General features: G+C 63.4%; 50 protein-coding genes and 1 other RNA gene (1 of these 51 running past the window's edge). 18 read left to right on the top strand and 33 right to left on the bottom strand.

The features are described from left to right. The 5 genes from F8A90_RS00255 to xseB form a co-directional block, all read right to left on the bottom strand. Positions 1–536, bottom strand: partial view of a DUF4172 domain-containing protein gene (locus tag F8A90_RS00255; protein ID WP_267906750.1) — the 5' portion only. The gene continues 760 nt to the left of window position 1, outside the view; 536 of the gene's 1,296 nt are visible here — the first part of the coding sequence; the start codon lies at positions 534–536; its stop codon lies beyond the left edge, outside the window. A gap of 684 nt (positions 537–1,220) precedes the next feature. Next, entirely contained in the window at positions 1,221–1,850 is a 630-nt protein-coding gene (locus tag F8A90_RS00250) for a glutathione S-transferase family protein (protein WP_200018348.1), read from the bottom strand. 239 nt (positions 1,851–2,089) lie between these two features. Beyond that, positions 2,090–4,012: a 1-deoxy-D-xylulose-5-phosphate synthase gene (dxs, locus tag F8A90_RS00245; protein WP_200018346.1), complete on the bottom strand. Its 1,923-nt coding sequence runs from the start codon at positions 4,010–4,012 to the stop codon at positions 2,090–2,092. A 12-nt stretch (positions 4,013–4,024) separates the two neighbouring features. Further along, positions 4,025–4,957: a polyprenyl synthetase family protein gene (locus F8A90_RS00240; RefSeq protein WP_054556401.1), complete on the bottom strand. Its 933-nt coding sequence runs from the start codon at positions 4,955–4,957 to the stop codon at positions 4,025–4,027. Beyond that, entirely contained in the window at positions 4,957–5,241 is a 285-nt protein-coding gene (gene xseB / locus F8A90_RS00235; RefSeq protein WP_043331600.1) for an exodeoxyribonuclease VII small subunit, read from the bottom strand. Before xseB ends, F8A90_RS00240 begins: the two co-directional genes overlap by 1 nt. Positions 5,242–5,562: 321 nt before the next feature. Between xseB and serA the strand changes: the two genes are divergently transcribed. Next, positions 5,563–6,813, top strand: a complete 1,251-nt coding sequence (gene serA / locus F8A90_RS00230; protein ID WP_200018344.1) for a phosphoglycerate dehydrogenase — start codon at positions 5,563–5,565, stop codon at positions 6,811–6,813. Positions 6,814–7,111: 298 nt separating this feature from the next. Here serA and F8A90_RS00225 read toward each other — a convergent pair whose 3' ends face one another. From F8A90_RS00225 to F8A90_RS00175, 11 genes are all read right to left on the bottom strand, one after another. Then, entirely contained in the window at positions 7,112–7,297 is a 186-nt protein-coding gene (locus F8A90_RS00225; RefSeq protein ID WP_043331603.1) for a tautomerase family protein, read from the bottom strand. A 306-nt stretch (positions 7,298–7,603) separates the two neighbouring features. Then, on the bottom strand, positions 7,604–8,869 hold the full coding sequence (locus F8A90_RS00220) for a dihydroorotase (protein ID WP_200018335.1): 1,266 nt from the start codon (positions 8,867–8,869) through the stop codon (positions 7,604–7,606). Further along, positions 8,866–9,918, bottom strand: coding sequence for an aspartate carbamoyltransferase catalytic subunit (locus F8A90_RS00215; protein ID WP_200018334.1), 1,053 nt, complete (start codon positions 9,916–9,918; stop codon positions 8,866–8,868). Before F8A90_RS00215 ends, F8A90_RS00220 begins: the two co-directional genes overlap by 4 nt. Beyond that, positions 9,915–10,448, bottom strand: a complete 534-nt coding sequence (pyrR, locus tag F8A90_RS00210; protein WP_192839044.1) for a bifunctional pyr operon transcriptional regulator/uracil phosphoribosyltransferase PyrR — start codon at positions 10,446–10,448, stop codon at positions 9,915–9,917. Before pyrR ends, F8A90_RS00215 begins: the two co-directional genes overlap by 4 nt. Positions 10,449–10,546: 98 nt before the next feature. Beyond that, positions 10,547–11,002, bottom strand: coding sequence for a Holliday junction resolvase RuvX (gene ruvX, locus F8A90_RS00205; RefSeq protein WP_054556397.1), 456 nt, complete (start codon positions 11,000–11,002; stop codon positions 10,547–10,549). Next, positions 10,995–11,552, bottom strand: coding sequence for a YqgE/AlgH family protein (locus F8A90_RS00200; protein ID WP_200018332.1), 558 nt, complete (start codon positions 11,550–11,552; stop codon positions 10,995–10,997). Before F8A90_RS00200 ends, ruvX begins: the two co-directional genes overlap by 8 nt. Before the next feature lie 15 nt (positions 11,553–11,567). Beyond that, positions 11,568–12,476: an energy transducer TonB gene (locus F8A90_RS00195; RefSeq protein WP_200018326.1), complete on the bottom strand. Its 909-nt coding sequence runs from the start codon at positions 12,474–12,476 to the stop codon at positions 11,568–11,570. Between the two features lie 107 nt (positions 12,477–12,583). Continuing rightward, complete coding sequence (gene gshB, locus F8A90_RS00190) at positions 12,584–13,555, bottom strand: glutathione synthase (RefSeq protein ID WP_200018324.1); 972 nt, start codon at positions 13,553–13,555, stop codon at positions 12,584–12,586. Positions 13,556–13,767: 212 nt separating this feature from the next. Next, positions 13,768–14,514, bottom strand: coding sequence for a 16S rRNA (uracil(1498)-N(3))-methyltransferase (locus F8A90_RS00185; protein WP_200018322.1), 747 nt, complete (start codon positions 14,512–14,514; stop codon positions 13,768–13,770). A 165-nt stretch (positions 14,515–14,679) separates the two neighbouring features. After that, a complete protein-coding gene (gene secB / locus F8A90_RS00180) occupies positions 14,680–15,183 on the bottom strand; it encodes a protein-export chaperone SecB (protein WP_043331620.1) in 504 nt (167 codons plus the stop codon). Between the two features lie 125 nt (positions 15,184–15,308). Next, positions 15,309–15,728 (bottom strand): rhodanese-like domain-containing protein, encoded by a 420-nt coding sequence (locus tag F8A90_RS00175; RefSeq protein ID WP_200018320.1) that lies wholly within the window; start codon positions 15,726–15,728, stop codon positions 15,309–15,311. 444 nt (positions 15,729–16,172) lie between these two features. Here F8A90_RS00175 and gpmI point away from each other — a divergent pair, with 444 nt between their 5' ends. From gpmI to F8A90_RS00160, 3 genes are all read left to right on the top strand, one after another. Next, entirely contained in the window at positions 16,173–17,735 is a 1,563-nt protein-coding gene (gene gpmI, locus F8A90_RS00170) for a 2,3-bisphosphoglycerate-independent phosphoglycerate mutase (protein WP_200018319.1), read from the top strand. Positions 17,736–17,853: 118 nt separating this feature from the next. Then, positions 17,854–19,023 (top strand): murein hydrolase activator EnvC family protein, encoded by a 1,170-nt coding sequence (locus F8A90_RS00165; protein WP_200018318.1) that lies wholly within the window; start codon positions 17,854–17,856, stop codon positions 19,021–19,023. A gap of 236 nt (positions 19,024–19,259) precedes the next feature. Continuing rightward, positions 19,260–20,645: a S41 family peptidase gene (locus tag F8A90_RS00160; protein ID WP_200019805.1), complete on the top strand. Its 1,386-nt coding sequence runs from the start codon at positions 19,260–19,262 to the stop codon at positions 20,643–20,645. Positions 20,646–20,871: 226 nt separating this feature from the next. Here the strand turns inward: F8A90_RS00160 and F8A90_RS00155 are convergent, their stop codons facing one another. From F8A90_RS00155 to F8A90_RS00140, 4 genes are all read right to left on the bottom strand, one after another. Next, the gene (locus tag F8A90_RS00155; protein ID WP_200018317.1) at positions 20,872–22,197 is read right to left on the bottom strand and encodes a UbiH/UbiF/VisC/COQ6 family ubiquinone biosynthesis hydroxylase; all 1,326 of its coding nucleotides are present in this window, start codon (positions 22,195–22,197) and stop codon (positions 20,872–20,874) included. Positions 22,198–22,333: 136 nt separating this feature from the next. Continuing rightward, complete coding sequence (gene ubiH, locus F8A90_RS00150) at positions 22,334–23,596, bottom strand: 2-octaprenyl-6-methoxyphenyl hydroxylase (protein ID WP_200018316.1); 1,263 nt, start codon at positions 23,594–23,596, stop codon at positions 22,334–22,336. A 4-nt stretch (positions 23,597–23,600) separates the two neighbouring features. Further along, the gene (gene pepP, locus F8A90_RS00145; protein WP_200018315.1) at positions 23,601–24,944 is read right to left on the bottom strand and encodes a Xaa-Pro aminopeptidase; all 1,344 of its coding nucleotides are present in this window, start codon (positions 24,942–24,944) and stop codon (positions 23,601–23,603) included. A 223-nt stretch (positions 24,945–25,167) separates the two neighbouring features. Beyond that, positions 25,168–25,809, bottom strand: coding sequence for a UPF0149 family protein (locus F8A90_RS00140; protein ID WP_200018313.1), 642 nt, complete (start codon positions 25,807–25,809; stop codon positions 25,168–25,170). A 260-nt stretch (positions 25,810–26,069) separates the two neighbouring features. On the opposite strand from F8A90_RS00140, the gene F8A90_RS00135 reads away from it, so the two are divergent. The 3 genes from F8A90_RS00135 (at position 26,070) to F8A90_RS00125 (ending at position 27,442) form a co-directional block, all read left to right on the top strand. Next, positions 26,070–26,447 (top strand): cell division protein ZapA, encoded by a 378-nt coding sequence (locus F8A90_RS00135; protein WP_064503224.1) that lies wholly within the window; start codon positions 26,070–26,072, stop codon positions 26,445–26,447. 73 nt (positions 26,448–26,520) lie between these two features. Further along, positions 26,521–26,703, top strand: a non-coding RNA gene (gene ssrS, locus F8A90_RS00130) — 6S RNA. Positions 26,704–26,725: 22 nt separating this feature from the next. Then, a complete protein-coding gene (locus F8A90_RS00125; protein ID WP_200018307.1) occupies positions 26,726–27,442 on the top strand; it encodes a 5-formyltetrahydrofolate cyclo-ligase in 717 nt (238 codons plus the stop codon). 772 nt (positions 27,443–28,214) lie between these two features. Here the strand turns inward: F8A90_RS00125 and ilvA are convergent. Further along, positions 28,215–29,738, bottom strand: a complete 1,524-nt coding sequence (gene ilvA, locus F8A90_RS00120; RefSeq protein WP_267906771.1) for a threonine ammonia-lyase, biosynthetic — start codon at positions 29,736–29,738, stop codon at positions 28,215–28,217. A 237-nt stretch (positions 29,739–29,975) separates the two neighbouring features. On the opposite strand from ilvA, the gene rpiA reads away from it, so the two are divergent. After that, positions 29,976–30,647, top strand: a complete 672-nt coding sequence (gene rpiA, locus F8A90_RS00115; protein WP_054556388.1) for a ribose-5-phosphate isomerase RpiA — start codon at positions 29,976–29,978, stop codon at positions 30,645–30,647. 9 nt (positions 30,648–30,656) lie between these two features. Further along, on the top strand, positions 30,657–31,382 hold the full coding sequence (locus F8A90_RS00110; RefSeq protein WP_200018303.1) for a DUF3157 family protein: 726 nt from the start codon (positions 30,657–30,659) through the stop codon (positions 31,380–31,382). A gap of 119 nt (positions 31,383–31,501) precedes the next feature. Here the strand turns inward: F8A90_RS00110 and F8A90_RS00105 are convergent, their stop codons facing one another. Both F8A90_RS00105 and F8A90_RS00100 read right to left on the bottom strand, forming a co-directional pair. After that, the gene (locus F8A90_RS00105; RefSeq protein ID WP_082388693.1) at positions 31,502–32,356 is read right to left on the bottom strand and encodes an outer membrane protein OmpK; all 855 of its coding nucleotides are present in this window, start codon (positions 32,354–32,356) and stop codon (positions 31,502–31,504) included. Positions 32,357–32,704: 348 nt separating this feature from the next. Next, positions 32,705–33,973, bottom strand: coding sequence for a NupC/NupG family nucleoside CNT transporter (locus F8A90_RS00100; protein ID WP_200018301.1), 1,269 nt, complete (start codon positions 33,971–33,973; stop codon positions 32,705–32,707). A 319-nt stretch (positions 33,974–34,292) separates the two neighbouring features. Between F8A90_RS00100 and F8A90_RS00095 the strand changes: the two genes are divergently transcribed. Then, positions 34,293–35,069, top strand: coding sequence for a DeoR/GlpR family DNA-binding transcription regulator (locus F8A90_RS00095; protein ID WP_054556386.1), 777 nt, complete (start codon positions 34,293–34,295; stop codon positions 35,067–35,069). Between the two features lie 165 nt (positions 35,070–35,234). On the opposite strand, the gene waaA is transcribed toward F8A90_RS00095, so the two are convergent. Genes waaA through F8A90_RS00080 form a run of 3 tightly spaced genes read right to left on the bottom strand, consistent with a single transcriptional unit; the run spans position 35,235 to position 39,153 of the window. Then, entirely contained in the window at positions 35,235–36,557 is a 1,323-nt protein-coding gene (gene waaA, locus F8A90_RS00090; RefSeq protein WP_200018299.1) for a lipid IV(A) 3-deoxy-D-manno-octulosonic acid transferase, read from the bottom strand. Between the two features lie 2 nt (positions 36,558–36,559). After that, positions 36,560–37,990: a bifunctional D-glycero-beta-D-manno-heptose-7-phosphate kinase/D-glycero-beta-D-manno-heptose 1-phosphate adenylyltransferase HldE gene (hldE, locus tag F8A90_RS00085; protein ID WP_200018298.1), complete on the bottom strand. Its 1,431-nt coding sequence runs from the start codon at positions 37,988–37,990 to the stop codon at positions 36,560–36,562. Next, positions 37,990–39,153, bottom strand: coding sequence for a glycosyltransferase family 9 protein (locus F8A90_RS00080; protein ID WP_200018297.1), 1,164 nt, complete (start codon positions 39,151–39,153; stop codon positions 37,990–37,992). Before F8A90_RS00080 ends, hldE begins: the two co-directional genes overlap by 1 nt. Between F8A90_RS00080 and F8A90_RS00075 the strand changes: the two genes are divergently transcribed. The 3 genes from F8A90_RS00075 (at position 39,152) to F8A90_RS00065 (ending at position 42,066) form a co-directional block, all read left to right on the top strand. Next, positions 39,152–39,940, top strand: coding sequence for a 3-deoxy-D-manno-octulosonic acid kinase (locus F8A90_RS00075; protein WP_200018287.1), 789 nt, complete (start codon positions 39,152–39,154; stop codon positions 39,938–39,940). The two genes, F8A90_RS00080 and F8A90_RS00075, sit on opposite strands and share 2 nt — an antisense overlap. Before the next feature lie 156 nt (positions 39,941–40,096). Beyond that, entirely contained in the window at positions 40,097–40,942 is an 846-nt protein-coding gene (locus F8A90_RS00070; RefSeq protein WP_200018285.1) for a glycosyltransferase family 2 protein, read from the top strand. A gap of 2 nt (positions 40,943–40,944) precedes the next feature. Then, on the top strand, positions 40,945–42,066 hold the full coding sequence (locus F8A90_RS00065) for a glycosyltransferase family 4 protein (RefSeq protein WP_200018283.1): 1,122 nt from the start codon (positions 40,945–40,947) through the stop codon (positions 42,064–42,066). 170 nt (positions 42,067–42,236) lie between these two features. On the opposite strand, the gene F8A90_RS00060 is transcribed toward F8A90_RS00065, so the two are convergent. The 3 genes from F8A90_RS00060 to rfaD all read right to left on the bottom strand — a co-directional run bounded on the left by F8A90_RS00060 (position 42,237) and on the right by rfaD (position 45,229). Continuing rightward, positions 42,237–43,154: a hypothetical protein gene (locus F8A90_RS00060; protein WP_200018281.1), complete on the bottom strand. Its 918-nt coding sequence runs from the start codon at positions 43,152–43,154 to the stop codon at positions 42,237–42,239. Beyond that, positions 43,151–44,170, bottom strand: coding sequence for a lipopolysaccharide heptosyltransferase II (waaF, locus tag F8A90_RS00055; RefSeq protein ID WP_200018278.1), 1,020 nt, complete (start codon positions 44,168–44,170; stop codon positions 43,151–43,153). The genes F8A90_RS00060 and waaF overlap by 4 nt, the downstream gene beginning before the upstream one ends. A 102-nt stretch (positions 44,171–44,272) precedes the next feature. Then, positions 44,273–45,229 carry an ADP-glyceromanno-heptose 6-epimerase gene (gene rfaD, locus F8A90_RS00050; protein WP_200018276.1) on the bottom strand — a complete coding sequence of 319 codons (957 nt, stop codon included), beginning with the start codon at positions 45,227–45,229 and terminating at the stop codon, positions 44,273–44,275. Between the two features lie 169 nt (positions 45,230–45,398). Here rfaD and glyQ point away from each other — a divergent pair, with 169 nt between their 5' ends. The 5 genes from glyQ to F8A90_RS00025 all read left to right on the top strand — a co-directional run bounded on the left by glyQ (position 45,399) and on the right by F8A90_RS00025 (position 51,136). Beyond that, a complete protein-coding gene (glyQ, locus tag F8A90_RS00045; protein ID WP_200018274.1) occupies positions 45,399–46,355 on the top strand; it encodes a glycine--tRNA ligase subunit alpha in 957 nt (318 codons plus the stop codon). Positions 46,356–46,357: 2 nt separating this feature from the next. Next, complete coding sequence (gene glyS / locus F8A90_RS00040) at positions 46,358–48,427, top strand: glycine--tRNA ligase subunit beta (protein ID WP_200018272.1); 2,070 nt, start codon at positions 46,358–46,360, stop codon at positions 48,425–48,427. A 377-nt stretch (positions 48,428–48,804) separates the two neighbouring features. Then, on the top strand, positions 48,805–49,434 hold the full coding sequence (gene gmhB, locus F8A90_RS00035; protein WP_200018270.1) for a D-glycero-beta-D-manno-heptose 1,7-bisphosphate 7-phosphatase: 630 nt from the start codon (positions 48,805–48,807) through the stop codon (positions 49,432–49,434). 106 nt (positions 49,435–49,540) lie between these two features. After that, positions 49,541–50,053, top strand: a complete 513-nt coding sequence (gene luxS / locus F8A90_RS00030) for an S-ribosylhomocysteine lyase (protein WP_043331647.1) — start codon at positions 49,541–49,543, stop codon at positions 50,051–50,053. A 153-nt stretch (positions 50,054–50,206) separates the two neighbouring features. Then, positions 50,207–51,136: an alpha/beta hydrolase gene (locus F8A90_RS00025; protein WP_200018269.1), complete on the top strand. Its 930-nt coding sequence runs from the start codon at positions 50,207–50,209 to the stop codon at positions 51,134–51,136. 99 nt (positions 51,137–51,235) lie between these two features. Here the strand turns inward: F8A90_RS00025 and gyrB are convergent, their stop codons facing one another. From gyrB to dnaA, 4 genes are all read right to left on the bottom strand, one after another. Beyond that, positions 51,236–53,653: a DNA topoisomerase (ATP-hydrolyzing) subunit B gene (gyrB, locus tag F8A90_RS00020; protein WP_200018268.1), complete on the bottom strand. Its 2,418-nt coding sequence runs from the start codon at positions 53,651–53,653 to the stop codon at positions 51,236–51,238. Between the two features lie 19 nt (positions 53,654–53,672). Beyond that, entirely contained in the window at positions 53,673–54,758 is a 1,086-nt protein-coding gene (recF, locus tag F8A90_RS00015; protein WP_200018267.1) for a DNA replication/repair protein RecF, read from the bottom strand. Positions 54,759–54,934: 176 nt separating this feature from the next. Then, on the bottom strand, positions 54,935–56,038 hold the full coding sequence (dnaN, locus tag F8A90_RS00010) for a DNA polymerase III subunit beta (protein ID WP_043331653.1): 1,104 nt from the start codon (positions 56,036–56,038) through the stop codon (positions 54,935–54,937). 145 nt (positions 56,039–56,183) lie between these two features. Further along, positions 56,184–57,671, bottom strand: a complete 1,488-nt coding sequence (gene dnaA / locus F8A90_RS00005; protein WP_043331654.1) for a chromosomal replication initiator protein DnaA — start codon at positions 57,669–57,671, stop codon at positions 56,184–56,186.

Here is a 57,671-nt window from a genome sequence, read left to right as displayed (position 1 = left end):
AAGACATCCAGCTCCCGGTCCAGCGCATCGGGGTTCTCCGCCGGGGCGCGATAGCGCAGCCGCTTGAGACCGTAACGACCGCTGACCGCTTCGTAGCGCGCCTCGCGCCATGCCCCGAGAGGCTGACCACTGCTGCGCGGCAGGAAAGGTCCCAGACGTCGATGCCACTCGAGTACCTGTTGGCGGGTCAGCGGCTGAAATGCCGTGCGCACGACTTCCAGTGTCACATCCACGAAGACGTCGACACCGGGTGCCGGCCCGCGCGGTGACTCCTGATGGCCGGACTCCAGCCCCAGTGCCTGATAAAGCGCATCACGCAACGCCGCCCGCCCGAGCACCACGCCGGACAGCTGGGCACTGGCTTCCATCTCTTCACTGAGGAGCGTCGCCTCGAGACGCAGGCGTTGTCGGGGATAGAGATTCTGCCCCTGAGCGACCAGCGGCGACATCACCGCCTGGGTCGCCGCCAACTGCCCCATCAACGGCATGACCTCCAACCGTCCTCGTGGCCAGTCAGGCTGCTGCCAGATCCACATAAGTTGTTATTCCCATTGAGGTTTTAATCAACATCTTATCAAAAAGATCCGTAATAAACCACACAGCGAATCATTTTATGATTCGCAAAATAGGCAAGATGCGATCACTGCTCTCAATTTGATCAATGTCATGTCATAAAAATCTAATAAACCTCGCAACCTCATGATTTTCATCGGATATGCCGCCGCTCACATCGCATGAGTGCTCCCCTCGACCTCATCACGATCAACACTTGACCATCATAACGAAAACACTCAATTATCGAATCAAAAATAGATGCGAAAAAGCCTCAACAGCGCATCATTCACCACCGAATGCCTGAAACCCGCCCTCGATCGAGGGCCTGCCTCGCGCCGCCCTGCCGCGAACCGACCTGTCTCGAACTGACCTGCGTAGCCCGCCACCAGACAGCTTGGGGCGCGCCCCAGACGATGGTCGCCGCTGAACGAGCAAGGCGACCTCTCAACCTCATCAGGCCTCCTGCAAGCCTCTCTGAGGCCCAGAAACGCAAAAGGCGCCACCCTGATATCAGAATGGCGCCTCGTGGCGTGTACGCGCTCTCAGAGCGCTTTCATGACTTCACTACAGAACTTGCAGGGCAAGGAAAGGCAGGCCAGGGCAGGACAGATCAGCCCGTCAGCTTGGCCTGTGGCGGCATTCGATGCCGGTTACGACAACGGGGCTCAGTGTTGCTGACGCTCCTGGGCGGCCTGTTGCTCGCGCTGGCGGGCGCGCTCGCAGGCCGGACGCACCCGCACCTCTTCGCTCCAATGCTCAAGCACGGCCGGCAGAGGTTGCCCAGCCATCTGCGCCCAGCTGAGGGTCTGGGCGAGGAAGATATCGGCGACACTGAATTCATCGGCCACCAGCCAGCCCTGGCCATCGAAGCGGCGCTGGAGCGCCTTGAGGGCACGCTGGAATTCCCATTGGGCTGTCTGCTTGATGGCATCACAGCGCTGGTCCTCCGGCAGCGCGAAGGTGTGCTTGGCCAATGTCCACAGCGGCTGCTCAAGCTCGGTGGTGAGGAAACTGAGCCATTGATCCATCTGTGCCTGTCCGGCCAGCGATGGCGGCAGCAGTCGCCCTTCTCGCGCCGCCAGGTAGCGACAGATGGCACTGGACTCGAACAGGGCCAGCTCACCATCCACCAGGGCTGGCGCCTTGCCATCGGGATGAATGGCCAGGTATTCAGGGCTGTGCCCCTCACCGGCCTTCAGATCCAGACTATGAATCCGGTAATCGAGCCCCAGTTCCTCAAGCGTCCAGGCGACCCGCAGCGAGCGGGAATTCGGGTAGCTGTAGAGAGTCAACATGGTCGGGCGCACTCCGTGGCGTTGCGGTGGTGACTGGCGCAGGCGACGGCTTTCGCGCCAGCCAGGCCCTGGCTGCTTGAGCAGAGGGCTTGATGGTCATCCAGCATGGGCGGGAAGTCGCGGAGTTTCCATGCATCATTCGCCGTCTCGGTGCTGGCAGTCACGCAACGAAAAACGCCTGTGGACAACTCGAACTCTCGAGTCATCCACAGGCGTTTCGGTATGGCATGCCACCAGGATCAGCTGCCGAGGCGAGCCTCGATACTGGCGCGGATGCCGGCAGCATCCAGACCGCAATCACGCAGCAGCTCGACCGGCTTGCCATGCTCGACGAAGCCATCCGGCAGCCCCAGCAGCAGCATGGGTTGAGCCAGCCCCGCGTTGAGGTAGAGCTCGGCCACGCCGGCTCCCGCGCCCCCCGCGATGGCGTTCTCTTCCACCGTCACCACCAGGTCATGCTCCGCGGCGATCTTAAGCAATGCCTCGCGGTCCAGCGGCTTGATGGAGCGCAGGTTGAAGTGGGTCGCGTCCAGCGCCTCGGCGACCTCGGCCACCGGCGTGTTCATGCTGCCCACGGCGACGATGGCGACACGCACCTCGGGGCTGCCACTGATACGACGACGATATTCCCCCTGACCGATGGCCATTGGCGTCAGGTCGGCATCGGTGGCCACTCCCGGCCCGGTACCGCGCGGATAGCGCACCGCGGCCGGCCCGGGGTGGGCCAGTGCCGCGCTCAACATGCCACGGCACTCGGCCTCATCGGCCGGCGCCATCAGCACCAGCTCCGGCACGCAGCGCAGAAACGACATGTCCAGGCTGCCGTGATGGGTCGGGCCGTCTTCGCCGACCAGACCGGCACGGTCGATGGCGAAGGTCACATCCAGTTTCTGCACCGCGACATCGTGGATCAGCTGATCATAGCCACGCTGCAGGAAGGTGGAATAGATCGCCACCACCGGCTTCATGCCCTCACAGGCCATGCCCGCTGCCACTGTCACCGCGTGCTGCTCCGCGATGGCGACATCGTAGTAGCGATCAGGGTATTCCTTCGAGAAGCGCACCAGATCCGAGCCTTCCCGCATGGCCGGCGTGATGCCGATGACGCGCGCATCAGCGCTAGCGGCGTCACACAGCCAGTTGCCGAACACGCTGCAGTATTTCTGCGGCTTGGGAGCCGGTGCGTCGGTGACGGCAGGCGCCTGCTCGGCGGCCTGAGGCGCGGCCTTCTCGAGCTTGGTGATGGCGTGATAGCCGATCGGGTCACGCTCCGCCGGCAGGAAGCCCTTGCCCTTGCGCGTGACCACATGCAGGAACTGCGGGCCATCCAGATCCCGCATGTTGCGCAGTGTCTGCACCAGCGCCGGCAGGTCATGGCCGTCGATGGGGCCGATGTAGTTGAAGCCCATCTCCTCGAACAGCGTCGCCGGGCTGATGAAGCCCTTCATGTGCTCTTCGGTACGCTTGGCAAGCTCCAGCGCACCCGGCAAGGGCGACAGCAGTCGCTTGCCGTTGGCGCGCATCTGGGTATACGGCTTGCTGGCCAGAATACGTGCCAGATAGCTTGCCAGGCCGCCGACGTTCTCGGAGATCGACATCTCGTTGTCGTTGAGCACGACCAGCATATTGGCCTTCACGTGCCCGGCATGCGCCAGTGCCTCGAACGCCATGCCAGCCGTCAGGGCACCATCGCCGATCACCGCACAGGCACGCCGTGACTCACCCGCCGTGCGGGCGCCGAGCGCCATGCCCAGCGCTGCACTGATCGAGGTGCTGGAATGGCCCACACCGAAGGTGTCGAACTCGCTCTCGGCACGCTTGGGAAAGGCAGAGAGGCCGTTGTACTGGCGCATGCTGTACATGGCTTCACGACGGCCGGTCAGGATCTTGTGCGGATAGGCCTGATGACCCACGTCCCACACCAGACGGTCATGGGGCGTTTCCAGCACATGGTGGAGCGCCACGGTCAGCTCGACCACACCGAGCCCGGCACCGAAGTGCCCGCCGGTACAGCCGACGCTGTACAGCAGGTAGGCGCGCAGTTCGTCAGCCAATTGGCGCAGCTGTGCCGCGCTCATGGCGCGCAGCGCTTGAGGTGTCTCGACCGCATCGAGCAGTGGCGTCGCGGGGCGCGCCTGAGGTATCTCGTCAAACAGCTTCATAGGCGTCAGGAATCAGTGGTCTCGCTCGATCATGTAGCGCGCCAGCACCGCGAGTGGCTCTGCGGCCTCTCCCAACGGTGCCAGGGCATCCAGGGCCTCTTGCAGTAGCTGACCTGCTCGCTCTTGAGCACCTTCGAGTCCAAGCAGCGAGGGATAGGTCGGCTTGTCGCGCGCAGCGTCAGCACCGGCCGTCTTGCCAAGCGTTGCGGTGTCGCCCGTCACGTCCAGGATGTCATCCTGGATCTGGAAGGCCAGGCCGATAGCCGAAGCGTAGCGCTCCAGGGCAGCAAGACGCGAATCCTGCTCATCGACTGCCACCAACCCGCCCAGACGGACCGCGGCGCGAATCAGCGCGCCGGTCTTGTAGGCATGCATGCGTGACAGCGCCTCTACCTCGCGGAACTGCCCGACCGCCTCGAGATCCAGCGCCTGACCGGCCACCATCCCGCGCCGCCCGGAGGCCTCGGCCAGGGTGCGCACCAGGGCAGGTGTCCGTACATGCCCGGTCGTCGCCATCACTTCGAAGGAGAGCGTCAGCAGGGCATCGCCCGCGAGAATGGCGGTCGCCTCATCGAAGGCGCGATGCACGGTGGGACGTCCGCGCCGCAGGTCGTCATCGTCCATGGCCGGCAGGTCATCATGGACCAGCGAATAGGCATGCACCAATTCGAGCGCCGCTGCTGCCGCGTCCAGCGCAGCGCGGTCAGCGGCCTCTTCATCGCAGCCAAGGGCACGACCCACCGCATACAGCAGCACGGGGCGCAGACGCTTGCCGCCACCCAGCACGCTGTAGCGCATGGCGTCCTCGAGACGCTCACTCACCGCCGCACTGCCGGGAGTCAACAACGCCTCAAGCACGGCCTCACTGCGCGCCTGTCCAGAGCGGATCAGCTCGCTGGCCTGCGATGCAGTCGGCGTGACTTGCGTATTCAATCCACCTGACATCACCAGTCCTTCTCCTCGTCCGCTTCACCCGCCATGCTGCCTGCGGCATCGGGCGCCGTAAACGCCGTGGGCGTCAGCGCCCCCTCCGGGCCTTCCACCAATGCCTGCAGGCGCAACTCGGCGCTATCGAGCCGCTGCTGCGCCTCGCGCGCCAGACTCACGCCCTCTTCAAAAGCGCCCAGTGACGCTTCCAGCGACATGTCGCCAGCCTCGAGCCGCGTCACCAACCCTTCAAGACGGGCCAGGGTGGCGGCGAAATCCTGTGGCACTTCCTTTTCGGCCATGGGTGCTCTCGCTCATCCGACCGGGCGGGCCCGGTGTCTCTGTGTGGAGCGCCAGTATAACCCGAAGGGCTCCACGACGCTGCCCACCCCCTGCGCACGGAGGGAGAGTCACATCAAACGGCTGTGCTGTGAATTTTTCATGCCCGGCACGCGGACATTTCATCCGGAGGCCCCGTCTGCTGTGATATTCTTTGCTCCCCTGTTGACAGCACGCCCCGCTGTTTCTCTGGCATTTTCTTGAGGTGTGACACGCCAGCAGGTCATGAAAAAGACCAAACGAACAGAAACGCCGGCATGACCGGCGAGAGGGTTGATCCGACAATGGCCAAGACGTCCCTGGACAAGAGCAAGATCAAGATTCTATTGCTCGAGGGTGTCCACCAATCCGCCGTGGATAATTTCCTCAACGCGGGTTACACCAATATCGAGCTGCTTCAGACCTCGCTGGCCGAGGAAGAACTGATCGAGAAGATCCGCGATGTGCACTTCATCGGCATTCGTTCCCGTACTCAGCTCAACGAGCGCGTGATCTCCGCTGCCGAGAAGCTCACCGCCATCGGCTGCTTCTGCATCGGCACCAACCAGGTCGACCTGGAAGCCGCACTGAAGCGCGGTATCCCCGTGTTCAACGCGCCCTACTCCAACACTCGCTCGGTTGCCGAGCTGGTACTGGCCGAAGCCATCATGCTCATGCGCGGCGTGCCGGAGAAGAGCGCCAAGGCACATCGTGGCCAGTGGATGAAATCCGCCAAGAACAGCCATGAAGTCCGCGGCAAGACGCTGGGCATCGTGGGCTACGGCAGCATCGGTTCCCAGCTGTCCGTGCTCAGCGAATCCCTGGGCCTGGACGTCATCTACTACGATGCCGTCACCAAGCTCGGCATGGGCAATGCCCGTCAGGTGGCAAGCCTGGAAGAGCTGCTGGCGCGCGCTGATATCGTCACCCTGCATGTGCCGGAAATTCCCTCAACCAAGTGGATGATGGGCAAGCAGCAGTTCGCGCTGATGAAGCAGAACAGCGTCTTCATCAATGCGGCCCGCGGCACCACCGTCGTCATCGAAGACCTGGCCGAAGCCCTCTCCAGCGGCAAGCTGCTGGGCGCCGCCATCGACGTCTTCCCGGTAGAGCCGAAAGGCAACGGCGAAGAGTTCGTGTCTCCGCTGCGCGAGTTCGACAATGTCATCCTGACGCCGCACGTCGGTGGCTCCACCATGGAAGCCCAGGAAAACATCGGTGTCGAAGTCGCCGAGAAACTGGTGACCTACTCCGACAACGGCACCACCATCGGCTCGGTCAACTTCCCGGAAGTCGCCCTGCCGGCGCACCCGGAAAAGCACCGCCTGCTGCATATCCACGACAACGTCCCGGGCGTGATGTCTCACATCAACCGCGTACTGTCCGAGGAAGGCATCAACATTTCTGGCCAGTACCTGCAGACCAACAACACGGTCGGCTATGTGGTCATCGATGTCGACAAGGCCTACGGCAAGAAAGCGCTGGAAGCGCTCAAGACCGTCGACCATACCCTGCGTATCCGGACTCTCTACTCGGAAGCTGATTTCGAGAACTGAGCCCGTGCTCTGCTTCATGGCCGTGGAGCGGAGGGCAGGCAAATGAAAACGCCGCAGCCAGAAATGGCTGCGGCGTTTTTTTCGTTCCGGATTACCAGGCGCGTTGCTCGTCGCGAGTCTTGCTTGCCACTCCCCTCCTTTCATGCCTCTGTCATGCCTCAGCCGGTTCCCCATACTCAGGCACTGCCGACCAAGACCAAAACCAGGGAGCGTGTTTCACGTGGAACATCTCAACTCCTTATAAAAAATATTGCGAATCAGCAAGTTGAGATCAAGCGTCCAGCTGACAGTGCTTCTCTCAGCGCTCTGACAATGGCGTGCCAGCGACGGCCCAGTTTTCCGGCTCCACTTCCTGCAGCACCACCCAGACGGACTGCTCACGCACACCCAGCACGCGAGCCGTCTCGCGAGTCAACGCCTCCACCAGCTCCCGCTTCTGTTCCTGTGTCTTGCCAGTCAGAAATTCCGCACGAATCATCGGCATGGTTTTCTCTCCTTGTTGTTCAGATCTCTTTCCTGCGTGCCAGATCAGCCTGCTGACCAGCCGCCATGCTCGCTATTGCAACAGACGAGTCATGGCGCTACGGAAGATGTTCCACGTGAAACATCTACCGGCAGCAATAAGCGTTGCCCAGCAATGCGACTCTGCGCCATAGTCTGGTAAAGAGATTGACTGCTTACGACAGAACAGCCAATCCCTACACACGCCATCCAAAAAACACTCAGTTATCAGTATGTTGATGGGGTTGTGCTAAATATCTCAAGCAGCATGTTCCACGTGAAACACCGCTTAGACGTAGCCGGTATCGCCCAGCAGCACTTCCTCAACGCGGCCCTTCAACAGCATGCCAAGCAGCGGTGTGTTATGGCCGGCACTGACCAGCGTCTCGCTTGAGACACGCCATTCCTGTTCCATATCGATCACCGCCAGATCACAGTATTCGCCCACTTCCAGCATGCCGCCCTTGAGTCCGAAGCGTCTGGCACTGAACGTCAATGTCTCGATCAGGCGAGGCAGGCTCAGAAGCTCGGCCTCCACCAGCGCCAGCCCCAGCGGCAGCATGGTTTCCAGACTGGTCATGCCGGGCTCGGATACTGCAAAGGGCGCGCTCTTGGCAGCGGCTTCATGGGGCAGATGGTCACTGACGATGGCGTCGATGGTGCCATCGACCACACCGGCACGCAGCGCATCACGGTCTACCGCGCTGCGCAGTGGCGGCTCCAGATGAAAGTTGGCGTTGAAGCCTTCCAGCTGCTCATCGGTCCAGTGCAATTGCGCCATCGACACATCCGCGCTGATATCCAGCCCCCTGGCCTTGGCATCACGTACCAGCTCGACGGCCCGTGCACTGGAGAGCAGTGACACATGCGCCCGTACGCCGGTCTGCTCGATCAACAGCAGCCACTGGGTCAGGGCCACCGTCTCGGCTGACTCCGGAATACCGGCCAATCCGAGACGTGAGGCAATGGCACCCTCATGGGCGCAGCCCTGCCCGGCCAAGGCGGCCTCCTGGGCCTGGAACACGACGGTGATATCAAAGGTCCGCGCGTACTCCAGACAGCGGCGCAGTACGCCAAGATCGCGTATCGGCTGGCGCAGGTTGGTCAGCGCCACACAGCCCGCGGATTTGAGCGCAGCCATATTGGCGAGCAGATCACCTTCCAGCCCCTGCGTCAGTGCCCCCAGCGGCGCAAGACGCACCCCCGCCACATCACGCGCGCGGTCCAGCAGCGTACGAATATGCGAGGCGCTGTCGAGCACCGGGCTGGTGTCGGGGCGCGGCAGGATGGTCGCGTAGCCACCTGCCAGCGCGGCAGCCGACTCACTGACCAGACTGCCCTTGTAGCGCGGGCCGGGGTCGCGCAGGTGCGCGCCAAGGTCGATGAAGGCCGGCGTGACCAGCTTGCCCGCCAGGTCATCGTGCTGCTCGGCGCTGAAATCCGCCGGCGCTTCGCCGATCGCGATCAGACGACCGCCGTCGAGGTGAAGGTCGTACTGGCCATTGCGGCCGTTGGTCGGGTCGATAACCCGTGCATTGATCAGGCTGCGTTTCATGCGCCAGCTCCTCGTGAACGTTCACCCCTGCGCTCGGCGCGCGCCTTCATCTGTCCGGAGACCGCCATCGACAGCACCGCCATGCGCACCGCGATACCGTTGGTGACTTGATCGAGTATCAGCGAGCGCGGACCATCCGCGACGGCGGATTCGATCTCGACACCCCGGTTGATCGGCCCCGGATGCATCACCACGGCGTCAGGATGGGCGTGTGCCAGGCTTTCGCGGGTCAGACCATAGCGGCGGTAGTATTCCGATTCCGAGGGCAGCAGCGCGCCATCCATGCGCTCCTTCTGCAGGCGCAGCATGATGACGACATCGACATCCTTCAGCCCTGCTGCCAGCTCAGTGAAGACCTGACAGCCCAGCGTCTCGACCCCGATGGGCAGCAGCGTCTGCGGCGCGACCACCCGCACCTCCGCTGCGCCCAGCGTATTGAGCGCCTGAATCTGCGAACGAGCGACGCGCGAATGCAGGATGTCACCGACGATCGCGACGCGCAGGTTGGCGAACTCGCCCTTGTGGCGGCGGATGGTCAGCATGTCGAGCATCGCCTGGGTCGGGTGCGCATGACGACCGTCGCCGGCATTGATGATCGCCACATGCGGCGTGATCTGGCTGGCGATGAAGTGCGCTGCGCCTGAGTCGCCATGACGCACCACGAAGGCGTCCGCCTGCATGGCCTCGAGATTGACCAGGGTATCCATCAGCGACTCGCCCTTGGCGGCCGACGAGGTCTTGATGTCCAGATTGAGCACATCCGCCGACAGACGCTTGGCGGCCAGCTCGAAGGTGGCACGCGTACGGGTCGAGTTCTCGAAGAACAGGTTGGCCACCGTGCGCCCACGCAGCAACGGCACCTTCTTGACCTCGGCATCGCCGATGCCACGGAAGTGATCGGCGGTGTCGAGTATCTCGGTCAGTACGCTGCGCGGCAGGCCTTCGATATCCAGGAAGTGGCGTAGCCGGCCCTGCTCATCCAGCTGGACCTGTGCCGGCGAGGCAGCCCGCACGTCCGCACTGGCCAGGGAGAGATCAAACAGGTTCATGCCGTCACCTCGCCGGTATCGACCAGTGTCAGGCGCAGGTTGTCGGGACCTTCCAGCTTGATACGCTTGCCGGGCGCCAGCGCCAGGTTGGCCCCCAGGGCGTCCGGCTGCACCGGCAGCTCACGCCCCGGCAGCTCGACCAGGCAGGCCAGCAGCACGCGGCGCGGACGGCCATAGTCGAACAGCTCATTGAGCGCCGCGCGCACGGTTCGCCCGCTCATCAGCACGTCGTCCACCAGCAGCAGATCGCGGTTCTCGATATCCGGCAGCTGTGACCCCTGGCCGCCATCCGGCAGGCCCTTGTGGCCGAAGTCGTCGCGCCAGAAGCCGATATCCAGTGTCGCGAGGGGCTCCTCAAGTCCCAGCCGCTCACGCAGTGCCTGGGCGACCCAGACACCGCCGGTATGAATGCCGACCGGAATCAGACGTTCACGATCGAGTTCACGGCGCTCGAACAGCAATTCGAGCTCCTCGGTCATGGCCTCGAGCAGTGCCTCGACCTCTGGCAGTGCCTCATGTTCTTCGTGCATCTCAGACTCTTGCATGGATATCGCTTCCTATCTTCCCTGCCGGATGGCGGCAAACAGACAAAAAAAACCCGCTTCCGGAAAGGAAGCGGGTGGAGTATTCAGTAACCGACAAGGTCGCCCTCGCCTCGCTGGCTTGCAAACCAGCTCTCGAGAATCAGCTGAGCGGCGAGGCCGTCCACGCCATCATCGCGATAATTGCCGCGGTGGCCGCGCTCGCGCGCCAAGCCCTTGGCCGCCTTGGTGGAGCCACGCTCGTCCCACATTTCCAGCGGCTTGCCGTAGCGGCCATACAGGCGCTTGCCGAACTTGCGGGCTCGGCTGCACATCAGTGTCTCGCTGCCGTCCAGCTCGAGCGGCAGGCCGACCACGAACAGGTCGGGCTGCCATTCCTCGATCAGGCGATTGACGACATTCCAGTCCGGTATGCCATCACGCACATGCAGCGGCACCAGAGGCGTCGCGGTGCCGAGCATCTCGGTGCCCACCGCGACACCGATGCGGCGCGTGCCGAAATCGAACGCCAGCGCCGTACGGCTGACTTGCCGCTCAGCCATGCCCGATCTCCCGCGACATCAGCGTCATGTCGACGCCCAGCTTGCTGGCAGCCGCCTCGAGACGGGACTCGCTGTCGGCATCGAAGAGGATGCCGCTGTCGCCTTCGACGATCAGCCAGCTGTTTTCCTTCAGCTCGTTGGTGAGCTGGTCCGGCTCCCAGCCAGCGCAGCCGAGGCAGACCATGAAGTCATCAGGACCTTCGTTGCCGGCGATCGCCTTCAGGATGTCCAACGAGGTGGTCAGCGCCAGCTCGTCGGTGACCTGCAGGCTGGAATCCCACTCGCTGGCCTTGCCGCGATGCAGGATGAAGCCGCGGTCCTTGTGGACGGGGCCGCCGTAATAGACCACCTCATCGAGGCGTTCACAGCTGTCAGCAGCGATCTCGAGCTGCTCGAACAGACCGCGCATGGTCAGCTTGATCGGCTTGTTGACGATGACACCGAGGGTGCCCTTGTCATCATGATCACAGAGGTAACTGAGCGAGCCGGAGAAATTGTCATCATCGAGATGCGGCATCGCCAGCAGGAAATAGTCTCGCAGACTTTGCATGGTCCTCCCGAGGCGTCAGGGCGCGCCAGAATCGTTGCCGGGGCCGAATCGCCAGATGCGGGTGATGGTCAGCTGGCTCATCCCCTTGAGACTTTCATCAAAGGGCGCATAAGGAGCCGCGCCGTAGACCGTGTCCAGAGCCGCCTGGTCGAGTTCGGCATGTCCCGAGGATTGTAACACTTCCGCGAACTCAAGCTGACCGCTGGGCAGCACGACGGCGCGAATCCGCAGCTCGCCGCTCAGATGAGCAGGCGCCGGATAGTGCTGGTTGCCGAATGCTTGCACCGTGCCGGTCCAGTCATTGATATAGCGTGCGCGGGCCGAGGCACGCGCCGCCTTGCGTGAGGCGGTGTCACCCACCACCTCACGCGACTGGCCGGAGGCCTGGATTCGCTGAACGTCCTGCTCGCTGGCCTGCTGTTCGTTGTCCGGCGTATCCGGCAGCAGTTCGGATCGCGTCACCTGCTGTGACGACGCCTGCTGGGTCGCGATGACTTCGGGGATGCGCTCCGGCAGTACCAGCTCCTGCGTGGCCTGGGCTTCCGCCACGGCCGGCTCGCTGGCCTCGGACGCACTCTGCTCGCCCGGCTGCGGTGGCGCCTGATTGGCTGGCCCAGCCTGCACCGCCGCCTCGCGCCCGCTGCCACTGGCCTGCTGGTCCTGCTCGGCCACCACCTGCGAGTCGACGGCAGTGGCGCTGGCCTGACTGACCAGCGTCACATCGAGCATCACCGGCTTGGGCATGGGTGGCACCTCGGGCGGCGTCAGCAGGCCGCTGCCCAGCAACCACCAGCCGATGACGGCATGGACGGCAAGTGCCGCGCCCCATGCCACCACACGGCGATGCACCCGAGTCACCGGAACATAGGTGATCGGGTCGGTGACGCCATGATTGCCTGCCCACCATTCGACGGGTGCTGCCATACCCCACTCCCTGTCCACGGAACCTCATTGGCAGCTTCGGCTTCCCTGCCGTTTACTGCGAATCCATTGCAGGCCAGCCACTGACACTGGCCTCATCGCGCCGTTGATCAGGCGGACGGCTGCGCCGCCAGACGCGCTTCGATGGCATCCATCAACAGGCCGGCGATATCAGTGCCGCGCTGGGTGTCGATCTCGCGCACACAGGTCGGGCTGGTGACGTTGATCTCGGTGATGTAGTCGCCGATCACGTCCAGGCCGACGAACATCAGACCCAATGATTTCACCACCGGCTTGACCTGTTCGACCAGCCAGTAATCGCGGTCGGTCAGCTCACGCGATTCACCACGTCCGCCAGCCGCCAGGTTACCGCGCGTCTCGCCGGCGCTGGGAATGCGTGCCAGGCCGAACGGTACCGGTTCGCCATCCACCAGCAGAATGCGCGTATCGCCGGCACTGATTTCCGGCACATAGCGCTGGGCCATGATCTGACGGGTGCCCCGCAGCGTCAGCTGCTCGATCACCGAGCCCAGATTGCGGCCATCCTCGGCGACGTGGAAGATGCCACTGCCCCCCATGCCATCCAGCGGCTTGAAGATCACGTTGCCATGCTCGGCGTGGAAGGCGCGCAGCACCTTGTCATTGGCCGATACTGTGGTCGGCGGGATGCACTGCGGGAACTGCTGAGCGAAGAGCTTCTCGTTGCAGGTCTGCAGCGCGGTCGTCGGATTGACCACCAGCACGCCTTCCCGCTCGGCAAAGCCCAGCAGGTGAACGGCATTCAGGAAGTGTTCGTCGACGGGCGGATCCTTGCGCATCAGGATCACGTCAAGCTCGGCCAGCGGAGTCGCGACGACCTCCCCCAGCTGATAGAAGTTGTCCGGGTCGTGGTAGACCTCCAGATCACGCATCCGGCCCATGGCGCGACCATTCTCGAGATAGAGGTCCTCCTGCTCGAGATAGTGCAGCGACCAGCCACGCTGGCTGGCGGCCCACAACATGGCCAGAGTGGTGTCCTTCTTGTAGGCGACGCTGGACATCGGGTCCATCACCACGCCGATCTTGAGCTTGCGAGCAGTCATTGAGTCAACCTTGTGACGACACTGCCAGCCCAGAACGCGGCAGGCAGCGGGGATAACGGAGACTCCCGTCGCGACATGACACCATGGCGCGGGAGCGATGGGACAAGTATGCAGCAGCGCCGTGCTGCTCACCACTGGCGAAACGCCCTTGCCGGCTCACGCTGTGTTGCCGACAGATCAACAATTTCGCCCGGGTGCCAGATGATGGGAGATCAGCGCGGCAGGTCACCAAATCGCTGCTGCAGCAAGGTCAGCGCCACCACCGGCGCCGTCTCGGTACGCAGGATACGCGGCCCCAGGCCAAGCACTTCACAACCGGCGGCGGCCGCTTCTGCCACCTCTTCCTGAGTGAAGCCGCCTTCCGGGCCGATCAGCAGGCTGGCGCGGGTCACGCCGCCCTCGGCCTCGGCCACGTTCAGCGCCTCGGCACCGCCCGGCTGCAGAATCAGGCGCAGCGGCTCATCACGCTCGGCCAGCCACTGCGTCATCGCCACCGGGGCATGCACGACCGGCACGACGCTTCTTCCGCACTGCTCGCAGGCGCTGGCCGCCACGCCCTGCCAGTGCGCCAGCTTCTTGTCGGCGCGCTCGCCCTTGAGCTTGACGTCGCCCCGCGCGGTATAGAGTGGCGTGATGGCAGCCACGCCCATCTCACAGGCCTTCTGGATGGCGTAATCCATGCGGTCACCCTTGGAGATCGCCTGCCCAAGATGCACCGCCAGCGGCGCCTCGCGGTCATTGGGCACCGCCTCGATCACCTGTACGCTGACGCCCTTGCGGGTCACCTCCTCCAGCACCACGCGCACCTCCTGGCCACGGCCATCGAACAGCTGCGCCTCACTGCCGACCTTGGCACGCAGCACCAGCCCGAGGTGGCGTGCAGGCCCCTCGGGGAGCGCGAAGGACGCCCCGGCGCTGACATTGAGATCAAGATCGGGGCAGTGCAGACGGATGGCCATGGACGGGGTCTCGCGGACTAAGAAGCAATGAAGGTGAACCGCGATGAGTCGATGCAGCATCGCAGGCAAGGCGGCGGCCATTGTCGCCCAAAAACGCAGCGACGGGCCACTGGGGCCCGTCGCTGGTCGTACCTGTCATGTGGCCAATCAAGGCCGGCTCATGGATCAGTGAGCGGTCGCCTCGGCGGCGCCCTGGGCTTCACGCTGCTTGCGCTGCGCGTACATGGCCTCGAAGTTGACCGGGGCCAGCATCAGCGGAGGGAAGCTGCCACGGTTGACCAGGTTGTCGATGGCTTCACGCGCATACGGGAACAGCACGTTCGGGCAGAAGGCGCCAAGGGTGTGGTCCAGCTGCTCGGCAGACAGGCCAGCGATGCGGAACAGGCCAGCCTGCTCGACTTCCGCCAGGAAGGCAGTGGTCTTGTCTTCGCCGTTGGTGACCTGAGCGGTGACCTTGATGGAGACTTCGAACAGCTCCTCACCGACCTGCTGGTGCTCGGTATCCAGCTCCAGCGCGACCTTCGGCTGGAACGGCTGGGAGAAGACCGCCGGAGAATTCGGGGCTTCGAAGGACACGTCCTTCACGTAGATGCGCTGCAGGGCAAACTGGAGCTGATCCTGAGCCTGTTCTGCGCCTGCTGCTGCCTGTGCGTTCTGTTCTTCAGCCATGAGACATATCCTTGAGGGTTCGGAGATTTATTCTTGGTTGCGAGCCGGCCTCCAGCAGACCCGCAAACTTGCCCAGCCAGCGGAGCAGTGACAGCTGGCAGACACACGACGTACGAGTCTGCGACTCAGCGAGTCACGACCGGCAGGCTGTCGGCTTCCCACTGGCCCATGCCGCCCTTGAGCTTGACGGCCTGCTTGAAGCCATCCTTCTCGAGGCGCGCCACCAGCGGTCCCGCCGTCTGGCCGTGCTTGCAGACGATGATCACCGGGCGTTCCTTGTACTTGGCCAGCGGAGTGGTCTCGCTGGTCAGCTGACTGCTGGGAACGTTGACGGCACCGGCGATATGACCGGCCTTGAATTCCTTGCTGTCGCGGATGTCGATGAAGACACCCTCTTCGCGATTGACCAGTCGCGTGGCCTCGCTGACGCTGACGCCGTGGTTGCCACGCATGGTTTCCATGACAATGAGGGCGACCAGCAGGGCGATGAAGGCGCCGACCAGCAAGGGATGATTCTGCGCGAACTGAAGCAGCTGTTCGATCATGAGACGGGCTAACTCCGCTGTGACGTGCATGCCGACGCGTACGCGGCAAAGGAAATAGACCGCTACCTGAGGTAACGGAGCCAGCATTATACATGACAGGCCCAGGCATGAATGCCGCTGCATGGCATCAAAAAGGCGTAGCCGGGCGATGCACCGGCTGCTATCAGCTCAGCCGGGACGGGGCGATTCACCGATAACGCGACCCAATCCCGGCGATACACTTTCGGCACTTGCACTCGGCACCTTACCACCCCTCTAATAGAGGGCAGAACGAGCAGGTAGTTTTATCACTACATGTCGTCTCCGCCGAGGATTCTGCCTCGCGGATGCGCCACAGCATGGCCGCAGGACATGACAGCTGCATGATGTGTCGTCCGTCGAGCATCATCCTGTCATCCCGGCCCCTGCTCACCCCAGATCATTCGTCATCACAGCGAGGAAGTCATGGCAGCTCAAGCACAAGGTCCGCGTCCCGTCGCCCTAATCATTCTGGACGGCTACGGTCACAGCGAAGAGGAGAAGGACAACGCCATCCTCGCCGCCGACACGCCGGTGATGGACCGCCTGCGTCGTGAATATCCCAGCGAACTGATTCATACCGATGGTGGCTTCGTCGGCCTGCCGGACGGTCAGATGGGCAACTCCGAAGTCGGCCACATGAACCTCGGTGCCGGTCGCATCGTCTATCAGGACTTCACGCGCATCACCAAGGCGGTGCGTGAGAATGCCCTCAAGGACAATGACATCCTGACCGCGCCCATCGATGCCGCTGTCAAGGCCGGGCGTGCCGTGCACCTGATCGGCCTGCTGTCTCCGGGTGGTGTCCACTCCCACGAAGACCACACCCTGGCCATGGCCGACCTGGCCGCCGAGCGGGGCGCCAAGCGCATCTATATCCACGCCATCACCGATGGCCGTGACACCGCGCCCAAGAGCGCCGAGGCCTCCATCGCGCGGGCCGATGAGCATCTCGCGGGCCTGGGCCTGGAAGACGGCCGTGTCGCCACGCTAGTCGGTCGCTACTTCGCACTGGACCGCGACAACCGCTGGGACCGCGTCGAGCAGGCCTACCGTCTGATCGCCAACGGCGAAGCCGAGCATGAAGCCGCCACCGGGGTTGCCGGCCTGGCAGCCGCCTACGAGCGCGACGAGACCGATGAATTCGTCACCGCCACCCGTATCGGCGATTCCGTCGCCATGCAGGAAGGCGATGCGGCCATCTTCATGAACTTCCGCGCCGACCGTGCCCGCGAGCTGACCCGCGCCTTCGTCGAGCCGGACTTCGCAGGCTTCGAGCGCACGCCGCCCAAGCTGGCCCACGACGGCCTGGTGATGATGACCCAGTACGCCGCCGACATCCCGGCGCCGGCAGCCTTCCCGCCGTCCGAGCTGCACAACACCCTGGGCGAGGTCGTGTCCGACCGTGGTCTGACCCAGCTGCGCATCGCCGAGACCGAGAAGTACGCGCATGTCACCTTCTTCTTCTCCGGTGGCCGCGAAGAGGAATACCCCGGCGAGACACGCATCCTCGTGCCGTCCCCACAGGATGTGAAGACCTACGACGAGAAGCCGGAAATGAGCGCCGGCGAAGTCACCGACAAGCTGGTGGAAGCCATCGAGTCCGGCAGCTACGACCTCATCGTCTGCAACTACGCCAACGGCGACATGGTCGGCCATACCGGCAAGTTCGACGCCGCCGTCCAGGCTGTCGAATTCCTCGACAAGTGCGTGGCACGCGTGGTCGAGGCGCTGGAGAAGGTAGGAGGCGAATGCCTGATCACCGCCGATCACGGTAACGCCGAACAGATGGTGCACCCGGAAACCGGCAATCCGCAGACCGCGCACACCACCTTCGAGGTGCCGCTGATCTACGTGACGCAGCGCGATGCCAAGCTGGCCGCCGACGGGCGTCTGTGCGATCTCGCCCCGACCCTGCTGACCATGATGGGCCAGTCGGTGCCGGAAGAGATGGATGGCAAGGTGCTGGTCGATTATGCCAAGGCCTGATAGCAGGCTGCATGGCGCACCCTTCGGTGCGTCGTGCCTCTCGCCCGGCCCGAGCAAGCCGCTCGGGCCGGGCGATCGCCCCCGAATCTTCAAGCGCCGGAGCCGAGTCTCCGGCGTTGTGCTGTCTGCCTGGCTGCTGAGTCTTGCCCCGCTGGCACTCAGCCCCGTGGTGGCTACCACCGCGCTGGCCGCTGATGACACCGCCACCCTGACCCAGAAGAAGCAGGCCTCCCAGGAGGACCTCACGCGCCTCAAGCGCGAGATCCAGGCCATGCAAGGTGAGCTCAAGGCCACGGCAGCGCGGCGCAGTGACACGCGCAACGGGCTGGAGAAGATCGAACGACAGCTCAACGCCACGCGCCAGCAGACCGGCAAACTCGAGGATGAGCGCGATGACATCCAGCAGCAGCTGGTGGCACTGACGCGCAAGCGTGAAGCCCTCAGTCAGCAGCAGACGGCCCAGAAGGCAGCGGTTGCCGAAGAGATGGCCGCCCTCTATCGCCTCGGTCGTCAGCCTGAGCTGAAATTGCTGCTCAACCAGGATGATCCCGCACGTCTTGAGCGCCTGCAGGTCTATCTGAACCACCTGAGCGAATCACGACGTGCGGCGCTGGAGCGCCTGGCCGAGCTGAACCGGTCACTGGCCGACACCCGTGCGCAGCTGCTGGCGCGCCAGACGCGCCTGGATGACGTACAGGCAGACCTCAAGCGGCAGGCCAGTCAGCTGATCGCGCAACAGAATGAACGCGCCGCCCTTCTGCGCAAGCTGGATGCGCGCTATGCCAGCCATGAAGCGAAGATCGCCGAACTGGACCAGGACCGCGCGCATGCCAACCAGCTGATCCAGACCCTCGAGAAACGCCTCAAGTCGATCAAGAGCGCGCCGCCACCCAAGACCCGCATCACGCGTGCGATGGGCAAGATGGACTGGCCGGCACCGGGCAAGGTGATCTCCGCCTATGGACGTGGCGAGGGCGTCAATCGTGATGGCGTGCTGATTCGCGCGACGCAGGGCACCGCCGTCACGGCGCCGCACGCCGGTCGCGTGGTCTTCGCGGACTGGATGCGCGGCTATGGCAACCTGCTGATACTCGATCACGGTGACAACGTGCTGACGCTCTACGCCCATCTGGCAAGCTTCAGCGTGGGCCCGGGCGACAGCCTGTCACGTGGCCAGCAGCTGGGCAGCGTCGGCAGCAGCGGCGGCCGTGATGGTCCGGCGCTCTATTTCGAAGTGCGCCGCAGTGGTCAGCCGACAGACCCGAGTCGCTGGCTCGCGCGCCGCTGAAGTGCCCGACACCGGCACCTCGCGCATCGTCTGATTTTCTGCCAGCGCTGAATGCCACCGGTGCCCAGCGGGCTAGTCGCCAGACACCCGCGCGGGATATGCTCGCAGTAGCCTGTGACTGCGAGCATGCTGGTCGGTGTTCCCCCCTGCCATGCCTCGACATCCGGCCCCGGCGCTCAGCGCATTTCGGTACCCGTCGAGTCAGTATCCGTCTAGAAGGAAATCGCATGTCTGCAATGTCGCCGTTCCGTCCTGCCCCGCACCGCCTGCGTCAGCTGGCGGTCAGCGTGCCGCTGAGCCTTGCCCTGCTGGGCGGCGGACTGCCGGCCAGTGCAGAAGACGTCACCTCACCGGCCGACAGCGCTCAGGATGCCCGCCAGGGCACTGACCTGCCGCTGGATGAGCTGCGCACCTTTGCCGAGGTCTTCGAGCGCATCAAGCGCACCTATGTCGATCAGGTCGATGACCGCACGCTGCTCAAGAATGCCATGCGCGGCATGCTCGAAGGGCTGGACCCGCACTCCGCCTATCTGGATCAGGAAGACTGGCAGGACCTGCGCGAGAATACCGATGGCGAGTTTGGCGGCATCGGTATCGAGGTCGGCACCGGCGACGATGGTCAGCTGACCGTCATCGCCCCCATCGACGACACCCCGGCGGCGCGCGCAGGCCTGCAGCCGCGAGACGTCATTCTCAAGATCGACAATACGCCGCTGGACGGCCTGTCGATGTCGGAGTCGGTCAAGTTGATGCGCGGTGAGGCAGGCTCACGCATTCGGCTGCTGATCCTGTCCGAAGGCGCCGACATGCCGCGCGAAGTGGTGCTGGAGCGGGCCATCATCAAGAGCAGCAGCGTCAGTCAGCGCCTGCTGGACCCGGGCTATGGCTATCTGCGCATCAGCCAGTTCCAGAGCGCGACCGGTGACGAGGCCCATACGGCGCTGGCCAGACTGCGGGAGGACAACGATGGCAAGCCGCTCAAGGGGCTGGTGCTTGATCTGCGCAACAACCCCGGCGGGCTTCTCTCGGCCGCCGTCGAGATCAGCGACCTGTTCCTGTCCAGCGGCCGCATCGTCTATACCGAAGGCCGCCTGCCCGACAGTGAGCTGTCCTTCTCGGCCAAGCCCGATACCCCGGCAGGCGACACCCCGCTGGTGGTGCTGATCAATGGCGGCACGGCCTCGGCCGCGGAAATCGTGTCCGGCGCACTGCAGGATCAACACCGCGCCATCATCATGGGCACCGAAAGCTTCGGCAAGGGCTCGGTCCAGACGGTGATGCCGCTGGGCAATGGCGATGGGCTCAAGCTGACCACCGCGCTCTACTTCACGCCGAGCGGACGCTCGATCCAGGCCGAGGGCATCCGCCCGGATGTCGAGGTCGTGCGAGGTCGTCTCGAGCGCGACACGCGACGTGACTTCAGCGTGCGCGAGGCAGACCTCGACGGGCGCCTCGACAATGCCAACGCCGCCAGCGAGTCCGCCAGCAGCAAGACACCCGATAGCCCGGTAGTGGCAGAAAGTGACTATCAGCTGGGTGAGGCGCTCAATCTGCTCAAGGGCATGAACGTGCTGGGGCGCAGCGCGGCGCTCAAGGCCACCGTGCCCACAAGCGACGAGTAAGCATGACGCCATGATCGCCAGATCATCAGGCCACAACGACAAGGCCCCGCCAGATGGCGGGGCCTTGTCGTTGCAGAGCCTTGTCGTTGCAGGGACCATGACATGCACCGTCATACTGGAGGCATGTGTGGCATGTGTGGCAGCGGTCGGCTGCCCCTGCGTCCAAACAATGATGGTGGGCACTTACATACCCGACAGAGCAGACATCAAAATACCTTCACTCTTGCTACGGCTTGCAGCTGGCGGGCAACTCACCCCGCTGCCCCATCGCCTGGCGCATCAGGATGCGCTTCAATTCGCCCTGTCCGTCGACGAAACCAAGCCCGAAGTTGCGCAGCAGCCGCACGCCCGGCTGACGGCTGCCGAACAACAGCCGGAAGCCATCCATCATCTTGAGCATCATGGCATTGTCGCTGCGGCGCCGGCGGCGATAGCGCGCCAGCCAGCGCTCGTCGCCAAGCGCTACCCCACGGCGATGTCCTGCCAGCAGCTCGTCTGCCAACACCGCCACATCCATCAAGCCCAGATTGACGCCCTGCCCTGCCAGCGGGTGAATGGCGTGCGCGGCATCGCCCACCAGCGCCAGCCCCGGCAGCACATAGTCTTCAGCGTGGCGCTGATGCAGCGGGAAACTGAAGCGCTCACTCGCCCATTCGATGGCGCCGAGCTGACCTTCAAAGGCGTCTGCCAGCTCACTGCAGAATGCCGCCGCTGACAGTGCCAGCAGGCGCTCAGCCTCTCCTGGTGTGGTCGACCACACGATGGAGCAGTGCCGCTCTGCAGCCGAGGCTCCCTCGACCGGCTGAGCCAGGGCGTCATTGACGGCCAGCGGCAGGAAGGCCAGCGGCCCGGTCGGCAGGAAGCGCTGACGCGCGACGGCCTGATGCGCGAGTTCGGTGCGCACCGTGGTCACCAGCGCGACCTGGCCGGTGTCGTTTTCCCGCGTGGCGATCCCGGCCAGCTCGCGCAGCCGTGAGCGCGCACCATCCGCCGCGACCACCAGCGCCGCGGTGACTGTCCGTCCATCGGTCAGCGTCAGGCTGGTCGCTTCCGCCGCATCGAGTTGGTAAGCATTCACTACTGATGTAGCACCCGAGCGTGGCAGTGCCATACCTGCCACACGCGCCCCGAAGCAGCGCGTGATTGCCGGGCAGGCATCGATGGCCTGCTCCAGCGCGGCGAGCGTGACCCGGTTCTCGACGATATGCCCCAGTACCGGCACACCGCTGTCCTCGGCACTGAACTGGATCTCGCCATTGCCCTCCGCGTCCCACACCTGCATGCCGGTATAGGGCATCAGGCGACTGGCGGCGATCGTCGGCCACACACCCAGACCGCTCAACAGCTGCTGAGAGACCGGCGTCAATGCACTCACCCGTGGCTCGGGGGCGCTATCTGGCTGCCAGCGGGTCGCGGACTCACGCCCCTCGACCAGCATGACCCGCAGTCCCGCCTGCCCCAGCAGCAGTGCCAGGGTGGCACCGACGATACCGGCACCGACGATGGCGACATCGGCGTCATGTGCGCCACCTGCTGATCGATCGTCCTTCATGCCTGCTCCCTGTCTCGTAGTTCTGTCTCGTAGTTCTGTCTCGTAGTTCTGTCTCGTGCGTCTGTCTTGTGGCCTGATCTCGAAGCCCCATCTCGCAGCTCGCCACAAAGGGCCTGTCAGCGAGCGCCCATCAACCTCAGCGTTCAATGCCCATCGAGCGTCTGGCCAACAGGCGCTTCAGCGGCGAGACCAGATTGAGCCCGATCAGGCTCGCTGCCCGTGCATGCCCCAGCCAGCGACTCTCGATCCCGAACAGGCGGATCAAGCCATCGCTGAACAGCACCACATTGTCGCGATCCGCGCCGCGCCGCTCCTCGAAGTCACTCAGCACGCTGGTCGCCCCCGGCGACTCACCACGCGTCAGGCCCGCCTCGATGGCCGCGACCAGATCGGTCACGCCGCGCAGCGCCAGATTGAAGCCCTGCCCTGCCACCGGGTGCAGGGCGTGGGCGGCATTGCCAAGCACCGCAAGGCCGGGGCGCGTGCCTTCGCTGGCGCGCACCAACGACAGCGGATAGGCGTGGCGCTGCCCGACGCGACGAAAGCGTCCGGCGCGCTCACCGAAGGCGCGCTGCAGTGCCTGCAGGAAGTCACTGTCGGGCAACGTCATCAGGCTCTGCGTGTCAGCGGGGGAGCGCGTCCAGACCAGCTCCATGCGCTTGCCGGCCAGCGGCAGCAGCGCCATCGGGCCTTCACTGGTGAAGCGCTCGTAGGCGACTCCCTGGTGAGGCTGGCTCATCTCCACCGTGGCGATCAGGGCATGCTGCTCATAGTCCTGCGCCGCACTGTGGATGCCGAGACGCTCCTTGAGCCCGGAGCGACCGCCATCCGCCAGCACGGTCAGGTCAGCCTCGATCAGACGACCATCCTCCAGCGTGAGGCGATGGCCTTCCGCCGTGACGGCGATTTCTGCCACGCGCGCCGGGCAATACCAGGCCAGCGGCAACTCAGCCAGCTGGCGATGCAGCACCTGGCCCATCCAGGCATTGGGAATCACGTGACCGAGCGCAGCCACCTCGAGTTCGGAGGCCCGCATGCGCGTCGCGCCCAGGTGGCCGCACTCGCTGACATGGATGGTGCGAATCGGCGTGGCGTGCTCGGACATCGCTTCCCAGACCCCGAAGGCGGTGAACCGCTGGCGTGAGCCCGCCGCGATGGCGCTGGCACGCGCATCGAAACTGGGCTGAAAACGCTGGGCATCTGCCGTCGCCGCGGGCAGCTCATTGGCCTCGATCACGGCGACACGCAACGCCGCGGCCTCACGCCCCTTCTCGTCGGCCACACGCGCCATCAGCGGTGCCAGCGCGCAGGCCAGGCTGGCGCCGACCAGGCCGCCGCCGATGATCACGATGTCGAAGTGTTCGGCATCACGCCCGCTCATGGCTTCAGGCTCGCTCATGGCGTCAGGCCTCCGCGCGCATCAGCGCCTCGATGGCCTCGACGGACTTGGGCACGCCATGACTCAACACCTCGTGGCCCGCGGCAGTCACCGCGACGTCGTCCTCGATGCGAATGCCGATCCCGCGATACTCAACGGGAATGTCGGCGTCCTGCGGAATGTAGAGGCCCGGCTCGATGGTCAGCACCATGCCCGGCACCAGCGGACGCGGCTCCCCCGCTTCGCGATAGCTGCCCACGTCGTGCACATCCAGCCCCAGCCAGTGCGAGGTGGAGTGCAGGTAGAAGCGACGATAGGCATCGCTCTCGATCAATTCCTCGACCTCCCCCTGCAACAGGCCCAGCTCGACCAGCCCCGTGGTCAGGTCATGCACCACCTGTTGGTGAATGCCCACCAACGTTGCACCCGGCACCACGGCGGCCACCGCGCGCTCCTGGGCCTTGAGCACGATCTCGTACAGACGGCGCTGTGGCTCACTGAAGCGACCATTGACCGGGAAGGTACGCGTGATGTCGCCGGCATACAGGGCGTACTCGGCGCCGGCATCGATGAGCACCAGCTGACCATCCTCCAGCGGCGCGCGATTCTCGATGTAGTGCAGCACACAGGCATTCACACCCGCACCGACGATGCTGGTATAGGCCGGAGCCGGCGCGCCCTGCCACTGGAATTCATGCTCGATCTCGGCCTGCAGATGATACTCGTGCAGGCCGGGACGGCTGATCTGCATCGCACGCACATGCGCGCGCGCAGAAATCTCGGCGGCGTGACGCATCAGTGCCAGTTCACGCTCATCCTTGATCAGGCGCTGCTCATGCAGCAGCGGCGCGAGATCCTCGAAGGCGGCCGGCGGCCGTGCTCCGCGACGCACCGCGGCGGCCAGCTCATCGCGCAGCGCTTGAGCCAGCGCCAGGGCTTCATCATCCTCGAACAGCACATAGAGACGCTCGCGGCCATCCAGCAGGCTGGCCATCACCTCATCACGTGCCTCATTGGTGAAGGCCTGATCGAACCCTGCCGTGGCGACGGCACCCTCGGCGCCGATGCGGATCCCGGTCCAGGCTTCGGCCAGCGGGTCCTTCTCCTGACAGAACAGCACGCTCTCCCCTTCGGCGCGCCCGGGCAGCAACAGCAAGGCGGCCTCGGGTTCTGGCCAGCCAGTCAGATAGTGGAAGTCGCTGTTCTGACGGAAGCTGTACTCACTGTCGCGGTTGCGCTGGGCCAGGCCTGACGAGACCACCAATGCGGCCGCCCCCTGCGGCAGCTGCGCGATCAGACGCTGGCGGCGTGCACGAAAATCCTCTGCCGTCAGGGCAGCAGGTGCGGGCAGGATGGCTGGGGCAGTCATGGCAATCTCCGTCGAGAACCCGCCGAACATGGCGCGTTCGAGTGACAAACAGGCGTGATGCTGTAGGTGGGGTCACCCGCCCTCTTGTACCAGCCTTGCGTCAGACGCGGCGCAAGCGGTGGGTGACCATCGATTCAGTGGCTATCGACTGAGCAGGTACGGGTGCTACCGGTACTGGTGCTACAGGTGCTGGCTCAGCAGGGCCGGACGCTACAGTACGGACTCAGTGGGTATCGGTACGCGAGCTGACGCCGAGGCTGCCCTCGAGACCGCCTTCCGGCAGCTGGTCATCGCTGGGCTTCTCGACGTCCGGGTTGCCCGGGTGCTGTTCGGTGTAAAGCAGCAAGGCCGCCATGCGCACATGGTCAGCCAGCGCAAACAGATCGGCCTCGTCCTCGGCGTTGTCGTCGTCGAGGTCTTCAGCATTGGCGAGGCCGCTCGAGATAGCTTCAACATCGCCCAGCGCATCCTTGAGTGCCTGGCTCCAGCCACTGCGGACATCGTCATCGGCACCTGCCAGTTCTTCCTGGAAGCCCAGCGTCCATTCGCGCAGGCTCTGACCGCGTTCGGCCAGCGAGAACATGTCATCCGGCAGCAGCGGCTCGAAGCTCATCTCGCTGGCGGCCAGACGCTCCTGATTGCGCGTGCGCCAGGTGAGGAAGACTTCACCGGCCTCACGCGTGGCCGGTTGCTCGACCCCCAGCGAGGCGCAGACGCGCGCCAGCCAATCCTCGGCACTGATGTCATCCAGCGCCAGTGCAGCCACCAGCTGACCATCGAGGAAGGAGGGATTGTTGAGGCTGCCGTGAGCCAGGAAGTGGTCTGCGACGAGCGAGAAGTCGAAGGTATCGTTGATGATCGCCATGATGCGGCCCCATTGAGTCAGTGAGAAGTGGTTCTGTAGCGGGAGAATGGCATCTGAGGGATGTGCTGCAGCACAGGGCAGCCGCGCCGCGCGGCGCGTTGACCCTCCAGAAGCGGCTCTCTATAGTGGCTCGAGAATGCCCCCATCTTACCGCACTGGCCCTCCTTCTGGCTTGCCGTCCTGACTGCGACGGTGACGCACTGACAGCAGGACGTCGGCATCAATCTGGATGACGCCGGACAAGGCCCGAGAGGATCTACATGAGCGATTCCGCCACCCCACGCAATACCACCGAGATCAGCCTGCTCGGCCGCAGCTATACCGTCAGCTGTCAGCCCGGCGAGGAAGATGGCCTGACCCGTGCGGCGGCTTATCTGGATCTCGCCATGCAAGGCATCCAGCAGCGCGGCAACACCATCAGCGCCGACAAGGTCGCCCTGATGGCAGCGCTCAATATCTCGCATGAGTTGATCAACAGCCGTGACAGCGAGCGCGCCCTGCAGCGCGACTTCGAGACTCGCCTCACCGCGCTGGACCGTCAACTGGATGCCGCGCTCAGTCAGCTGCCAGCCGACTATGCCGATCAGGCGAAGGCGCGCGCCGCTGAGCGTAAAAACGCTTCAGAATCAAACAACTGATACATTCAGGCAACAGATTGTTCCCGACAGGATTAGCCCTTGGGCAGGCAGGCGGGGTTTGGTAGACTGAATGAGTTCTCTGGGGTGTACGACAGTTGCCGATGTCCCTCGAGCTTATAAGCTATTCCCAGGGAGTCCACTGCGCAGTGCTGTGTGCATGTCCGTGCGTCGGAACGCCTGATGCGCTGCGCGGGACTACCCACCTTGAACCGCTGGGTTCAAGGGCCCCCGGTAACACCGGCACCTTGGAGAACCCTGTCTGACGGAGATTGTCAGGCATGCGCAAGCCCCCCGCGGTCTATGCCGCACCCGCGAGCCCAAGCTCGCCACTCCCTTCTGCAGCACTCGATACCACGCTCTGGGCACTGCCCAGCGAGCTCGATCACCCTCAGGCCGACCGCCGTGCGCTTCGCCGTCTGCTGCGCCAACGCCGCCGTCAGCTACCACCTGCCATTCGCCTGCAAGCCGAAGATGCGCTCCTGCGTCAGCTGAAACGGCTGTCGGAACTGTTGCGCGCCCGCCACGTCGCCCTGTATCTGCCCTACGATGGCGAGATCGATGCCACGCGCCTGTGCGATTGGCTGCAGCGACGAGGGGCGAAGGTCTATCTGCCGGTACTGCGTCCGTTCGCGGCCAATTCTCTATGGTTCGTGCGCTACGACGATCAGACACCCTTGGTCAGCAATCGCTTCGGCATCGCCGAACCGGACACCCGTCATGGTGCTTCCAGAGCGCGGCGCCTGCCTGCCTGGGCGCTGGACGTCGTATTGATGCCACTGGTCGGTTTCGATGGGCGCGGGGCGCGCATCGGCATGGGGGGCGGCTTCTACGATCGCAGCTTCGCCTTTACCCGCCGCCCCGGCCCACGGCCGCTGTTGATCGGTCTCGCCCACCACTGTCAGAAGGTCCCCGCCCTGCCGGTACAGCCCTGGGATGTCCCGCTGGATGCCATCGTCAGTGATCGCGAAGTCGTGCGCCCTGCTCGTGCCGAATGAGACGACAGACTTCATGGCGAGATCGATAAAACGACCATGAGACGGCCACGACAGAGGGCGAGGGGAAAACAGGCTGAAAGAGGCTATTGGCAAGGAGGCGAAGCAGCAAGGCAGTGAAGCCAGCCGGGGGATCAAACTGAGGTGAAGCTGGGGAGTCGGGAGCTGGAAACAGAAAAGCTGGAAAGCCTGGCAGGAGGGTCATGGCATCTATGCGTGGCGCCAGAGAGACTGGCGCCAGCAGCACCGCTACCACCGGTGATGGCAGCAGCGCAGGATTCAGGAACCCATTACGGTCTGGGCGTAGCCGGTTGCCACTACACCAATCCCGAAGATGAATACCAGGGCCATGACCAGATCGGGCTTACGTTTCATGAGAGCGGGCTTCTTCTTATATCGTCAGTGGCTTTCGCGTGACGGTTGTCGATGACTGTCTTCCTGACAGTGACCAGATGATAGGCATCTGACTTCTGTATGACAATCACCATGCAATCGTTTGAATGGACGCTTTTCCACGCAGCTTTTGATGTCTGGTGGCCCCAGCCGACAAGGGCTTCCGTCAAAAACAGCGTTCTTTTTCGCACCTGGCATGAAATGTGGAATTTCCTGCGGTATGCCCGCCGGATACGCATGAAAAAGCCCCGACCTTCCACGCGAAGGCCGGGGCTTTTCTATCCACGAATGTGACCAATGAAGCATGATGAGTTGCGCCTCAGCTCGCCACCTTCAACGCCAATGACTCATCTGGCCGTCATCGCCCCATCGCTTGCCTCGCTCAGGACAGAAACAGGCGATAGGCGGGATTGTCGCTCTCCTTCCAGAAGCGATAGCCGATCTCATTGAAATACTCCTCGACCCGCGCGCGGTCCCCATTGGGGATCTGCATGCCGATCAACACCCGTCCATGCGACGCGCCGTGGTTACGGTAGTGGAACAGCGAGATGTTCCAGTCCGCCGGCAGGTGGGTGAGGAAATTCATCAGGGCGCCCGGGCGCTCCGGAAATTCGAAACGATAGACCTCTTCCTCGAGATCGCTGGTCGTGCGCCCACCGACCAGATGACGCGTGTGCAGCTTGGCCAGTTCGTTGTCGGTCAGGTCTTCCACCGCATAGCCCGCCTCACGCAGCTTCTCGACCACAGCGGCGCGGTCTTCACCGCCCGGCTTGACCTGCACGCCGACGAAGACATGCGCTTCCTCCGGATTGGCATAGCGATAGTTGAACTCGGTCACCATGCGCTTGCCGATCACCTTGCAGAACTGCTTGTAGGCCCCCGGGCGCTCCGGCAGCGTCACGGCCAGAATCGCCTCGCGCTGCTCGCCCAGCTCGGTGCGCTCGGCGATATGCTGCAGGCGATCGAAGTTGGTGTTGGCGCCGGAGTTGATGCAGACCAGCGTCTCCCCTTCCGCGCCTGACTGCTGGACATATTTCTTGAGGCCCGCCAGTGACAGTGCGCCACTGGTTTCGGAAACGGCGCGCGTATCCTCGAAGATATCCTTGACCGCCGCACACATCTCGTCGGTATTGACGGTGATGACCTCATCGACGGTGTGCTGGATAAGCTCGAACGGTGCCGCGCCGATCTGCGCGACCGCCACGCCCTCGGCGAACACCCCGACCTGGTCCAGTACCACACGTTTACCGGCTTCCATCGCGGCCTTGAGACAGGCAGCATCCTCCGCCTCGACCCCGATGACACGGATCTCGGGTCGCAGGTACTTCACATAGGCCGCGACACCGGCGATCAGACCACCACCGCCGACCGGCACGAAGATCGCATCGATCTTGCCGGGGTGCTGACGCAGGATTTCCATGCCGACGGTGCCCTGGCCGGCAATGACATCCGGGTCGTCATAGGGCGGGATGAAGGTGTAGCCGTGCTCGTCCATCAGGGTACGCGCGTGGGCCAGTGCCTCGGGAAAGGCATCGCCCTTGAGAATCACCCGTGCGCCGCGCTCGCGTACGGCCTGCACCTTGATTTCCGGCGTAATGCGCGGCATCACGATCACTGCCTTGACGCCCATCAGCTTGGCCGCCATCGCCAGGCCCTGCGCATGATTGCCGGCCGAGGCCGCAATCACGCCACACGCCTTCTGTTCATCCGTCAGCTGGGCCATCTTGTTGTAGGCGCCGCGAATCTTGAAGGAATAGACAGGCTGCAGGTCTTCACGCTTGATGAAGATGTGATTGCCGAAGCGACGCGACAACAAGGGTGCCGGCGAGAGCGGAGTTTCATGGGCGGCTTCGTAGACACGAGCCGACAGGATTTTCTTGACGTAATGTTCGAGCATTATAGGAATGTCCTGATGTGTCACAGCGCGGGCCGCATGAGCGCGACCGAACCCCCATTGTTATCAGACCGCTGGCGAGAGCGTCCAGCGCCATCGCCGGGTTTGCCGTTATAATGTGGCGTTTTCCGGCGTTGCGCTTCACGTCAAGCCGTTTTCCAGTGCCTGTCGGCGGTAAACTGCTGGCCACGCAGGGAACATCGCGCCAATGCCCACTTTCACCACCGCCCCACCGACCCGAGGTATCACATGACCCAGGATGAGCTGAAGCAGGCCGTGGCCCGCGCCGCCCTTGACGAGATTCGCCCACTGCTGAGCCGCGACACCATCATCGGCGTCGGCACCGGCTCGACGGCCAATCTGTTCATCGATGCGCTGGCGGAAGTGCGCCACGACTTCGCCGGCGCTGTCGCCAGCTCCGAAGCCACTGCCGAGCGCCTCAAGGGCCATGGCATCGACGTCTTCGAACTCAACCATGTCGGCACCGTGCCGGTCTACGTGGATGGTGCCGACGAGATCGACCCGCGCCTGGCGATGATCAAGGGCGGTGGCGCCGCGCTGACCCGCGAGAAGATCGTCGCGGCCTGCGCCGAGCGCTTCGTGTGCATCGCCGATGGCTCCAAGCAGGTGGATATTCTCGGCGGCTTCCCGCTGCCGGTGGAAGTCATCCCGATGGCGCGCTCCTATGTCGCGCGTGAGCTGGTCAAGCTGGGCGCAGACCCGGTCTACCGCGATGGCGTGCTGACCGACAACGGCAACCGCATCCTCGATTGCTACAACTTCCTGATCGAGGACCCGATCGCCATGGAAGCGCGCATCAACGCCATCGTCGGTGTCGTCACCAACGGCCTGTTCGCGGCACGCGGTGCCGATGTGCTGCTGGTGGGGCGCGAAAGTGGCGTCGAACGCATCACTGCCTGAGGAGCTGGCATGACGACGAATCTGCACCCACGACTGCGCCTGGCGACCGCACTGCTGCTGGCAGCCAGCGCAAGTCCGCTGGCGCTGGCCGATAGCCTGCCGATCAGCCAGCCCGTCACCGTGACGCTCGACAGTGGCGTCAAGATCCTGCTCAAGCCTGACCACAGCTGGGAATATCAGCTGGATGAGGTGCAGGCCGCTTCTGCTCCGGCCACACAGCCCCCCGCGCAGGCTGGCGCTGGCAGCGCGCTGGTACCGACCTCGACAGCCGTACCGGTGACGGCGGCGGTTACTCCGGCTGGCGGCTCGGCCTCACCATCAGCCGGTGCGGCTGCCGCCAGCGCCAGCAACACAGCGCCTGACAGCGCGTCACGCCTCAACCGCAGCGCGCTGGACAATCCGCAACTGTTGAGTGAAGGCCATCGCGATGGACTCATCGCGCGCCTGTCCTCGGTGAGCGAAGAGGATGACGAGGCGCTGCTCAAATTCAGCCTCGACAATACGGCCGGCCAGAGTGTCATCGGCGTGCAGGCCAGACTGCGTCTGTACGCCGATGATGGCCATCTGCTCGCGACACGTGAAGTGCCGCTGTGGGTCGGTGAATATCGCCTGCCCCAGACCTACCTGCGCCCCGGCCAGACACGCGATAGCCGTGAGGTGCGCGTCTCGCTGCCCGAGGGTGAGTGGTCTCGCCAGCTGGTACGCGTGGAAGTCACCGAGGTGGAGTTCCGCTGATCATCAGATGCCGGATTTCAGGTGTCAGATGCCACGGCAGCCAGACGAAAAACGGGAAGCCCTGAGGGGCTTCCCGTTTCTGTTTGCGCGCCGGTCGCTCAGCGAGAGCGAAGCGGAGATCAGAACTTGTAGTTGATGCTGAAGTAGTTGCCGAAGCCGGTGGTGTCCTGGCGAACGCCGGTGGCAGTGGAACCATCGGTGAAGAACGCCATGTTGTTGTAGTACTTCAGGCCATAGCCGATCGCATAGCGCTGGGTGTGGTAGTAGATGCCGTTGAACCACTCCATGCTGTTGACGCTGCGGCCCGCCTGGCTGCCCACTTCATCGGCATCGAACTTGTAATCCAGGTAGCCCTGATAGGCGATGAAGCTGCCATCATCGAAGTTGACGAATGGCTTGAACCAGTTGGTGGAGGCCATGTAGCCGTCCCACTTGCTCTCGTCTTCACCACCGTAGTTCTCACGCACGTAACGCGCGTAGAGGTTGAAGCCCATCTTGCCGAACCACGGCACCTGCACATCGCTGCCCAGGCCGACGTAGTGCTCCCAAAGACCGCCGAATGCGCCGTTGTCACCGATGTTGGTGACGGTGGCGATGTAGAGCTCATCCACTGGGCCGAAGGACAGGTCATAGCCGGTCATGGCGTCCAGCGAGAAACGCGGCGCCAGCTTGGCGAAGAAGTTGTCGCCGTCGTTCAGGTCATCCGAGCTGTCGTCCAGCAGGTCGAAGAAGTCGACATACCCGTAGAGATCGACGATGCCCGAGCGGCCGCCGAACTCCATCTCCAGGTAGGTATCTTCGCTGTTGCGGAACGGCAGGCGGTTGTCTTCACTGCGCATCAGGTTGAAGGTCAGCCACTTGTAATCATTGGCGTGGATGTCGCCATTGAAGTCAGTAGCCTGTGCCGGAGCTGCCGCGGTCAGCAGCGTGGTGGCAGCCAGAGTGCTGGCCGCGAGGGTCTTGAGCATGGTCATCGCGTAACGGTCCTGTCCTGAATGATGAGACTGTTCGAATTCTTGTGGTCTTGCCCGCTGAGCGGGTCTTGTCGCTATGAAGTCCGACGAAGGCGCGGGAGTGAAACTCGCACGAGGCCCAGTCTGGAAAGGCGGCGATGTTAGCACTTCCTCGCAAAAACGACAGAGCGACATTTCGGGGATGATCAACGCGCCATCGACGACAATGTGAACTTTTTCACACTCTTGTCAGGCACCTTGCCATTCCCGGCTACCTCGCTGTGACATCCCGAAGTCTCCTCGCTTGCCACCCAGCGAATGCCGGCAGGATGGCCCTGTCGACTGACCGGGTGGAGAGCGAGGAATGCATCAGGCCGCCAGCGCCAGGAAGAAACCGGCAATCGCCGCTGACATCAGATTGGACAGCGTGCCGGCGAGTACCGCTTTGAGCCCCAGGCTTGCGATCTCATGACGGCGTGTCGGTGCCAGACTGCCCAGCCCACCCAGCAGGATGGCGATCGACGACAGATTGGCGAAGCCACACAGCGCGAAGGACAGCACTGCCATGGTGTAGGGCGTCATCACCGCACCGGTGGCCGCGACGATGCTGTCACCGCTGAGGTAGGGCGCCAGGTTGATGTAGGCGACGAACTCGTTCACCACCAGCTTCTGGCCGATGAACGAACCTGCCAGGGTCGCCTCGCTCCACGGCACGCCCAGCAGGAAGGCCAGCGGCGCGAACAACCAGCCGAGAATCATGTCGAGACTCAGCGTGTCCATGCCGAACCAGCCACCCACGCCGCCGAGAATGCCGTTGATCAGGCCGATCAGCGCGATGAAGGCCAGCAGCATCGCCCCGACATTGGCCGCCAGCTTGAGGCCGGAAGACGCCCCGGAGGCCGCAGCGTCCAGCACATTGGAAGGCGCATCATCATCCTTGAGGGCGGCATCGGCGAGGGCGATCGAGTCATCCGGCTTCTCCGTCTCCGGGAGCAGCAGCTTGGCGAACAGCAACCCGCCGGGCGCGGCCATGAACGATGCCGCCACCAGGTACTCCATCGGAATGCCCAGCGCCGCATAGCCGCCCAGCACCGAACCGGCGACGGAGGCCAGGCCACCGCACATCACGGCGAACAGCTCGGAGCGCGTCATGCTGGCCAGATACGGCTTGACCACCAGCGGCGCCTCGGTCTGACCGACGAAGATGTTGGCCGTGGCCGAGAGCGACTCGGTACGCGACGTGCCCAGCACACGCTGCAGGCCGCCACCCAGCAGGCGAATCACCCACTGCATGATGCCGAGGTAGTAGAGCACCGCGATCAGCGACGAGAAGAAGATGATGATCGGCAACACCTTGACCGCGAAGATGAAGCCGACACCACTGCCCGGATTGGCCAGGCTGCCAAACAGGAAGTTGATGCCCTGATCGGCATAGTTGACGACCTGACTGACGGCACCGGAGACACCGGCCAGCACTCCCTGGCCGAAGGAGGTGTAGAGCACGAAGGCGCCGATGGCCAACTGGATGGCAAAGGCACCACCCACGGTACGCAGGCGAATGGCGCGTCGATTCGACGACAGCGCCACGGCAATGAGGATGAGCGAAGCCATCCCGACGAGACTCATGAGGGGATTCATTGGGAAGATCCTGAGGGTTCTTGTGGTTGTTATGGGTGCTGCGTGCAGGACTGCGACGACCCGTTCTCAACGTCGTGCAGTGTTATCCTGCATTCTCACCATGTTCAAAAAGTCACAGCCTGACCAAATAGTCAATACGTCCGTTTTACCTCACGCCCACTTGTCTTCCAGTGCCAGACTGGCAGTGTCAGGGGCATTTTTGAGGTTCTCCCTGTGTGTCAGTGGTTTATCATCTGCTTCTGACGTGGGACGTGGCGCTTCAGCCCAGTTTTTCGCCAACGCTCCCTCATCGGAACCGGCACCAAAGGACAAAAGCCGCATGAACAATCACAGCGCCGCCCGACTCGACCGCCTGCAGGCCATTCTGCGCGAAGGCAGCCCTCTGCAACTGAGCGACGCCGCACAGCTATGCGCCGTCTCGGAGATGACCATTCGTCGCGACGTGGCGCACAGCAACGGACTGCTGGAAATTCTGGGTGGCCGCCTGTTGCTGGTCGATTCCTCCGCCGGCAGCGTCTATCGCCTGGATCGCGAGATCGACGCCAGCGCCCCGATCAAGCAAGCGCTGTGCCAGCAGCTGGCCAGTCATATCGAGGATGGCGACACCCTGTATGTGGATTGCGGCACCACGCTGGTCCATCTGGCGGCCGCCATCGACCGCCAGCAGACGCTGACCCTGGTGACCTGCGCCCTGAATGTGGCCAATGCGGTCGGCCATCTGCCCGGGGTGCGGCTGGTGATGCTGGGCGGGCTGTTTCACCCGGCCACCCAGTCATTCACCGCCACCGACATGCCGGAAGCCATCCGCCGTCTCGGCATCAACAAGGCCTTTCTCTCGGCAGGCGGAGTGCATGCCGAGCGAGGCGTCAGCTGCTTCCATTTCCATGAGGTCGCGGCCAAGCAGGCCGCTCTGGAAAGCGCGATGCAGCGCTTCTTGATCGTCGATGCGCGCAAGTTCGAGATGGTACGCCCCGCCTTCATCGCCCCGCTGAGTGACTTTGATGTGGTGATCAGCAATGCCAGTCCCGCCGCACGCGATTGCCTGGGGGCGCTGGAGGCAGAAATGGGCGTAACGGCCGAGCTTGTCGACTGCTGAGCTGCCGATTTCCGAACCTGTCGATTGCATCACAGGAAGGAGCCTGGCCACTCGCAGCGCCAGACCACTGACAAACACCTGGATTCATAGAATAACCGCCGCACGATTGTGCGGCGTTTTCTGTCTGACCAGACAGTCAATGCACACTTTGCGTGCGCGGGGACGTCACAGCGGCAGGTGGTGCTCGAGCATCGCCAAGGTGCCACTCAGCGCGCCACGATTGCGCTCCACGATCTGACTGGCCGCCTGACCCGCCATCTGCTGCGCGGCCTGATCCGAGAGCAGTGCATTCACCGCCCCAGCCAATGCCGCATCATCCGCGACGACCTGGAGCGCACCTTCCGCGGCCATCACCTCGGCGATCTCGCTGAAGTTGTCCAGCGATGGGCCACTCAGCAGCGGCAGCCCCAACGCAGCGGGCTCGAGCAGGTTGTGCCCGCCGATGGGCACCAGGCTGCCGCCGATGAAGGCGATATCACTGGCCGCATACAGCGTCAGCAACTCCCCGAGACTGTCACCGACCAGCACCGATGTGGCGTCAGCCACCCCGGTGCCACTCTCTGACATGGCACTGCGCCGCAGGCTGCTCTCGCCGCGCGCCTGACACCACTGCGCCACCTGAGCGGTCACTGCCGCGAAGCGTTGCGGATGGCGCGGCACCAACAGCAGCAAGGCCTGAGGGTGCTGGTCACGCACCGCGGCATGCGCCGCGAGTATCTGGCCATCCTCACCGTCATGCGTCGAGGCGGCGATCCATACCGGCCGCTGCGCGAACGACCGGCGCAGCGCCTGTCCGTCGGCAATGACCTGTTCGGCAATGTCCAGTTCGAACTTGAGAGAGCCGACGGCCGTGCCGCGCGCTGGTGGCAGGCCAAGTGCCATGAAACGCTCCAGATCCTGCTGCGACTTGGCCGACAGACCACTGACGTGGGCAAGACTGTCGCGCATCAGGGCGCCGATCCTGCGATAGCGCTGGAAGGCGCGCGGTGACAGGCGACCATTGATGACGCACAGCGGAATGTCATTCCGCGCGCAGGCCGCCATCAGGTTGGGCCACAGCTCGGTTTCCACCATGATCGCCAGCGCCGGACGCAGCCGACGCACGAAGCGCCGCGCGCTCAACGGGAAATCCAGCGGAAGATAATGGTGACGGGCCGGAGCAAGCTCTGACGAGCCCTGGGGCGTATGCAGTAGACGTGCGGCCTGTGCAGCGCCGGTGGCTGTCATGGTCGTCAGCACCAGCGGGCGCCGTGGGTAGCGCTGACGCAGTGCCTCGACGAGACTCGCCACCATCACCACCTCGCCCAGCGAGGCGGCATGCAGCCAGATGGGGCACGCACTGTCGGGCGCGGTGTTCGGCGTGGCGGGAATGATACCCAGCCGCTCAATGCGCGAATGCTCGGTATCGTGCTCGCGCCAGACCCGCTGCCAGATGAGGGGTGACAGCAGGGTCAGCGCGGTGCTGTAGAGGCCGCGGGCAAGGCTCACGCCTAGTCCTCGCGATCGAGAATGGTGGCGATCATCGCGGTGGTGGAGACGCCGTCCTCGAAACCGAGCACGCGGACTTCACCGCCATTGGCGATCACTGCCTCTCCCCCGGCGATCTCTTCGGGGCGATAGTCGCCGCCCTTGACCAGCACATCCGGCAACACGGCCTCGATCAGGCGTGCCGGGGTGTCTTCGCTGAAGGGCACCACCCAGGCGACCGCACCGAGGCCCGCCAGCACCTGCATGCGGCGCAGCACCGGATTGATCGGGCGTGTCGGCCCCTTGAGGCGTGCCACCGAGTCGTCGTCATTGACGGCCACGATCAGGCGATCACCGTGTCTCGCCGCTTCCTGCAGGTAGGCCACGTGACCGGCGTGCAGGATGTCGAAGCAGCCATTGGTCATCACCACGCGCTCGCCGCGTGCCTGGGCGGCCTTGACTGCCGGAATGAGCGCAGACTCCTGGATCACGCCGAATTCCGCCAGCTTGTCGCCGTGCAGCGCGGTGTAGAGCTCGGCCACCGACAGGGTCGCGGTACCCGGCTTGGCGACCACCAGGCCCGCGGCCAGGTTGGCCAGCATCACGGCCTCCGGGAAGGCATGGCCAGCCGCCAGCGCCAACCCCAGCACGCCGATCACCGTATCGCCGGCACCGGTGACATCGTAGACCTCACGCGCATGCGTCGGCAGGTGCAGCGGCTGATAGCCCTCGCGGATTAGGGTCATGCCCTTCTCGCTGCGCGTCACCAGCAAGGCTTCCAGCTCGAGCTCGGCACGCAGCGCCTCGCCCTTCTCGGCCAGTTCCTCATCGCTGCGGCACGGCCCGACGATGGTCTCGAATTCGGTCAGGTTGGGGGTGATGATGCTGGCACCGCGATAGCGCGAGAAATCACTGCCCTTGGGGTCGACCAGCACACGCTTGCCCGCCGCACGTGCGGCGGCGATCAGCGCCTCGACCTGATTCAGCGAGCCCTTGCCGTAGTCGGAGAGAATCATCACGCCGCTGGCGCCCAGCTCGGCCTCGACCTGGCTCACCAGCGCGCTGGTATCCACCTCGTGCAGCGGCTCCTCGAAATCGAGGCGCAGCAGCTGCTGATTGCGGCTCATCACGCGCAGCTTGGTGATGGTCGGCACGCTGTCACTGGCCTGGAAGCGTGTGACGACATTGGCGTTTTCCAGCGCGCGCGTGAGGATGGCGGCATTGTCATCCTCACCAACCACGCCCGCCAGTGTGGCATGTGCGCCGAGCGAGGCGATGTTGAGCGCGACGTTGGCGGCACCGCCGGGGCGGTCTTCGCTCTCGCCGACTCGCACCACCGGTACCGGTGCTTCCGGCGAGATGCGTGAGGTACCGCCGTGCCAGTAGCGGTCGAGCATCACATCACCCACGACCAGCAGGCGAGCCTGTTCAAGCGCAGTCAGATCAAGCTTCATCAAGCGTCTCCGCGTGCAGAGGGGGATTGATTGGAAGAGGTATCCGTAGAGGAGACAGCCGCGACCGGCAGACGTTCGCAGCTTTGGGTGCGAATGACGCCATCGGTATCCGCCAGCAACTCCGCGAGGCGCGCGATGACATCCTCGGCGCGAATCAGGCTCATGGCGTCCTGATGGCGCACGCGCTGGCCCCAGTTGATCTCGTCCATCTGCTTGTGAAGGTAGGTCTTCACGGCGTCCGGATAGCGATTGACCACCAGATGCTGCCAGCAATACGGCGCGGCGCGCTCGGGATTGGTGGTGGCGTACAGACCGATCACCGGCGTGTTGAGCGCATTGCCCATGTGCACCGGGCCGGAATCCGGCGCGATCACCGCCACGGCGCGATCGATCATCGCCAGCAGGCCCTTGAGCGAGGTGCTACCGATGGCATCGATGACCGCGCCTTCGCTGACCAGCGCCTTGATGCGCGCACCCATTTCACGTTCCTGCGGGCTGCCGCCACCGGTCATCACGCTGCGGATGCCATATTGCTGCCAGGCATGATCGACGACCGCCGCATAGCCTTCCGGCGACCAGTTGCGGAAGTTGCGCAGTCGCGGATTGGCACACGGGCTGATGATCAGATACGGCGCCTCACCGGTCACGCGGGCGGCTTCGGTGTAGGCCTCGGGCGGCACGTCGAGACGCCAGTCGAGGCGACAGTCCTCGACACCCAGCGTACGCGCGAAGTCCATGAACGACTCCAGCACGTGGGCACGCTCTCGCGGGGCCAGCTGATGGGAGGTAAAGAGGTACTGCCAGTCCTTGGCACGCGCACGGTCATAACCGATGCGCACCTTGGCCTTGAGGCCCAGCGACAGCGCACTGGCGCGCAGTGCCTGCTGCATGTGCAGCAGCACATCGAAGTGCGTGTCCTTGAGCTGTCGCCAGATGGCGCGCATGCCCGCAAGGCCGGTGGACTTGTCGTAGACCACGAACTCGACCCCGGTCAGGCCGGACAGTAGACTGTGCTCCCCCTTGCCGACGATCCAGGTAATGCGGGCCTCAGGCCACTGACGCTGCAAGGCGCGTACCGTTGGCACAAGATTGCAGACATCGCCGAGAGCGGAGAGCCGGAGCACGCAGATATGTGCGGGCTGGGCAGGGAGAGGATGCTTCATGCGGATGGCAGTTTTCCGAAATGAGAATGCCCACATTCTATATGATGGCGAAACAGCGCCACAAATGACGCCGGACTGGTTCATGCCATCGTTCTGGCGTGAACACGGCGCCGTGACCGGCGAAGCACCGGGGCGCGGGGCGAGTCTGTTCCTCGATGTCTGTCGTTTGCCCGCCGAACTGCAACCCGTCAATACCACCGCGACACCGGCTCGCCGCTGGGCACTGCGCCCCTATCGACGCGGCGGCCTGATCGCGAAGCTCGCCAGTCAGCGCTATCTCTATACCGGCCTTGAGCGCACTCGTGCCTTCGCGGAGCTGCGCCTGACGGAAACGCTGCATCGCCAGGGGCTGCCGGTGCCAGAGCCTGTCGGTGCCTGCGTGTGGCGCCATGGCCTGACCTACGAAGCCGCCCTGATCACGGTGCTGATTCCCGGCGCGCACGCCTTCGCCGATGATCTGATCGCCCTCGAAACACGGGGCCTGCCTGCCGGGACCGGGCTGCCCGAGGCCGTGCTGCGCCTGCTCGACGCGACAGGAGACGCCATTCGCGCCGTGCATGATGCCGGGCTCGAGCATGTCGATCTCAATGCACGCAATCTGCTGGTCGACGAAAACGAACGCGTCTACGTGATCGATCTCGATCGCTGCCAGCTGCATGCCGAGGCACCTGCCGACGCACGCTGGCGCGAGGGCAACCTCTCCCGCCTGGGGCGTTCGCTGGCACGCTTCACGCCGACCCATCATGCAGCGTGCCTGGCCCGCATCCGCAGCGCCTATCACGCCTGAACCTGCAGCATATCGCCCTGCAGGCATCGACGCCCATGCAGTGTAGGATAGCGAGATGAATCGTCGGCAAGCGCATCATCCGATTCCCGCCTGCCACTGCGTCCCATCGGCGCCTGTCACACACGTGAGCCAGGCGCTCTCAAGACAGAGACCGTCATGAATCCGAGCGACGAGGCCCCGGCCGCCCCTCCTTCCGATGGCAAGCTGCGCACCGCCGTGCCCATCACTGGCTGCGTCATCACCCTCAATGAAGCGCACAACATCGAGGACTGCCTGCGCTCGCTGGCCCAGGTCTGCGATGAGCTGATCGTGGTCGATTCCGGCTCCACCGATGCCACCTGCGAGCTGGCGCACAACATGGGTGCCGTGGTGATCGACCAGCCCTACCTGGGCGACGGGCCGCAGAAGAATGTCGGCCCGAGCCATGCCAGCCACCGCTGGGTGCTGTCTTTAGATGCCGATGAACGCCTGACCGACGGCGCCGTCAGCGCCATCCGTGAACTGGCACTCGACAGCACGCCCCACGACGGCTTCGCCCTGCGGCGTCGCAACTTCATCGGCTCGCGCTGGGTGCGCCATGCCGGCTGGTACCCCGATTACTGCCTGCGCCTGTATGACCGCGAGAAGCTCGCCTTCCGCGATTCGCGCCAGCACAGCTCCGTTCAGGCCAGCCACCCCTGCGAGCTGGATGCGGACCTTGAGCATTACAGCTTCGCCAATCTGGGTGAGCTGTTCGTCAAGGCCAGTGGTCGCTTCTCGAATCGAGCCGCCAAGATCATGTATCAGAAGGGAAAACGCGCCAACGCCTTCACGCCCTTTCTGCATGCCAGCAATGCCTTCATGCGCAAGTTCGTCTTCCAGGCCGGCTTCCGCGATGGCGTCGATGGCTTCTCGGTGGCGCTGTCGGCCAGCGTCAATGCCTACCTGAAATACGCCAAGCTGCTGGAATTCCAGCGCGACGCCAAGGTGCGTGAGGCCGAGGATTTCAACAAGGTATGGTAACCATGACCTCTGCCTGTGAGCCGACTGCCTCCCGCCCGCTTCACGTACGCCACGTCAATCTGGCACGCGGCTTTCGCGGCGGTGAGCGCCAGACCCTCAATCTGATCGCGGACCTGGCGCGACGCGCAAGCCCAGGGCAGAACGGGGATGCCGGTGCGCCTATCCGTCAGTCGCTGGTGTGCCTGCAGGGCTCGCCCTTGATCCGCGAGTTGGCGGCGCTCGAGCTTGCCGTCACGGTAGACGTGATCGAGATCAGCGGACGCTTCAAGGGCCATCTCGGCCAGCCCCGCGCCGATATCGTGCATGCTCACGAAGCCAAGGCCGTGCACTGGGCATGGCTGCATCAGCGCCTCACCGGTACGCCTTACCTGCTGACACGCCGGGTGCCCCAGCGGGTGAAGGACAAGCCGTTCAATCGCCTGACCTATCGCGCGGCCGCCTGCCGGGTGGCGATTTCATCGGTGATCGAATCTCATCTGCGCGAGCGCCAATGGGGTGAGACGGCGTTGATTCCCAGCACCCTCGCCCACCTGCCCAGCGATGAGGAAACCGTGGCCGAGCTGCGCCAGCGCTTCGGCAATACGCCCGAAGGGGGGCGCATCGTCATCGGACATGTCGGCGCGTTGGTGGACCGCCACAAGGGCCAGCGAGTGCTGATCGAGGCGGCCCGCAGGCTGCGTGACAGTCACCCGCAGCTGCTGTTCGTCTGCCTGGGGGCCGGTGAGGATGAAGCGGCTTTCAAGGCGGAAAGTGCCGATCTCGACAATCTGGTCTGGGAAGGTTTCCACACCAATGTCGGCGACTATCTGGAAGCCTTCGATCTGTTCGCCTTCCCGTCGCGCAACGAGGGTCTCGGCTCGATTCTGCTCGACGTGATGGATCACGGCGTTCCGATCATCGCAAGCGATGTGGATGGCATCCCCGATATCGTGCATGACGACAGTACCGGCGTGCTGGTACCCACCGACGATGCACAGGCGCTGGCCAGCGCCATCGTGGCACTCGTCGCTGATGCACTACGTCGGGAGCGACTGGTCGCGGGCGCGCGGGCGCATCTGGCACGCTTCACCCCCAGCGCCATGGGCGAGGCCTATCTGGGGCTTTATCAGCGGCTGGCACGCTAGACCGCTTTTCATCTCAGACACTTATCGCCCCAGTACCTGGCCCACAAGCACCTATCGTCCAGGCACCTATCATCCAAGTACCTATCGCTCGGCTAAAGAACGAAAAAAGCCCTGTTTCATGTGAAACATCACAATGAAACAGGGCTTTTTTCATTTTTATAAACAGCAGGTTAGCGACTCAAGCGCGAATCCCCGTCCTCCAGACCCCGCAGGTCGGGCCAACCCTCATCCACTCCCAGCACGGGATAGGTTCTGGGATCCAGCGGGCCTGGCTCGCTTTCGGGGCGACACTCTCGCAGCGCAACCTGCAGCCGCTGCAGGGCCTCACCACCTTCGACACCGGCGGTCACCCTGTCCCAGAACTCGCGGTGCACCGCCTTGATGACGACGGGCACGCTGGGCACGCCCACCTGTTGCGCCATCGCCAGACGATGCAGGCCACGATTGATCTTGAGCAGACGGCCATCGCGCGTCACCGCGACGCCCATCTCGTCCTTGGTGATGCCTTGACGGAAGCCATTGGCGGCCATGTCCTGCAGATAACCGCGATAACAGCGCAGATATCCCAGAATCTGTTCCTCACTGTCCATCAACAGCCCATCACGCGGAGACGCCCACGGCTTGCCCGCCTCCAGCAAGGCCTTGAGCTGCTGATAACGCTCGGTCACCGTCAGGTCATCGCCATGCTCGATCAAGTCACGCATCAGGCGCGAGCGTGACCCGAAGCGGAAGGCGCCGCGCCGCAGATCCCAGTCGCCATCCCAGATGAAGGCGTTGGAGGAAGGCCGATTGCGCTTGTCCCGCCCGAAGTTGACGTCGCGCACCAGCTCACGCGGATTGACCCAGACCGTCAACGCCTCCTGCCCCATCACGTCTTCTACTGCATGACGTGGCAAGCCACGGCGCTCGAGGGACTGGTGGCGTGCACGCTGGCGCTTCCAGCGCATCAACCAGCAACGACTGAACGGCAGTATCAGGTGGTGTTCGCACCAGGCACGTAGCGTCTCGATCCGCTGAGCACGCTGCATGGCTCCGCGCATGCGCGGGTGGATCAGATCATCCGTCGTACGGTTTCTCGGCAGGTTCACCGCGCATCCTCATCCAGTGAGATCGCCGTCAACAGTCGCTCGGGAGCAATATGGTTCAGACAGTTGGTATGCCCCAGCGGGCAGACACGCTTGAAGCAGGGTGAACACTCCAGCGCCAGCCAGTGGATCTCGCGATTGGCCGTCAGCGGCGGCGTGTAATGCGGCGACGAGGAGCCGTAGATGCCCTGGATACGGGCCCCTACCGCGGCCGCCACATGCATCAGGCCGGAGTCATTGCTGACCACTTCCCGACACTCGGCGATCAGATCCACCGCATCCGCCAGCCGCGTCTTGCCACACAGGTTGTGAACGCCCGCAAGTCCCTGGGCGATCTCTTCCCCCGCCGCGACATCCTTGGGGCCACCGAAGATGCGCACCTCGGCCCCCTGGCGGGTCAATGACTCGGCAAGCGCGCGAAAGTGCGTCAGCGGCCACTGCTTGGCTGGGCCATATTCCGCCCCCGGCATCATGCCGATGATGGGCGCTGGCGGCGCCACCAGTCCCAACTCGCTGCGCAAGCGCAGCTGATTGGCACTGTCGGTGACCAGAGAGGGCTCCGGTATGCCCACCGGCGGATTGGCTTCCGCCACCGGCAAACCCAGCGAGGTGAAACGCTTGACGGTCTGATCGAGCACCGTCTTGTCGAGCTTGCGACACTCGGTGAGCAGACCATAGCGCTGCTCACCGGTGAAGCCGGCCCGCACCGGAATGCGTGCGAAGAACGGCACCAGCGCTGACTTCCACGAACGCGGCAGCACGATGGCGCGATCAAAGCGTCCGCGTAGCGAACGTCCGAGCTGCCAGCGCGCCTTGAGGGCGAAGTCACCATGCCCCGCCGGCAACGCCAGTGCCTCCTCGACCTCGGGCATGCGCTCGATGATCGGCTGCGACCAGGCGGGCGCCAGCACACTGATCCGGCAGCCGGGCGAGCGCTGTTTCAGCGTCATGAACAGGCTCTGCGCCATCACCATGTCGCCGACCCAGCTGGGCCCGACCACCAGAATGCGCTCACTCATGCCTTGCTCCTCTTCACGGCCAATCCTCTTTGCGGGTGCGCTTGCCCTGCAGCATCGCTCTTGCGATGCGGACACTCATCCTCAGTCCACACGTGCTCGGACTCAGCGATTCAGCCATTCGAGATAGGCGCGCGTGCCCTGGGCAACGGTCTTGAATTCGACGTTGCAACCGGCCTTGCGCAGCTTGCCGATATCGGCACGCGTGAAGCTCTGGTAGCGACCCTTGAGGTTTTCCGGGAAGTCGATGTACTCGATCTCACCCTTCTCGTAGTACTCGATGACGGTCTCGGCGATCGCCTTGAACGGCTCGGCGCGACCGGTCCCCAGATTGAAGATGCCGGAGGCTTCCGGGTGATCGAGGAACCACAGGTTCACGTCGACCACGTCACCGACATAGACGAAGTCACGGCTCTGCATGCCGGCTTCAAAGCCATCGTAAGCGCCGAACAGCTTGGGGTTCTCGCCCGCCTTCACCTGGGTGTGATGGTGATAGGCAACGCTGGCCATCTTGCCCTTGTGCTGCTCACGCGGGCCGTAGACATTGAAATAGCGGAAGCCGACGATCTGGGTGGTCAGGCTGTCCCAGCGCTGACGCACGTGCTGATCGAACAGCAGCTTGGAGTAGCCGTAGACGTTGAGCGGACCTTCGAACTCCGGCGTTTCCTTGAAGACCTGGCTGTCGCCATAGGTCGCCGCGGAGCTCGCGTAGAGGAAGGGGATCTGGTTCGCTTCGCAGAAGTTGAGCAGCACCTTGGAGTACTCGAAGTTGTTCTCGAGCATGAACTGGCCGTCCCACTCGGTGGTGTCCGAGCAGGCACCTTCATGGAAGATCGCCTCGATCTTCGGCAACTCGGCATACTCGCCCATCAGGCTCGACTGGACACGAATCAGGAAGTCGTCCTTGTCGAGGTAATCGGCGATGGTCAGGTCCGCCAGATTGACGAACTTGGTGCCGTCACTCAGGTCATCCACCACCAGGATATCGGTACGGCCGCGGTCATTGAGTGCCTTGACGATATTGGCACCGATGAAGCCGGCGCCTCCGGTAACGACGATCATTTGAGCTCCCAGAGCCTCTAGAGGCTTGTAGGCGACGCACGCGTTCAGCAACGCGACACATCAGAATTTGGAAATGGCACGCACTCGGTTTCGTCTGCGGCCTATAACCCGATAAGCGGGGATTGTATACTCGGCAGTTCTCGAATTCATGGGCCAACGGGCTTCACCAATGACACAGCCAGACGTGAAAACCTTCCAGGGCCTGATTCTGGCCCTGCAGCAATACTGGGCCGAACAGGGTTGCATCATTCTGCAACCATTGGATATGGAGGTTGGCGCGGGGACTTTCCACCCGGCGACCTTCCTGCGCTCCATCGGTCCTGAAACCTGGAACGCTGCCTACGTGCAGCCTTCCCGCCGTCCCACCGACGGCCGCTACGGCGAAAACCCCAATCGCCTGCAGCACTATTATCAGTTCCAGGTGGTGATGAAGCCGTCACCGGCCAACCTGCAGGAGCTCTATCTGGGCTCGCTGGAGCGTCTGGGCATCGATCCGCTGGTCCACGACATCCGTTTCGTCGAGGACAACTGGGAATCCCCGACCCTCGGCGCCTGGGGCCTCGGCTGGGAAATGTGGCTCAACGGCATGGAAGTGACCCAGTTCACCTACTTCCAGCAGGCAGGTGGCATCGAATGTTTCCCGGTCACCGGCGAGCTGACCTACGGTCTCGAGCGCATCGCAATGTACCTGCAGGACGTGGACAGCGTCTACGACCTGATCTGGACCACCGCGCCGGACGGCTCCGTCGTGACCTATGGTGACGTCTTCCTGCAGAACGAGAAGGAGCAGTCGGCCTACAACTTCGAGCACGCTGCCGTGCCGGAGCTGTTCGCTGCCTTCGATCACTGCGAGAGCGAGTGCCAGAAGCTGCTGGCCGCCAACCTGCCGCTGCCGGCCTACGAGCAGGTGCTGAAGGCATCACATACCTTCAACCTGCTGGATGCGCGTCACGCCATCTCCGTCACCGAGCGTCAGCGCTACATCCTGCGTGTGCGCACTCTCGCCCGTGATGTGGCCCACGCCTATTACGATTCGCGCAAGGCCGCCGGCTTCCCGCTGGCCCCGCAGGCGCTGCGTGATGAGCTGCTCGCCGCCGATGACACCACTACCGAGGGAGACGCGTAAGCATGGCCTCCGTGAATACCCTGCTGATCGAACTGGGCTGCGAAGAACTGCCGCCGGGCGCCATCGACGCACTCGCTGACAGTCTCGCCAAAGGCCTCGCCGATGGCCTGCGCGAGGCCGAAGTCGCCTTCGGTCAGGTCCGTGCCTACGCCACACCGCGTCGTCTGGCGGTGATGATCGAGTCACTGGCCGAGCGTCAGCCGGACCGCGAGATCGAGAAGCGCGGACCGGCCAAGGCCGCCGCCTTCAAGGATGGCGAACCGACCCGTGCGGTGCAGGGCTTCGCCCGCTCCTGCGGCGTCGAAGTCAGTGACCTGATCGAGCTGGAAACCGACAAGGGCACCTGGCTCGGCTATCGCCACACCCAGCCGGGCGAGCATCTCTCCGCCCTGCTGCCGGCCATGCTGGAGCAGGTCGTGGCTCGCCTGCCGGTACCGAAGAACATGCGCTGGGGTGCCTCACGCATCGAGTTCTCGCGTCCGGTGCATTGGCTGGTCGCGCTCTACGGCAGCGAAGTGATCGAGGCCAGCGTGCTGGGTCTCGATTCCGGCCGCACCACCTTCGGCCACCGCTTCCACGCCCCGCAGGCCATCACGCTGGCACACGCCGAGGACTACCTCGACGCGCTGGAAGATGCTCGCGTACTGGCCAACCGTGAGGTGCGTCGTGAACGCATCCGCGAACAGGTCCAGGCCGAGGCGGAAGTCTATGGTGCCAACGCTGTCATCGAGGAGGCCCTGCTCAACGAGGTCAACGGCCTCGTGGAATGGCCGGTGGCGCTGACGGGCACCTTCGACGAGCGCTTCCTGGAAGTGCCGGCGGAGTGCTTGATCTCCTCCATGAAGGCCAACCAGAAGTACTTCCACCTGCTGGACAATGACGGCAAGCTCAAGCCGGCCTTCATCACCATCTCCAACATCGAGAGCAAGGACCCGCAACAGGTCATCTCCGGTAACGAGAAGGTGATTCGTCCGCGTCTGGGCGATGCCGCCTTCTTCTACGAGACCGACCTGCGCAGCACGCTGGAATCGCGTCGCGAGAAGCTCGAGAGCGTCGTCTTCCAGCAGAAGCTGGGCAGCATGGCCGAGAAGGCCCGCCGCAGCGAAGCCGTGGCACGCCACATCGCGGAACGCATCGGTGCCGATGTCGACCACGCCGCACGTGCCGCACAGCTGGCCAAGACCGACCTGGTCACCGAGATGGTGCTGGAGTTCCCGGAACTGCAGGGCATCATGGGCCACTACTACGCCCGTCACGATGGCGAAGATGCCACCGTCGCTCTCGCACTGGAAGAACAGTATCTGCCGCGCTTCGCCGGCGATGCGATCCCCACGACCAAGGCCGGCATGGCGATTGCCCTGGCCGACCGTCTCGACACCCTGACCGGCATCTTCGGCATCGGTCAGCGTCCGACCGGCGCCAAGGACCCGTTCGCGCTGCGTCGCGCCACCATCGGGGTGCTCAACATCCTGATCAAGGGTGAGCTGGACCTCGACCTGCGCGAGCTGCTGACCGTCAGCGCCGAGCAGCATCGTGACCTGCCCAAGGCCGAAGGACTGGTCGAGGACGTGCTCGAGTACATGCTCGATCGCTTCCGCGCCTGGGCCAGCGATGAAGGCATGGGTGCCGAGCTGTACCTGGCCGTGCGTACCCTGAAGATCAGCAACCCGCTGGACTTCGCACGTCGTCTGCGTGCCGTGCATGCCTTCGGCGAACGCCCGGAAGCCGCTGCTCTGGCAGCTGCCAACAAGCGCGTCTCCAACATCCTCGCCAAGGCCGAGCACGATGGTCGCACCGAGGTGGATGCGAGCCTGTTGAGCGAGCCGGCCGAACAGGCACTGGCAGACGCCCTGACGGCGCGTGGCGCGGAAGTGGCACCGCTATTCGCCGCGGCGCGCTACCAGGAGGCCCTCGATGCACTGGCCAGCCTGCGCGAGCCAGTCGATGCCTTCTTCGATCAGGTGATGGTCAACGCCGACGATGCCGCCGTGCGCGCCAATCGTCTGGCGATGCTGGCCAGTCTGCAAGGCCTGTTCATGGGTGTGGCCGACATCAGTCTGCTGACCCAATAAGAACTGCCGATCCACGATGTCCCTGACATCGGTAAAGCGCAGTCTCTGCAAAAAGAACCCCGCCACGGCGGGGTTCTTTTGCATCCGGGGCCCCGAAATGCCGTGTTGCGTGACAGGATTTCACGCAACACGGCAGCGATGTCACAATTTCTGCCTTGATCCCCTACCTAGGTCGCACTAGTATTCCAGTATAGAAACAGTGTTCGAAAAGCGCGGCAGCCTGTCGCACCACGCACTTCGACCACTCGGCGCCATTTGCCCATCCCCACGTGCGAGCGTCATCTTGTGACTCGGCTCACAATTTTCCAGGCAAAGCGGCGACCCCTGACAAGCAGCCCGGCTGACGCCCCTGACTGCCCTGAAGTGAAGAGTTGACTATGCAAAAACTGATCGTGCTCGACCGTGATGGTGTCATCAATGAAGACTCCGATGCCTTCGTCAAGAACGCCGAGGAGTGGATCGAATACCCCACTTCCATCCAGGCCATCGCCCGCCTGACCCGCGCAGGCTATACCGTGGCCGTGGCGACCAATCAGTCCGGTATCGCCCGTGGCCATTTCGGCCACCGTGAACTCGACCAGATGCACACCAAGATGATGCAGCTGGTGAAGGAAGCCGGTGGCAATATCGCTCACATTGCCTACTGCCCGCATGGCCCGGACGACGGCTGCGATTGCCGCAAGCCGGAACCCGGTCTGCTCCACCAGATCCAGGATGCCCTGCAGATTCCTGATTTTGACGGTGCCTGGATGCTGGGTGACAGCCTGCGTGACCTCATCGCGGGCCAGAAGGCCGGCTGTCGCGCCGCGCTGGTGATGACCGGCAAGGGCCAGAAGACGCTGGCAGATGGTGAGGGCCTCAAGGACGTGCTGGTAGTGGCCAACCTGGCCGACTTCACCAATCGCCTGCTCGATGGTGAGCTCAACCACCCCATGTCGGATGGTGAGCCGGGAAAGTCCCAGCGCCGCTGCGTGAGCTGTGAAGCCGCTGCCGAAAGCTATCTGTGAGGCGCGCCTGCCTCTCTAATCAGTAGCGGCGATATGCTACCCTTCAGACATGAATCCGGGCGGGCAACTGCCTGCCTGTCACACTTCCTCATGTTGGAGGCTTCACATGCCACTGCTGGATAGCTTCACTGTCGATCACACCATCATGAAGGCGCCTGCCGTGCGCGTGGCCAAGAAGATGGGCACCCCGAAAGGCGACAACATCACCGTCTTCGACCTGCGCTTCTGCGTGCCGAATGAAGAGATTCTCTCCGAGAAAGGCATTCACACCCTCGAGCACCTGTTCGCCGGCTTCATGCGCGAGCACCTCAACGGTGATGACGTCGAGATCATCGATATCTCCCCGATGGGCTGCCGCACCGGCTTCTACATGAGCCTGATCGGTGAACCGGAAGAAGCTCGCGTTGCCGCCGCCTGGTCTGCTGCCATGCAGGACGTGCTCAACGTGGCGCGTCAGGAAGAGATTCCGGAGCTCAACGTCTATCAGTGCGGCACCGCACAGATGCACTCTCTGGAAGAAGCCAAGCAGATCGCCAGCAACATCCTGTCCCGCGATATCGGCGTCAACCGCAATGACGAGCTGAAGCTGGATGAAGGCTTCCTCAATCAGGCGCACTGAGTCTTGAGGCATCAGCCTTGAGGCACCGGGCTTGAGGCACCGGGCTTGATCAGCCTGTCGAGTGCGCCGAGCACTTGAACAAAAAAGCCCGCTATCTGACCGGATCAGATAGCGGGCTTTTTTCATGACGTGACATCCGAGCGAGAGTAGCCAATGCCAGATTCCAGCCGCCATGCCTTTGATTTCACGACCTTCCTGGCAGACAAGGAAGCGTGGTCAGCGCCGAATGAACTCGTCCCCTACCGCTGCCGCGATGACAGCCGCCTGGGCTGTCGTCACTATCCCGCAGCAGGCATGTCAGAGTGCCGCTCACACCTCATCCTGCTGCATGGCTCCAGTGCTGACAGCCGTTATCTCGCGTCGCTGGCAACGCGCCTGGCTGAGGCTGGTCATCATGTGCATACGCCGGACTTGCGCGGCCACGGCCCAGCCCCGCAGCGACGTGGCGACATCGACCACCTGCTCCAGCTCGAGGAGGATCTCGAGGACCTGATCCTGTCGCTAGAGCTACCAGACGATGCCAGAGTCATTGTCGCTGGTCACTCCGCCGGAGGCGGCCTGGCACTGCGCTTCTCGGCCGCTGTCTGTCAGCGCCAGTGTGCCAGTATTCCGCTGCACGGCGTGATATTGCTGGCGCCGTACCTGCATCATCTCGCGCCCAACATGCGCCGTGATTCGCGCTGGGTGCAGCCACGCATCGCGCGGATGCTGGCCTGCGCACTCCTTAACCGGCTCGGCATCCATCGCCTGGATCATATTGAGGTCCTTGGCTTCAATATCCCGCCAGAGTACCGAGATGCACATACCACCGACGCCTACTCGTGGCGCTTGATGACAGGCCTCAATCCTCGCGACTATCAGGATGACCTCAAGGCGCTCGCCCACCATCAGCTGCCAGTACTGGCGCTGATCGGCGAGCATGACGAGGCGTTTCATGCCGAGCGCCTTGCCCAATGTCTGCAGCCCCACCACCCCGCGGCGCAGGTGGAAGTCCTCGAGACAATCGATCACCTGGGGCTTGCGACGGCTTCCATCACGGCAGAGCGAATCACCGCCTGGTTGACCGAGCAACGCACCGCTTAGAACGACACGCACATGCAAAAACGGCCCCTGATCGAAGATCAGGGGCCGTTTTTCTGGTTCAGCTTGGCAAGGCATCCGCCAGGCGCTAGCTCAACGCCATCAGACGTCGAGGTTGGCCACCAGCGCGAAGCGCTCGATGAAGTCACGGCGCGGTTCGACTTCATCACCCATCAGGGTGTTGAACATCTGATCGGCACCGATCGCATCCTCGACGGTCACGCGCAGCATGCGACGAGACTCCGGATCCATGGTGGTTTCCCACAACTGATCCGGGTTCATCTCGCCCAGCCCCTTGTAGCGCTGGATGCTGAAGCCACGTGCCGCTTCCTTCATCAGCCAATCGAGGGCTTCGTAGAAGGTGACGACCTCCTTCTTGCGCTCACCGCGCGAGACATAGCTGCCAGCTTCCAGCAGGCCTTCCAGCATGTTGCCCAGCTCGCTCATCTCGCGGTAGTCGGCGGACTTGAAGAAGTCGACATCCCACAGGTAATCGCTGCTGACACCATGTGCCGTCAGCGTCACCGCCGGCAGATAGAGGTTGCGCTCGCTGTCGTGGCTGAGAGTGAAGCTGTAGTGCGGGCCCCCCTCATAGGCTATCAGGTCATCCATTTCCTTCTGGAGACCGTCGATCCAGCCTTGCACCTGAGACTTGTCCGCGAGAGCGGCCTCATCCAGATGCGGAGCGTGCACGATCTTGCGCAGCACGGCAGACGGATAGACACGCGCCAGACGATCGATGCGCTTCATCACGCCACGATACTGGTTGACCAGTGCTTCCAGCTGAGCGCCGGCAATACCCGGGGCATCAGCGTTGACGTGCAGCTTGCCGCCGTCCAGCGCCGTGGCGGTCAGATAGTCCTGCAGCGCCTGCTCGTCCTTCAGATACTGCTCATGCTTGCCACGCTTGATCTTGTAGAGCGGCGGCTGGGCAATGAAGATATGACCGCGCTCGATCAGCTCCGGCATCTGGCGGAAGAAGAAGGTCAGCAGCAGCGTACGGATGTGCGACCCATCGACGTCGGCATCCGTCATGATGATGACGGAGTGATAGCGCAGCTTGTCGGGGTTGAACTCTTCACGACCGATACCGCAACCCAGCGCGGTGATCAGCGTGCCAACCTCGGCAGACGACAGCATCTTGTCGAAGCGCGCCTTCTCGACATTGAGTATCTTGCCCTTCAGCGGCAGGATCGCCTGGGTACGACGATCACGCCCCTGCTTGGCGGAGCCACCAGCGGAATCACCCTCGACCAGGTACAGTTCGGAGAGGCTCGGGTCCTTCTCCTGGCAGTCAGCCAGCTTGCCCGGCAGACCTGCGATATCCAGAGCGCCCTTGCGACGCGTCATATCACGCGCCTTGCGTGCGGCTTCACGCGCCCGCGCCGCATCCAGCATCTTGTTGACGATGCCCTTGGCTTCGTTGGGCTTCTCGATCAGATACTCGGAGAACAGACGGCCCATTTCCTGCTCGACGGCCGTCTTGACCTCGGAAGAGACCAGCTTGTCCTTGGTCTGCGAGGAGAACTTCGGGTCCGGCACCTTGACCGAGATGATCGCGGTCAGACCTTCACGGGCATCGTCCCCGGTCGTACCGACCTTGGATTTCTTGAGCAGACCTTCCGCCTCGATATAGCTATTGAGCGTACGCGTCAGTGCCGCACGGAAACCGGCCAGGTGCGTTCCGCCATCGCGCTGAGGAATATTGTTGGTGTAGCAGAAGATATTCTCGGCGAAGCCTTCATTCCACTGCATCGCCACTTCGACAGCAATGCCATCCTCGCGCTCCATCTCGAAATGGAACACCGGATTCAAGGGCGCCTTGTTGGTGTTGATATGATCAACAAACGCCTTGAGGCCACCTTCGTAATGGAACAGCTCTTCCTTGCCGCTGCGCTCGTCAATCAGACGGATGGCGACACCGGAGTTCAGGAAGGACAGCTCGCGCAGACGCTTGGCCAGAATCTCGTAGTGGAATTCGATATTGGCAAAGGTCAGCGGAGAAGGCTTGAAGCGTACCAGGGTACCGGTCTTCTCGGTCTGGCCCACGATGCCCAGCGGCGATTGCGGCTCGCCATGGCGATAGATCTGCTCATGGACATTGCCCTGACGCCAGATGGTCAACTTGAGCTCTTCGGATAGCGCGTTGACGACCGAGACACCCACACCGTGCAGACCGCCGGAGACCTTGTAGGAGTTGTCATCGAACTTACCGCCTGCGTGCAGCACGGTCATGATGACTTCCGCTGCGCTGACGCCTTCCTCTTCATGGATCTCGGTCGGCACACCACGACCGTTGTCGCTGACGGAAACTGACTCGTCGGCATGAATAACGACCCGGACTTCGCTACAGTGACCGGCCAGCGCCTCGTCGATGGAGTTATCCACCAGCTCGAACACCATATGATGCAGCCCCGTGCCGTCATCGGTATCACCGATATACATGCCGGGGCGCTTGCGTACGGCATCCAGGCCCTTGAGGACCTTGATGCTTGATGAGTCGTAAGCCTGTTCGCTCATTGGCTTCTCCGTCGTGAAATCATTCCGTGTGCAGTCGCCCGTGTTCCACGTGAAACATCCTGACATCAGTATTCGGCAACCATACCCGATCCAATGTTTCGGGTTCGACGCAGGTCACGAAGACCTGGCACTCGAGGCCTGCCAACAGCTGGCAGAACAGACGGCGATGCTCGCCATCCAGTTCCGCCGGCAGATCGTCGATCAGGTAGACACAGGTACGTCCGTTCATTTCTTCAAGCAAGCGACCCTGAGCCAGCTTGAGAGCGCTGACCACCAGCTTCTGCTGGCCGCGAGACAACACCTCGACTGCAGGGCGTCGCCCCAGGCGAATACGCAAGTCGGCGCGTTGTGGGCCAGTCTGGGTAAAGCCCATATGGCTATCACTGTCGCGCCCTGCTGCCAGCACGTCGCCCAGAGGGCGCTTGGCATCCCAACCGCGCTGATAGCGCAGAGTCAGCTCGGGTAAATCAATCAGCTCGGCAAGCGTGGCCTGAAACAGAGGCGCCAGCGCCTGCATATATTCCATGCGCAGGGCATCAAGACGCTCGCTCCAGTGAGCAAACTCTCGATCCCAGACGTTAAGTGCCTGAACGTCCATCTTACCATGCCTGAGCAGTGCGTTCCGATGTTTGAGCGCCCGACGCACGCGGCGCCAGACGTCGAAGAAGTCGTGTTTCACGTGAAACACTCCCCAATCGAGAAACTCACGTCGGGCAGAGGGCGAGCCCTCCAGCAATCGGAAGGCATCCGGGTTGATCAGCTGCAACGGCAATGCCTGAGCCAGCTGGGCGACTCGCTCGACCTTCTCGCCATCCAGCCGCATCTCAAGGCCATCTGCGGCCTGATCGCGCCTTACCCCCAAAGGGCGCGGCGGATCGCCTGCCAAGCGGCCAAACAACGTCATGCCCGCCGTGTCATGCGCAATGGCATGCTTGAGCTTGTGCGTGCGGAAAGAGCGCGCCAGCCCCAGCACATGGATACCTTCCAGCAGACTCGACTTGCCACTGCCATTGGCACCACTGACCAGATTTACCCCTTTCCCCGGCGCCATATCGACTGGCGCCAGGTTGCGCAGATTCTGGAATTGGAGTCGTTCAAGCGCCATGACGGCCTCATTCGATAGAGAAAAAGAGCCATGGCCGCCTTCGGGGCTCAAATACGACAACACCCGCCATTCAGGAGTGAAAATGGCGGGTGTTGTCGAGGCTCATTCTGCGATTGCGCGCGTCAATAGCGCCACAATTACGATTCAAGGTGCTGATTTAAATAACAATTACGATATTACAGACGCATCGGCATCACTACGTAACGCGCATCGCCACCACCCGGCTCTTCCAGCAGCGCTGAGCTGTTGGCATCGGAAAGCGTCAGCTGCACGCGATCGGCATCCAGTACTCCCAGCACATCGATCAGATAACCGACGTTGAAGCCGATCTCGAGACCAGCCCCTTGATAATCAAGGGCAATATTCTCTTCGGCCTCTTCCTGCTCCGGGTTGTTGGCCAGCACGCGCAGGTTGCCTGCTTCCAGATAGAGGCGCACGCCACGGTACTTCTCATTGGAGAGGATCGCGGTGCGCGACAGTACCTGACGCAGCTCGGCACGCTCGGCCACGATGACCTTGTCACCGCCACGCGGGACGACGCGCTCGTAATCCGGGAACTTGCCGTCCACCAGCTTGGAGGTAAAGGTGAAGTCACCAGTCTGGGCACGCACGTGCGTACCGCTGACCGTCAATGTCATCAGCTCATTGCTGCCGTCGAGCAGACGCGTCAGCTCAAGGATACCCTTGCGCGGAATGATCAGCTTCTGCGCTTCCGGCACGCTGATGTCAGCGGCCTGCTCGCAGACGGCCAGGCGGTGACCATCGGTCGCCACGGTACGCACCAGGTTGCTGGTCAGTTCCAGCAGCATGCCGTTGAGGTAATAGCGGACATCCTGCTGTGCCATCGCGAAGGAGGTCGCGTCGATCAGATGCTTGAGGGTGCCGCGCGGCAGGCTGACGGTGATGTCGCCCTGACCATCATCGATGTTCGGGAACTCGGCCACCGGCAAGGTCGACAGGGTGAAGCGTGAACGACCGCTGCGCAGAATGGCACGCCCTTCTTCCAGCGCGAGAATGATCTCGCTGCCTTCGGGCAGTGACTTGCAGATATCCATCAGCTTGCGCGCCGGCACCGTCGCGGAACCCGGCTCATCGACACGGCTGGGCTCGACGCGCCCGATCAGCTCGACCTCAAGGTCAGTCCCGGTCAGCGACAGCTGCTGATCGGACACTTCAAGCAGCACATTGGACAGCACCGGCAGTGTCTGGCGACGCTCGACGACACCCGCCACCAGGGACAGCGGGCGCAGCAGGGCTTCACGCGAAATGGCAAATTTCATGGAGACTCCACTCTCTGGAAACGGGGCAATGCTCGCTGACAGGCAGCGCGCACGCAAAAGAAATTCGGGGCCGCGACAGGCAAGCCCGGAGCACAGCAGGCCGATAGCGTGATTGTCGCCAACCCGACCTGCCGCTGCAATTCGATCAGCTGGTCAACAGACGCAGCAGATTCTTGTAGTCCTCGCGGATATCGGCGTTCTCTTCACGCAGCGAGGCCACCTTGCGACAGGCATGCAGCACCGTGGTGTGGTCTCGCCCACCGAAGGCATCGCCGATTTCCGGCAAGCTGTGGTTGGTCAGCTCCTTGGCGAGCGCCATCGCGACCTGACGCGGACGGGCGACGGAACGCGAGCGACGCTTGGAGTGAAGATCGGAAATCTTGATCTTGTAGTACTCGGCCACGGTGCGCTGGATGTTGTCCACACCCACCTGCTTGTCCTGCAGTGCCAGCAGGTCCTTCAGGGATTCACGAATGAAGTCCTGATTGATCGCGCGTCCCATGAAGTGGGAGTCGGCGATGACCTTCTTCAAGGCACCTTCGAGCTCGCGTACATTGGAGCGGATCTTCTGCGCGATGAAGAAGGCGGCATCGTGAGGCAGATCGACCTTGGCCTGATCGGCCTTCTTCATCAGGATCGCGACGCGCGTCTCGAGCTCCGGCGGCTCGATGGCGACGGTCAGCCCCCAGCCGAAGCGTGACTTGAGACGCTCCTCGACCCCATTGATCTCCTTCGGATAGCGATCCGAGGTCAGGATCATCTGCTGACCACCTTCGAGCAACGCATTGAAGGTGTGGAAGAACTCCTCCTGGGAGCGCTCCTTGCCGGCAAAGAACTGGATGTCATCGATCAGCAGCGCATCTACCGAACGGTAGAAACGCTTGAAGTCATTGATGGCATTGAGCTGCAGCGCCTTGACCATGTCCGCCACGAAGCGCTCGGAATGCAGGTAGACCACCTTGGCATTCTCGCCGCCCTGCTTGGCCAGATGATTGCCCACCGCGTGCATCAGGTGGGTCTTGCCCAGACCCACGCCGCCATACAGGAACAGCGGGTTATAGGCACCGCCGGGATTCTCCGAGACCTGACGCGAGGCCGCGCGGGCCAGCTGGTTGGACTTGCCCTCGACAAAGGTTTCGAAGGTGAAGTTCGGATTCAGGCCACTGGAATGCTTGAGGCTACCTTCTACCTGCACCTGACGCGTGTTGCGACGCGGTGCCTGCTCCCGGGCGCCATCGCCGGCCATCTCACGCTCTTCCGCGAAATTGCCCCGCGGTGGCGTATGCACGGAAGGGGCACGCGGGCTCGGCATCTGGCCCGGCGCCTGCGCCTGAGCAGATACCGGCGACGCAGCCGCGCCTTCCGGACGCGGATTCGAGACGGTCCGACGGCTACCGACGCTCAGCTCGACCTTGGGCGGCTTGCCCGGTGCCAGCTCACGCAGCAGCTCGTGAATTCGTTTGAGGTACTTGTCATTGACCCAGTCACGCACGAAGCGGTTGGGGGCGAGCAGGCACAGCTCTCCGCTGTCGCCTTCCTCAGCCTGCAGGGGGCGAACCCAGGTATTGAACTGCTGTGAATTCAGCTCGTCTTGCAGGGCGTCAAGACATTGTTGCCAAAGTGCGAGCGACAC

This window comes from Cobetia sp. cqz5-12 (assembly GCF_016495405.1).
In the GTDB taxonomy this organism is placed as follows: Bacteria; Pseudomonadota; Gammaproteobacteria; order Pseudomonadales; family Halomonadaceae; genus Cobetia.
The sequence above is the reverse complement of the archived record's forward strand: the minus strand, read 5'-3'. Positions and strand labels throughout refer to the sequence as shown.

What these genes read in the sequence shown, in the direction of transcription:
- F8A90_RS00250 (WP_200018348.1), bottom strand. Translation starts at nt 1,850, where the DNA reads ATGTTGACTCTCTACAGCTACCCGAATTCCCGCTCGCTGCGGGTCGCC.
- dxs (WP_200018346.1), bottom strand. Translation starts at nt 4,012, where the DNA reads ATGAAGCTGTTTGACGAGATACCTCAGGCGCGCCCCGCGACGCCACTG.
- F8A90_RS00240 (WP_054556401.1), bottom strand. Translation starts at nt 4,957, where the DNA reads ATGTCAGGTGGATTGAATACGCAAGTCACGCCGACTGCATCGCAGGCC.
- xseB (WP_043331600.1), bottom strand. Translation starts at nt 5,241, where the DNA reads ATGGCCGAAAAGGAAGTGCCACAGGATTTCGCCGCCACCCTGGCCCGT.
- serA (WP_200018344.1), top strand. Translation starts at nt 5,563, where the DNA reads ATGGCCAAGACGTCCCTGGACAAGAGCAAGATCAAGATTCTATTGCTC.
- F8A90_RS00225 (WP_043331603.1), bottom strand. Translation starts at nt 7,297, where the DNA reads ATGCCGATGATTCGTGCGGAATTTCTGACTGGCAAGACACAGGAACAG.
- F8A90_RS00220 (WP_200018335.1), bottom strand. Translation starts at nt 8,869, where the DNA reads ATGAAACGCAGCCTGATCAATGCACGGGTTATCGACCCGACCAACGGC.
- F8A90_RS00215 (WP_200018334.1), bottom strand. Translation starts at nt 9,918, where the DNA reads ATGAACCTGTTTGATCTCTCCCTGGCCAGTGCGGACGTGCGGGCTGCC.
- pyrR (WP_192839044.1), bottom strand. Translation starts at nt 10,448, where the DNA reads ATGCACGAAGAACATGAGGCACTGCCAGAGGTCGAGGCACTGCTCGAG.
- ruvX (WP_054556397.1), bottom strand. Translation starts at nt 11,002, where the DNA reads ATGGCTGAGCGGCAAGTCAGCCGTACGGCGCTGGCGTTCGATTTCGGC.
- F8A90_RS00200 (WP_200018332.1), bottom strand. Translation starts at nt 11,552, where the DNA reads ATGCAAAGTCTGCGAGACTATTTCCTGCTGGCGATGCCGCATCTCGAT.
- F8A90_RS00195 (WP_200018326.1), bottom strand. Translation starts at nt 12,476, where the DNA reads ATGGCAGCACCCGTCGAATGGTGGGCAGGCAATCATGGCGTCACCGAC.
- gshB (WP_200018324.1), bottom strand. Translation starts at nt 13,555, where the DNA reads ATGACTGCTCGCAAGCTCAAGATCGGCGTGGTGATGGACCCGATGTCC.
- F8A90_RS00185 (WP_200018322.1), bottom strand. Translation starts at nt 14,514, where the DNA reads ATGGCCATCCGTCTGCACTGCCCCGATCTTGATCTCAATGTCAGCGCC.
- secB (WP_043331620.1), bottom strand. Translation starts at nt 15,183, where the DNA reads ATGGCTGAAGAACAGAACGCACAGGCAGCAGCAGGCGCAGAACAGGCT.
- F8A90_RS00175 (WP_200018320.1), bottom strand. Translation starts at nt 15,728, where the DNA reads ATGATCGAACAGCTGCTTCAGTTCGCGCAGAATCATCCCTTGCTGGTC.
- gpmI (WP_200018319.1), top strand. Translation starts at nt 16,173, where the DNA reads ATGGCAGCTCAAGCACAAGGTCCGCGTCCCGTCGCCCTAATCATTCTG.
- F8A90_RS00160 (WP_200019805.1), top strand. Translation starts at nt 19,260, where the DNA reads ATGTCGCCGTTCCGTCCTGCCCCGCACCGCCTGCGTCAGCTGGCGGTC.
- F8A90_RS00155 (WP_200018317.1), bottom strand. Translation starts at nt 22,197, where the DNA reads ATGAAGGACGATCGATCAGCAGGTGGCGCACATGACGCCGATGTCGCC.
- ubiH (WP_200018316.1), bottom strand. Translation starts at nt 23,596, where the DNA reads ATGAGCGAGCCTGAAGCCATGAGCGGGCGTGATGCCGAACACTTCGAC.
- pepP (WP_200018315.1), bottom strand. Translation starts at nt 24,944, where the DNA reads ATGACTGCCCCAGCCATCCTGCCCGCACCTGCTGCCCTGACGGCAGAG.
- F8A90_RS00140 (WP_200018313.1), bottom strand. Translation starts at nt 25,809, where the DNA reads ATGGCGATCATCAACGATACCTTCGACTTCTCGCTCGTCGCAGACCAC.
- F8A90_RS00135 (WP_064503224.1), top strand. Translation starts at nt 26,070, where the DNA reads ATGAGCGATTCCGCCACCCCACGCAATACCACCGAGATCAGCCTGCTC.
- F8A90_RS00125 (WP_200018307.1), top strand. Translation starts at nt 26,726, where the DNA reads ATGCGCAAGCCCCCCGCGGTCTATGCCGCACCCGCGAGCCCAAGCTCG.
- rpiA (WP_054556388.1), top strand. Translation starts at nt 29,976, where the DNA reads ATGACCCAGGATGAGCTGAAGCAGGCCGTGGCCCGCGCCGCCCTTGAC.
- F8A90_RS00110 (WP_200018303.1), top strand. Translation starts at nt 30,657, where the DNA reads ATGACGACGAATCTGCACCCACGACTGCGCCTGGCGACCGCACTGCTG.
- F8A90_RS00105 (WP_082388693.1), bottom strand. Translation starts at nt 32,356, where the DNA reads ATGACCATGCTCAAGACCCTCGCGGCCAGCACTCTGGCTGCCACCACG.
- F8A90_RS00100 (WP_200018301.1), bottom strand. Translation starts at nt 33,973, where the DNA reads ATGAATCCCCTCATGAGTCTCGTCGGGATGGCTTCGCTCATCCTCATT.
- F8A90_RS00095 (WP_054556386.1), top strand. Translation starts at nt 34,293, where the DNA reads ATGAACAATCACAGCGCCGCCCGACTCGACCGCCTGCAGGCCATTCTG.
- hldE (WP_200018298.1), bottom strand. Translation starts at nt 37,990, where the DNA reads ATGAAGCTTGATCTGACTGCGCTTGAACAGGCTCGCCTGCTGGTCGTG.
- F8A90_RS00075 (WP_200018287.1), top strand. Translation starts at nt 39,152, where the DNA reads ATGCGGATGGCAGTTTTCCGAAATGAGAATGCCCACATTCTATATGAT.
- F8A90_RS00080 (WP_200018297.1), bottom strand. Translation starts at nt 39,153, where the DNA reads ATGAAGCATCCTCTCCCTGCCCAGCCCGCACATATCTGCGTGCTCCGG.
- F8A90_RS00070 (WP_200018285.1), top strand. Translation starts at nt 40,097, where the DNA reads ATGAATCCGAGCGACGAGGCCCCGGCCGCCCCTCCTTCCGATGGCAAG.
- F8A90_RS00065 (WP_200018283.1), top strand. Translation starts at nt 40,945, where the DNA reads ATGACCTCTGCCTGTGAGCCGACTGCCTCCCGCCCGCTTCACGTACGC.
- waaF (WP_200018278.1), bottom strand. Translation starts at nt 44,170, where the DNA reads ATGAGTGAGCGCATTCTGGTGGTCGGGCCCAGCTGGGTCGGCGACATG.
- rfaD (WP_200018276.1), bottom strand. Translation starts at nt 45,229, where the DNA reads ATGATCGTCGTTACCGGAGGCGCCGGCTTCATCGGTGCCAATATCGTC.
- glyQ (WP_200018274.1), top strand. Translation starts at nt 45,399, where the DNA reads ATGACACAGCCAGACGTGAAAACCTTCCAGGGCCTGATTCTGGCCCTG.
- glyS (WP_200018272.1), top strand. Translation starts at nt 46,358, where the DNA reads ATGGCCTCCGTGAATACCCTGCTGATCGAACTGGGCTGCGAAGAACTG.
- gmhB (WP_200018270.1), top strand. Translation starts at nt 48,805, where the DNA reads ATGCAAAAACTGATCGTGCTCGACCGTGATGGTGTCATCAATGAAGAC.
- luxS (WP_043331647.1), top strand. Translation starts at nt 49,541, where the DNA reads ATGCCACTGCTGGATAGCTTCACTGTCGATCACACCATCATGAAGGCG.
- F8A90_RS00025 (WP_200018269.1), top strand. Translation starts at nt 50,207, where the DNA reads ATGCCAGATTCCAGCCGCCATGCCTTTGATTTCACGACCTTCCTGGCA.
- gyrB (WP_200018268.1), bottom strand. Translation starts at nt 53,653, where the DNA reads ATGAGCGAACAGGCTTACGACTCATCAAGCATCAAGGTCCTCAAGGGC.
- recF (WP_200018267.1), bottom strand. Translation starts at nt 54,758, where the DNA reads ATGGCGCTTGAACGACTCCAATTCCAGAATCTGCGCAACCTGGCGCCA.
- dnaN (WP_043331653.1), bottom strand. Translation starts at nt 56,038, where the DNA reads ATGAAATTTGCCATTTCGCGTGAAGCCCTGCTGCGCCCGCTGTCCCTG.